This window comes from Paraburkholderia sp. GAS206C (assembly GCF_050435645.1).
In the GTDB taxonomy this organism is placed as follows: Bacteria; Pseudomonadota; Gammaproteobacteria; order Burkholderiales; family Burkholderiaceae; genus Paraburkholderia; species Paraburkholderia phenazinium_B.
In genome coordinates, this window is the sequence record NZ_JBNDKR010000003.1 from 689,590 (window position 1) to 745,354 (window position 55,765).

Annotated in this window: 55 protein-coding genes, 4 tRNA genes and 1 pseudogene (2 of these 60 running past the window's edge); 29 read left to right on the forward strand and 31 right to left on the reverse strand. The window is 61.6% G+C overall.

Features of this window, described 5'->3' with window-relative positions; all coding sequences use genetic code 11:
- The 3 genes in view from P3T20_RS11470 to P3T20_RS11480 are tightly spaced (at most 1 nt apart) and all read left to right on the forward strand, a layout consistent with a single transcriptional unit that may run on beyond the window.
- Nucleotides 1-853 carry the 3' portion of a DUF1365 domain-containing protein gene (locus P3T20_RS11470; protein ID WP_074263643.1) on the forward strand. Its footprint begins 11 nt before the window's first position, so only the last 853 of its 864 coding nucleotides appear in the window; its start codon lies beyond the left edge, outside the window; its stop codon occupies nt 851-853.
- Nucleotides 850-2,061 carry an SAM-dependent methyltransferase gene (locus P3T20_RS11475; protein ID WP_074263644.1) on the forward strand — a complete coding sequence of 404 codons (1,212 nt, stop codon included), beginning with the start codon at nt 850-852 and terminating at the stop codon, nt 2,059-2,061. Before P3T20_RS11470 ends, P3T20_RS11475 begins: the two co-directional genes overlap by 4 nt.
- A gap of 1 nt (nt 2,062) precedes the next feature.
- Nucleotides 2,063-2,575 carry a chalcone isomerase family protein gene (locus tag P3T20_RS11480; RefSeq protein ID WP_074263645.1) on the forward strand — a complete coding sequence of 171 codons (513 nt, stop codon included), beginning with the start codon at nt 2,063-2,065 and terminating at the stop codon, nt 2,573-2,575.
- Nucleotides 2,576-2,608: 33 nt separating this feature from the next.
- On the opposite strand, the gene P3T20_RS11485 is transcribed toward P3T20_RS11480, so the two are convergent.
- The 3 genes from P3T20_RS11485 to P3T20_RS11495 all read right to left on the reverse strand — a co-directional run bounded on the left by P3T20_RS11485 (nt 2,609) and on the right by P3T20_RS11495 (nt 6,196).
- Nucleotides 2,609-3,643 (reverse strand): alpha/beta hydrolase, encoded by a 1,035-nt coding sequence (locus tag P3T20_RS11485; RefSeq protein ID WP_083611359.1) that lies wholly within the window; start codon nt 3,641-3,643, stop codon nt 2,609-2,611.
- Nucleotides 3,644-3,761: 118 nt separating this feature from the next.
- Entirely contained in the window at nt 3,762-5,066 is a 1,305-nt protein-coding gene (locus tag P3T20_RS11490) for an Nramp family divalent metal transporter (protein WP_074263646.1), read from the reverse strand.
- A gap of 137 nt (nt 5,067-5,203) precedes the next feature.
- Complete coding sequence (locus tag P3T20_RS11495; RefSeq protein ID WP_074263647.1) at nt 5,204-6,196, reverse strand: ferritin-like domain-containing protein; 993 nt, start codon at nt 6,194-6,196, stop codon at nt 5,204-5,206.
- Nucleotides 6,197-6,624: 428 nt separating this feature from the next.
- Here P3T20_RS11495 and map point away from each other — a divergent pair, with 428 nt between their 5' ends.
- The 6 genes from map to P3T20_RS11525 all read left to right on the forward strand — a co-directional run bounded on the left by map (nt 6,625) and on the right by P3T20_RS11525 (nt 11,005).
- A complete protein-coding gene (map, locus tag P3T20_RS11500) occupies nt 6,625-7,410 on the forward strand; it encodes a type I methionyl aminopeptidase (RefSeq protein WP_074263648.1) in 786 nt (261 codons plus the stop codon).
- 133 nt (nt 7,411-7,543) lie between these two features.
- The gene (locus P3T20_RS11505) at nt 7,544-8,077 is read left to right on the forward strand and encodes a GNAT family N-acetyltransferase (protein WP_074263649.1); all 534 of its coding nucleotides are present in this window, start codon (nt 7,544-7,546) and stop codon (nt 8,075-8,077) included.
- A gap of 157 nt (nt 8,078-8,234) precedes the next feature.
- Nucleotides 8,235-9,122, forward strand: coding sequence for a septum site-determining protein MinC (minC, locus tag P3T20_RS11510; protein WP_074263650.1), 888 nt, complete (start codon nt 8,235-8,237; stop codon nt 9,120-9,122).
- Between the two features lie 93 nt (nt 9,123-9,215).
- Entirely contained in the window at nt 9,216-10,031 is an 816-nt protein-coding gene (gene minD / locus P3T20_RS11515) for a septum site-determining protein MinD (RefSeq protein WP_074263651.1), read from the forward strand.
- 14 nt (nt 10,032-10,045) lie between these two features.
- On the forward strand, nt 10,046-10,300 hold the full coding sequence (gene minE, locus P3T20_RS11520) for a cell division topological specificity factor MinE (RefSeq protein WP_074263652.1): 255 nt from the start codon (nt 10,046-10,048) through the stop codon (nt 10,298-10,300).
- Nucleotides 10,301-10,696: 396 nt separating this feature from the next.
- Nucleotides 10,697-11,005, forward strand: a complete 309-nt coding sequence (locus tag P3T20_RS11525; RefSeq protein WP_074263653.1) for a YXWGXW repeat-containing protein — start codon at nt 10,697-10,699, stop codon at nt 11,003-11,005.
- Nucleotides 11,006-11,056: 51 nt separating this feature from the next.
- Here P3T20_RS11525 and P3T20_RS11530 read toward each other — a convergent pair whose 3' ends face one another.
- Nucleotides 11,057-12,454 (reverse strand): chloride channel protein, encoded by a 1,398-nt coding sequence (locus P3T20_RS11530; RefSeq protein ID WP_429286927.1) that lies wholly within the window; start codon nt 12,452-12,454, stop codon nt 11,057-11,059.
- Nucleotides 12,455-12,681: 227 nt separating this feature from the next.
- On the opposite strand from P3T20_RS11530, the gene waaC reads away from it, so the two are divergent.
- Both waaC and P3T20_RS11540 read left to right on the forward strand, forming a co-directional pair.
- Nucleotides 12,682-13,689: a lipopolysaccharide heptosyltransferase I gene (gene waaC / locus P3T20_RS11535; protein WP_429286928.1), complete on the forward strand. Its 1,008-nt coding sequence runs from the start codon at nt 12,682-12,684 to the stop codon at nt 13,687-13,689.
- 580 nt (nt 13,690-14,269) lie between these two features.
- Entirely contained in the window at nt 14,270-14,401 is a 132-nt protein-coding gene (locus tag P3T20_RS11540; protein WP_302050849.1) for a hypothetical protein, read from the forward strand.
- A 148-nt stretch (nt 14,402-14,549) separates the two neighbouring features.
- Here P3T20_RS11540 and P3T20_RS11545 read toward each other — a convergent pair whose 3' ends face one another.
- From P3T20_RS11545 to P3T20_RS11555, 3 genes are all read right to left on the reverse strand, one after another.
- A complete protein-coding gene (locus P3T20_RS11545) occupies nt 14,550-14,729 on the reverse strand; it encodes a hypothetical protein (RefSeq protein ID WP_074263656.1) in 180 nt (59 codons plus the stop codon).
- 118 nt (nt 14,730-14,847) lie between these two features.
- Nucleotides 14,848-16,155 (reverse strand): MFS transporter, encoded by a 1,308-nt coding sequence (locus P3T20_RS11550; protein ID WP_429286929.1) that lies wholly within the window; start codon nt 16,153-16,155, stop codon nt 14,848-14,850.
- A gap of 265 nt (nt 16,156-16,420) precedes the next feature.
- The gene (locus P3T20_RS11555) at nt 16,421-16,945 is read right to left on the reverse strand and encodes an energy transducer TonB family protein (RefSeq protein WP_429286930.1); all 525 of its coding nucleotides are present in this window, start codon (nt 16,943-16,945) and stop codon (nt 16,421-16,423) included.
- Nucleotides 16,946-17,172: 227 nt separating this feature from the next.
- Between P3T20_RS11555 and P3T20_RS11560 the strand changes: the two genes are divergently transcribed.
- From P3T20_RS11560 to P3T20_RS11570, 3 genes are all read left to right on the forward strand, one after another.
- Nucleotides 17,173-17,382: a hypothetical protein gene (locus tag P3T20_RS11560; RefSeq protein ID WP_074263659.1), complete on the forward strand. Its 210-nt coding sequence runs from the start codon at nt 17,173-17,175 to the stop codon at nt 17,380-17,382.
- A gap of 190 nt (nt 17,383-17,572) precedes the next feature.
- On the forward strand, nt 17,573-17,917 hold the full coding sequence (locus P3T20_RS11565; RefSeq protein WP_143787470.1) for a hypothetical protein: 345 nt from the start codon (nt 17,573-17,575) through the stop codon (nt 17,915-17,917).
- 38 nt (nt 17,918-17,955) lie between these two features.
- The gene (locus P3T20_RS11570; RefSeq protein ID WP_074263660.1) at nt 17,956-18,483 is read left to right on the forward strand and encodes a YMGG-like glycine zipper-containing protein; all 528 of its coding nucleotides are present in this window, start codon (nt 17,956-17,958) and stop codon (nt 18,481-18,483) included.
- Nucleotides 18,484-18,581: 98 nt separating this feature from the next.
- On the opposite strand, the gene P3T20_RS11575 is transcribed toward P3T20_RS11570, so the two are convergent.
- Together P3T20_RS11575 and P3T20_RS11580 are read right to left on the reverse strand one after the other, a co-directional pair.
- Nucleotides 18,582-22,163 (reverse strand): efflux RND transporter permease subunit, encoded by a 3,582-nt coding sequence (locus tag P3T20_RS11575; RefSeq protein ID WP_429286931.1) that lies wholly within the window; start codon nt 22,161-22,163, stop codon nt 18,582-18,584.
- 326 nt (nt 22,164-22,489) lie between these two features.
- Nucleotides 22,490-22,690: a hypothetical protein gene (locus P3T20_RS11580; RefSeq protein ID WP_074263662.1), complete on the reverse strand. Its 201-nt coding sequence runs from the start codon at nt 22,688-22,690 to the stop codon at nt 22,490-22,492.
- A 319-nt stretch (nt 22,691-23,009) separates the two neighbouring features.
- Here P3T20_RS11580 and P3T20_RS11585 point away from each other — a divergent pair, with 319 nt between their 5' ends.
- Together P3T20_RS11585 and P3T20_RS11590 are read left to right on the forward strand one after the other, a co-directional pair.
- Entirely contained in the window at nt 23,010-23,240 is a 231-nt protein-coding gene (locus P3T20_RS11585) for a hypothetical protein (RefSeq protein ID WP_074265952.1), read from the forward strand.
- Between the two features lie 307 nt (nt 23,241-23,547).
- On the forward strand, nt 23,548-23,952 hold the full coding sequence (locus P3T20_RS11590) for a RidA family protein (protein WP_074263663.1): 405 nt from the start codon (nt 23,548-23,550) through the stop codon (nt 23,950-23,952).
- A gap of 49 nt (nt 23,953-24,001) precedes the next feature.
- Here the strand turns inward: P3T20_RS11590 and P3T20_RS11595 are convergent, their stop codons facing one another.
- A complete protein-coding gene (locus P3T20_RS11595; protein WP_074263664.1) occupies nt 24,002-24,436 on the reverse strand; it encodes a nuclear transport factor 2 family protein in 435 nt (144 codons plus the stop codon).
- Between the two features lie 181 nt (nt 24,437-24,617).
- Nucleotides 24,618-25,067 carry a hypothetical protein gene (locus P3T20_RS11600; RefSeq protein WP_429286932.1) on the reverse strand — a complete coding sequence of 150 codons (450 nt, stop codon included), beginning with the start codon at nt 25,065-25,067 and terminating at the stop codon, nt 24,618-24,620.
- A gap of 243 nt (nt 25,068-25,310) precedes the next feature.
- On the opposite strand from P3T20_RS11600, the gene P3T20_RS11605 reads away from it, so the two are divergent.
- On the forward strand, nt 25,311-25,631 hold the full coding sequence (locus tag P3T20_RS11605) for a DUF4148 domain-containing protein (protein WP_429286933.1): 321 nt from the start codon (nt 25,311-25,313) through the stop codon (nt 25,629-25,631).
- Between the two features lie 204 nt (nt 25,632-25,835).
- Here P3T20_RS11605 and P3T20_RS11610 read toward each other — a convergent pair.
- The 4 genes from P3T20_RS11610 to rph form a co-directional block, all read right to left on the reverse strand.
- Nucleotides 25,836-25,925: transfer RNA gene (locus P3T20_RS11610), tRNA-Ser, on the reverse strand.
- A gap of 66 nt (nt 25,926-25,991) precedes the next feature.
- Nucleotides 25,992-27,209 carry a radical SAM family heme chaperone HemW gene (gene hemW, locus P3T20_RS11615; RefSeq protein ID WP_429286984.1) on the reverse strand — a complete coding sequence of 406 codons (1,218 nt, stop codon included), beginning with the start codon at nt 27,207-27,209 and terminating at the stop codon, nt 25,992-25,994.
- 5 nt (nt 27,210-27,214) lie between these two features.
- Entirely contained in the window at nt 27,215-27,826 is a 612-nt protein-coding gene (gene rdgB / locus P3T20_RS11620; protein ID WP_429286934.1) for an RdgB/HAM1 family non-canonical purine NTP pyrophosphatase, read from the reverse strand.
- Nucleotides 27,827-27,878: 52 nt separating this feature from the next.
- Nucleotides 27,879-28,631, reverse strand: coding sequence for a ribonuclease PH (gene rph / locus P3T20_RS11625; protein WP_429286935.1), 753 nt, complete (start codon nt 28,629-28,631; stop codon nt 27,879-27,881).
- Between the two features lie 235 nt (nt 28,632-28,866).
- On the opposite strand from rph, the gene P3T20_RS11630 reads away from it, so the two are divergent.
- The 5 genes from P3T20_RS11630 (at nt 28,867) to P3T20_RS11650 (ending at nt 33,798) form a co-directional block, all read left to right on the forward strand.
- Nucleotides 28,867-29,790: a YicC/YloC family endoribonuclease gene (locus P3T20_RS11630; protein ID WP_429286985.1), complete on the forward strand. Its 924-nt coding sequence runs from the start codon at nt 28,867-28,869 to the stop codon at nt 29,788-29,790.
- 30 nt (nt 29,791-29,820) lie between these two features.
- The gene (gmk, locus tag P3T20_RS11635) at nt 29,821-30,501 is read left to right on the forward strand and encodes a guanylate kinase (protein ID WP_074263670.1); all 681 of its coding nucleotides are present in this window, start codon (nt 29,821-29,823) and stop codon (nt 30,499-30,501) included.
- 60 nt (nt 30,502-30,561) lie between these two features.
- On the forward strand, nt 30,562-30,765 hold the full coding sequence (rpoZ, locus tag P3T20_RS11640; protein WP_031359151.1) for a DNA-directed RNA polymerase subunit omega: 204 nt from the start codon (nt 30,562-30,564) through the stop codon (nt 30,763-30,765).
- Nucleotides 30,766-30,851: 86 nt separating this feature from the next.
- Entirely contained in the window at nt 30,852-33,224 is a 2,373-nt protein-coding gene (locus P3T20_RS11645) for a RelA/SpoT family protein (RefSeq protein WP_074263671.1), read from the forward strand.
- 85 nt (nt 33,225-33,309) lie between these two features.
- Nucleotides 33,310-33,798 (forward strand): phage protein NinX family protein, encoded by a 489-nt coding sequence (locus P3T20_RS11650; protein ID WP_429286936.1) that lies wholly within the window; start codon nt 33,310-33,312, stop codon nt 33,796-33,798.
- A gap of 186 nt (nt 33,799-33,984) precedes the next feature.
- Here the strand turns inward: P3T20_RS11650 and P3T20_RS11655 are convergent.
- Both P3T20_RS11655 and P3T20_RS11660 read right to left on the reverse strand, forming a co-directional pair.
- Nucleotides 33,985-34,061, reverse strand: a tRNA-Arg gene (locus P3T20_RS11655).
- Nucleotides 34,062-34,133: 72 nt separating this feature from the next.
- Nucleotides 34,134-34,210, reverse strand: a tRNA-Arg gene (locus tag P3T20_RS11660).
- Between the two features lie 119 nt (nt 34,211-34,329).
- Here P3T20_RS11660 and greB point away from each other — a divergent pair.
- Entirely contained in the window at nt 34,330-34,899 is a 570-nt protein-coding gene (gene greB / locus P3T20_RS11665) for a transcription elongation factor GreB (RefSeq protein WP_429286937.1), read from the forward strand.
- A 101-nt stretch (nt 34,900-35,000) separates the two neighbouring features.
- Here the strand turns inward: greB and P3T20_RS11670 are convergent, their stop codons facing one another.
- The gene (locus P3T20_RS11670) at nt 35,001-36,146 is read right to left on the reverse strand and encodes a porin (RefSeq protein ID WP_429286938.1); all 1,146 of its coding nucleotides are present in this window, start codon (nt 36,144-36,146) and stop codon (nt 35,001-35,003) included.
- 529 nt (nt 36,147-36,675) lie between these two features.
- Nucleotides 36,676-36,918, reverse strand: a complete 243-nt coding sequence (locus P3T20_RS11675) for a hypothetical protein (RefSeq protein WP_074263675.1) — start codon at nt 36,916-36,918, stop codon at nt 36,676-36,678.
- Between the two features lie 410 nt (nt 36,919-37,328).
- Between P3T20_RS11675 and P3T20_RS11680 the strand changes: the two genes are divergently transcribed.
- Together P3T20_RS11680 and P3T20_RS11685 are read left to right on the forward strand one after the other, a co-directional pair.
- On the forward strand, nt 37,329-37,532 hold the full coding sequence (locus P3T20_RS11680) for a cold-shock protein (protein WP_074263676.1): 204 nt from the start codon (nt 37,329-37,331) through the stop codon (nt 37,530-37,532).
- 434 nt (nt 37,533-37,966) lie between these two features.
- Nucleotides 37,967-39,118 carry an exonuclease domain-containing protein gene (locus P3T20_RS11685; RefSeq protein WP_429286939.1) on the forward strand — a complete coding sequence of 384 codons (1,152 nt, stop codon included), beginning with the start codon at nt 37,967-37,969 and terminating at the stop codon, nt 39,116-39,118.
- Here P3T20_RS11685 and P3T20_RS11690 read toward each other — a convergent pair.
- Together P3T20_RS11690 and P3T20_RS11695 are read right to left on the reverse strand one after the other, a co-directional pair.
- A complete protein-coding gene (locus P3T20_RS11690) occupies nt 39,115-39,711 on the reverse strand; it encodes a chorismate mutase (protein WP_429286940.1) in 597 nt (198 codons plus the stop codon). The genes P3T20_RS11685 and P3T20_RS11690 overlap by 4 nt on opposite strands.
- Before the next feature lie 230 nt (nt 39,712-39,941).
- Entirely contained in the window at nt 39,942-40,091 is a 150-nt protein-coding gene (locus P3T20_RS11695; protein WP_166660758.1) for a hypothetical protein, read from the reverse strand.
- Nucleotides 40,092-41,231: 1,140 nt separating this feature from the next.
- On the opposite strand from P3T20_RS11695, the gene P3T20_RS11700 reads away from it, so the two are divergent.
- Nucleotides 41,232-41,546, forward strand: a complete 315-nt coding sequence (locus P3T20_RS11700; protein WP_074263679.1) for a DUF4148 domain-containing protein — start codon at nt 41,232-41,234, stop codon at nt 41,544-41,546.
- A gap of 264 nt (nt 41,547-41,810) precedes the next feature.
- On the opposite strand, the gene P3T20_RS11705 is transcribed toward P3T20_RS11700, so the two are convergent.
- Entirely contained in the window at nt 41,811-42,767 is a 957-nt protein-coding gene (locus P3T20_RS11705) for a hypothetical protein (RefSeq protein WP_429286941.1), read from the reverse strand.
- Between the two features lie 210 nt (nt 42,768-42,977).
- Between P3T20_RS11705 and P3T20_RS11710 the strand changes: the two genes are divergently transcribed.
- Nucleotides 42,978-44,132, forward strand: a complete 1,155-nt coding sequence (locus P3T20_RS11710; protein WP_429286942.1) for an acyltransferase family protein — start codon at nt 42,978-42,980, stop codon at nt 44,130-44,132.
- 186 nt (nt 44,133-44,318) lie between these two features.
- On the opposite strand, the gene P3T20_RS11715 is transcribed toward P3T20_RS11710, so the two are convergent.
- The 5 genes from P3T20_RS11715 to pepN form a co-directional block, all read right to left on the reverse strand.
- Nucleotides 44,319-44,394: transfer RNA gene (locus P3T20_RS11715), tRNA-Thr, on the reverse strand.
- Nucleotides 44,395-44,449: 55 nt separating this feature from the next.
- Nucleotides 44,450-45,466, reverse strand: a complete 1,017-nt coding sequence (locus P3T20_RS11720) for a class 1 fructose-bisphosphatase (RefSeq protein WP_074263682.1) — start codon at nt 45,464-45,466, stop codon at nt 44,450-44,452.
- Nucleotides 45,467-45,641: 175 nt separating this feature from the next.
- Entirely contained in the window at nt 45,642-46,097 is a 456-nt protein-coding gene (locus tag P3T20_RS11725; protein WP_429286943.1) for a HigA family addiction module antitoxin, read from the reverse strand.
- 17 nt (nt 46,098-46,114) lie between these two features.
- Nucleotides 46,115-46,396 carry a type II toxin-antitoxin system RelE/ParE family toxin gene (locus P3T20_RS11730; RefSeq protein WP_429286944.1) on the reverse strand — a complete coding sequence of 94 codons (282 nt, stop codon included), beginning with the start codon at nt 46,394-46,396 and terminating at the stop codon, nt 46,115-46,117.
- A gap of 191 nt (nt 46,397-46,587) precedes the next feature.
- Entirely contained in the window at nt 46,588-49,287 is a 2,700-nt protein-coding gene (gene pepN / locus P3T20_RS11735) for an aminopeptidase N (protein WP_429286945.1), read from the reverse strand.
- Between the two features lie 183 nt (nt 49,288-49,470).
- On the opposite strand from pepN, the gene P3T20_RS11740 reads away from it, so the two are divergent.
- Both P3T20_RS11740 and P3T20_RS11745 read left to right on the forward strand, forming a co-directional pair.
- On the forward strand, nt 49,471-50,160 hold the full coding sequence (locus P3T20_RS11740; protein WP_429286946.1) for a DUF4136 domain-containing protein: 690 nt from the start codon (nt 49,471-49,473) through the stop codon (nt 50,158-50,160).
- Nucleotides 50,161-50,326: 166 nt separating this feature from the next.
- A pseudogene (locus P3T20_RS11745) lies at nt 50,327-50,401 on the forward strand (hypothetical protein); the annotation flags it as partial.
- Nucleotides 50,402-50,432: 31 nt separating this feature from the next.
- Here the strand turns inward: P3T20_RS11745 and guaD are convergent.
- From guaD to xdhB, 4 genes are all read right to left on the reverse strand, one after another.
- Entirely contained in the window at nt 50,433-51,788 is a 1,356-nt protein-coding gene (gene guaD, locus P3T20_RS11750; protein ID WP_429286947.1) for a guanine deaminase, read from the reverse strand.
- A gap of 141 nt (nt 51,789-51,929) precedes the next feature.
- Nucleotides 51,930-52,976: an adenosine deaminase gene (locus P3T20_RS11755; protein ID WP_429286948.1), complete on the reverse strand. Its 1,047-nt coding sequence runs from the start codon at nt 52,974-52,976 to the stop codon at nt 51,930-51,932.
- An 85-nt stretch (nt 52,977-53,061) separates the two neighbouring features.
- Complete coding sequence (gene xdhC / locus P3T20_RS11760) at nt 53,062-54,069, reverse strand: xanthine dehydrogenase accessory protein XdhC (RefSeq protein ID WP_074263688.1); 1,008 nt, start codon at nt 54,067-54,069, stop codon at nt 53,062-53,064.
- A gap of 90 nt (nt 54,070-54,159) precedes the next feature.
- A protein-coding gene (gene xdhB / locus P3T20_RS11765; protein ID WP_429286949.1) for a xanthine dehydrogenase molybdopterin binding subunit crosses the window boundary here: on the reverse strand, nt 54,160-55,765 show its 3' portion. Its footprint extends 881 nt past the window's final position; only the last 1,606 of its 2,487 coding nucleotides appear in the window; its start codon lies beyond the right edge, outside the window; the stop codon is at nt 54,160-54,162.

Consider the following 55,765-nt stretch of genomic DNA (forward strand, 5'->3'; position numbering starts at 1 on the left):
CGCGCCATACGAGCATCGCGAAAGCGCCGCTCGGCTTCTGGTCGGCCGCGTGATGCACGAGCGGTTGCGACCGCGTCATCATCGTTTCACGTACCCGGTGTTCTACGTGCGCTGCAATCTCGCGCGCCTCGCCACGCTCGATAGCTGGTGGTTCGGCATCAACCGCTGGGGTCCGCTCAGCCTGTTCGCGCGCGACCACGGTCCTTGCGACGGCACTGATCTCGACACATGGATGCGCGCGCAACTAGCCGAGGCCGGTGTGCCGGCCGACGGCGAGATCTGGCTGCAGGCTTTTCCGCGCGTGTTCGGCTATGCGTTCAATCCGGTCAGTTTCTGGTTTTGCCACGACTGTGACGGGGCACTGCGCGCGCTGCTCGCAGAAGTGCGCAACACGTTCGGTGCGCGCCACAGCTATCTGCTGACTGCGGACGGCGGTGGCCCGATCGATGCATCCACTAAGCTGACTTGCTGCAAAGTGCTGCACGTCTCGCCGTTTTGCCGGGTCGAGGGCAGCTATCGCTTCCAGGTCCGCGAGTCGCATCACGCGTCATCCGTGGTCATTGATTATCACGATGCCGACGGCCTGCTGATCCGTACTTTGCTCGCCGGCCGTTTGCAGCCGTTGACGCGCAGCGCAGCGCTGCGCGCGCTCGCGCACCAGCCGTTACTCACGCTCGGCGTGGTCGCGCGCATTCACTGGCAGGCGCTGCGGCTCTTACTCAAGAAGGTGCCGTTTTACGGCAAACATCCTGCGCCGGGCCGCACCGCCAGCGTTGCCACTCACGTTCTTGCAGCCGGTCTCGAAACCGGAGCCCCACACCATTCTTCGTCGATTGAGGAGACTCAGCCATGACGCTTTCAAGGACCCTGAGCGGAAGCGAATCCGCCCCTGCGTCGGGCCGGTTGTTTTTGTCGTTGCTCGAGCGGATTCGTGTCGGGCACCTGGTACTCATCACGCCCGATGGTCAACCGCGTGTGTTCGGCGATCCGCATGCGTCGCCCGGTGCGCGGCTCGAACTGCGCGACTGGCGGGCGTGCGGTGCGATCCTGCGCAAAGGCGACATCGGTTTTGCCGATGCATGGCGCGCATTCTGGGTCGATACACCGGATTTGTCCGCACTCCTGCGCCTCGCGATCCGCAATGAACGCGCCTTGCAGCGCACCGTCTATGGCGGCTGGCTCGCGCAGGTCTGGTACGGTCTGCGGCATCGCCTGCGCCGCAATACGCGCTCAGGCAGCCGTCGTAACATCCACGCACACTACGACATTGGCAACGCCTTCTACGAGCGCTGGCTGGATCCGAGTTTCACGTACTCGAGCGCCGTATTCGACGGACGCTTCGACACGTCGCTCGAAGATGCGCAGCACGCCAAATATCAACGCATCATCGATACGCTTGGCTTGCGGGCCGGCATGCGCATCCTCGAAATCGGCTGCGGCTGGGGCGGCTTTGCGATGCATGCGGCGCGTCAGGGTATTCATGTGCATGGCGTGACGATCTCCGAGGCGCAACTCGCATTCGCCGAACAGCGCGTGCAAGAAGAGGGTCTGAGCGATCATGTCACTCTGGAGTTACGCGACTATCGCATGCTGACCGCCCAGTACGACGGCATCGTCTCGATCGAGATGTTCGAAGCAGTAGGCGAGCGCTTCTGGCCGACGTACTTCCGCATCCTGCGCGAACGCCTTCTGCCCGGCGCGCGAGCGTTGGTGCAGACCATCACAATCGACGATTCGCACTTCGCCGCGTATCGTGCCACCAGCGACTTCATCCGCGAATACATTTTCCCGGGTGGCATGCTGCCGAGTCCGGAGCGTTTTATCGCGGTAGCGAAGCACTCGGGGCTCGCGGCTAATGTGTCGTTGGCTTTCGGCCGCGACTATGCCGAGACGTTGCGGCGCTGGCGCAGTGCCTTCGAGTATCAGCTCGAGGCGATCCGCGCGCAGGGCTTCGACGAGACCTTCGTGCGGACATGGCGTCTATATCTCGCGTATTGCGAGGCAGGCTTCGATGAAGGCCGTACGGACGTGATGCAGTTCGTGGTTGCGTCGGATCGTTGACATGCGCTCGCTCGTCGCGTTAGTGCTGCTGTTGTGGGCCGCTTCGGCGAGCGCCGACTGGCGCAGCGACGTGCAGTCTGCGCGGCTTGTCGGCGAGGGCGATTTCCGCGTATTTGGCTTCAGTCTGTATCGCGCGCAATTGTGGAGCGAACGCGTGCCGGTGGACTATGACGAGCGCTTTGCGCTGCATATCGTCTATACGCGCAGTATCAAGGGCAAGCGGCTTGCCGACACGGGTATCGACGAAATCAAACGTCAGGCGGAGGCGCCGATTGCACCGGAGACGCTCGATCGATGGCGCGAAGATATGCTGCGCGCGTTCGTTGACGTGGAGCCTGGCGATGAGCTGAGCGCAGTGTTTCTGCCGGGCAAGGGCGTGCGTTTCTATGCAGGGGAGCGCGAGACCGGCGAGTTCGATGATCCCGCGTTTGCGCGCGCGTTCTTTGGCATCTGGCTCGATCCGTCCACACGTGCGCCTTCGCTGCGCAAGCATTTGCTTGGCGACTTGCAATAACGCGCCGGCATCTACGCAGAAGCGCGTCGGGCTTTACTCCGCATGACCCGACGACGAACTGCCCGAGGCCACCGCTGGCGCACGCGCAGAGGAAGCGGCTCGCACGGTGTCCGCATGAACAGGATGCAGTGAATTCAGTGGATACACATTGCCTCCATATACCGTGGCTTGCGTCGAATCGTTGCCGCGTTGCGCCGCCTGCCCGCTTTCGGCATCGATGAACCGGCTGGAATCGGCCAGCACAGGCGCGAAAAACCGCAACGGCGCGGCAAGCGCAGCAACCAGCAGCGCGTGTCCAACTACAGGGTAGTGCTTCACCTCGACGGTATCGCCGGCCGCTCGTAACTTCGCAGCAAGACGGTCTGTGTTGCCGGGGTCGACGGTGGTGTCGCGCTTGCCGGCGGCGAGGAACATCGGCGGCTCGTCGCCGCTCGCGAAGTTGATGGGTTGGCTGGCGGCCCGCAGCGGTGCCGGAAAGACGTTCTTCAGTACCGGATCGGTGAGCGGCAAGAAATCATAGGGTCCCGCGAGGCCGATTACACCGCTCAGGTCGCGCTTGCTCATCTGCTGCGCGGCCAGATAGTGGCCGTCCGTTGCCAACAGTACGGCAATGTGCGCTCCCGCGGAGTGTCCCATCAGGAAGATGCGCGACGGATCGCCGCCGAACTCAGCGGCGTGGTCGCGCGCCCAGCGTACTGCCGCGGCTGCGTCCTCTACAAAACCTGGGAACCGGACCTCCGGCCAGGTTCGATAGTCAGGCAGGACGGCGACGAAGCCGCGCGAAGCGAGCGCCTCGCCGACGAACAGATAGTCGCCGCGCTTGCCGTTCTGCCAGCTGCCGCCATAGAAGAACACCACCACAGGCCGGCCGTGCGGGGACGCCGCCGCTGTCGCTTCGAACGGTTCGTAGACATCGAGTTTCTGGCGCGCGTCGCTGCCGTACGGGATGGCCGTGCTGGCGCGGAACGTCTGGCGGGGTACTGCGGCATTGAGCATGGCGGTTCCGCTGCAGCCGCCGAGCACGGTGAACGCGAGCGCGGCGGTCAAGGTAAGCAGGCGTCGAGGCATAGGAGGGGGTCATAGTCCGAAGGGTGGGTTTCGTACTATCTACGCACGGCAGCCGTCGGCGGATGCAAGCAGGCTCGCGCACGGCGTTTTCCTTTGCACGGGGCGTGGGCGATATGGGCTAGAGCGAAATTCCCGCTGCCTGAGCCAGTAGCACACCGTTCAAAGCCAGCACGGCAACCGTACCGACCACGGCGGCAACATTCGTCAGCCGGCTGTTCCTGTAGACGCCCATCAGATCGCGACGCGAAGTGAACCACAGCAGTGCGATCATCGGCACCGGCAGCGCAACGCTCAACACCACCTGGCTCAACACCAGCGCCCTGGTCGCGTCGACACCCCAGGCCACCACCGCAAAGGCCGGCACCATGGTGACGAGTCGACGCACGCCAACCCGAATACGAAAGCCGACGAACCCCTGCATGATCATCTGGCCGGCCATCGTGCCGACTACCGAGCTCGAAATTCCGGAGGCGATCAAAGCAGCAAGGAAAAGGGCCGCCGCCGCTCCACCTAGCAGGGGCGTCAGTGTATGCCACGCTGTCTCGATGCTGGCGATGTCCGAGTGACCCTGATGAAACGCACTTGACGCCATAATGACCATCGCCATGTTGATCAGACCCGCAACGCCGAGAGCAAGTACGACCTCGATATGCGAAAACTTCAGCAGCCTGGAGCGTTCGAGCTCGTTGCGCGGCGTCACACGATTCTGCGTGAGGCCCGAGTGCAAAAACAGAACGTGCGGCATCACGGTCGCGCCGATAATGCCGACTGAAATGGTCAGCGCGTTGCTATCGGGGATGCTCGGCTTGAAGGTATGCAGGAATACTGACGGCCAGTGCACCGGTGCGATCAGCAATTCGGCCAGATATGACAGGCCGATGACGCCGACCAGTGCGGCGATGACCAGTTCAAGCGGGCGAAAGCCCTTGCGTTCGAACTGCAGCAGCCCAAAGGTGACGGCGCCGGTGACCAGCATGCTGGCCATCATCGGCAGATGCAGCAGCAGTGAAACCCCGATAGCGCCGCCGACGAATTCCGCAAGATCGGTCGCCATCGCGGCGATCTCGCTCAAACCCCACATACCGTACACATAACGGCGCGGCAGCGACTCGCGGCACAACTCGGCGAGATTGCGACCGGTGACGAGGCCAAGTTTGGCGGACATCGCCTGGAACAGCATGGCGACGATATTCGCCACGGCCACCACCCAAAGCAGCGAATAACCGTAGCCCGCGCCTGCCTGAATGTTGGTCGCGAAGTTGCCCGGGTCCATATAGGCAATGGATGCAACCACGGCCGGCCCGACAAACGACAACATCACACGCGGGCCGCGGCGGCGTCCGGCGAGTGCTTCGCTAATGCGGAAACAAGTCTGCTCGGTCAGCGTCTGCGGCACGACCGCTGGACTCATGGCTTCGTTCATGACATCTCCTGTGTGTCGTCAACCCGGGTCAAGCGGTTATGGATGGAACTCCGGCCAACGGGGATCACGAACGCCGTCGAGGCGGCCCGTTGCCGGTATCTCGGGTGATGTGAGCAGCAGCTTTTCAGCCGCCGATGTCAGCCGCTCATGTTGAGCGAGCCATTCACGCCGTTCGGGAAGAATCCGCCTTTCACTGCCGCCGTACTGGTCAGGTACACGATGTTAAGCACATCTGAATAGGTGCGTCCGAACGCGAGGCCATTGCTGTCGAGCGGAACGATGTTGGATGTACCTGCGGTAGCGCCGGTGATGCCTTGGTCATCGTTGCCCACCTGATCGAGACTATCGCGCGCTGCGGAGATGGCATTGGCTGCGGTGATCAGGCTCGCCGTATCGAGCCCTTTCGCGTACAGCGTCGTGCGCACGAGGCCCGCGTGATAAGCCTCCGCTGCGAGGATGCCGGCCGCGGCGCTCAGGAAGGTCTTGCTCGCGAGCAAAGGTGCCGCGCCTTTATAGGCCGTCACGCCGACGTCCTCGAAGATGAACGCGCCGAGCAGAAAGTTGTTGTCGCTCGCATAGGGGTCGAACGCGACGCCCGCCGCGACGAGACCTGCCGCGCGCGCTGCTACCGAGAACGCACCGTTAGGGTTGGTGCCGCTCACGTCGATGGACGGCATGGCCACCGCCGACGAACCCAGCGCGGTGCGCAGGAACGCCACGTGTTCGCGTTCGTCGTTGGCGATCTCGTTTGCGTAGGCCTGCACGACAGGATCCTGGAACGGCACTTGCGCACCCGCGATGACGGTGCCTTGCGTGCCGACGCCGCTGAGCATGCTGGCCGGAAGTCCGCTACCCGTTGTCGCATAGGTATAGAACTGTGCTTCGAGGTACTCGAGATTGAGCGCGAAGTTGAGAATCTCTTCGTCGGTCGGCGCGGTGGACTGAGCCATCGACGAGACGCCGGAGCCACCGCCGCAAGCGCTGATCAGCGTGCCGCCAACGAGACCGAGACTCAGGCCGCCTGCATTGCGGAAAAATTGTCTGCGTTGTGTGCGTCGCTGCACCCGGCGCTCGAATGTATCGATTAGTTGTGCTGAATTACTCTGGCTGCTTTCTGACTTTTCGGACATGACCGTGCTCCTCAGATAGACCTCAGGAAAGCCACGCCATTTGCGACGCAAACGCGTACACAACAGGACAACTGACGCGATGCACATGCGCAAATCGCGGACATGAAGACACATCGCTGCTCTCGGACGAAGCTTTAGCGACGACTGAGAAAAGGCGAGTCCTCAACGAACTTTACGAGTCGAGTCCGTCCATGGATGCAGCGCGCACAAAAGATATTTGCGTGCGTTCGCAGCATTCCTTGCGAAAGCGCGGGGGCGGCTTCCGCTAGCTCCTGCCGCCATCCTCTGTACAATTCCCCTGATCGATGACCGGATCGGGTTGCCCGCGCGAGTGCTACACGCCGCCGCGTACCCAGCCGGTTTGCCTTCTTCACACGAACGCGGGCAACTGCTTTGCCGTCGCGCGTTCACGAACCTGCCCCGACTTCATGGCCATTACCTACAAGACTCCTGAGGACATCGCCGCGCTGCGAATCGCGGGACGCCTCGCGGCCGACGTCCTCGCGATGATCGGCGAACACGTGCAGGCCGGTATCTCGACGGACGAACTTGACGCGCTGTGTAACGACTACATCGTCAATACCCAGAAAGCGGTTCCGGCGAATGTCGGCTACCTGGGATTTCCAAAGACGGTCTGCACCTCCGTGAACCAGGTGGTTTGCCACGGCATCCCTAACCGGACCGAAGTCCTCAAGGACGGCGATATCATCAATATCGACGTGGCCGTGATCAAGGACGGCTACTTCGGCGACACCAGCCGCATGTATTGCGTCGGCAAGCCGAGCACGGTGGCGCGGCAACTGATCGACACCACCTATGAGGCGATGGTCGCCGGCATGCGTCAGGTAAAGCCGGGCGCGACGCTCGGCGATGTGGGCCATGCGATCCAGAAGACCGCACAGCGCGACGGTTTTTCGATCGTGCGCGACTACTGCGGGCATGGCATCGGCAAGGTGTATCACGAAGATCCACAGGTGCTGCACTACGGCCAGCCGGGGCAGGGCATCCGTCTGAGGCCGGGCATGGTGTTCACGATCGAGCCGATGATCAACGCGGGACGCGCCGGCACCACGGTCCTGCGCGACGGCTGGACAGTGGTTACCAAAGACCGTTCGTTGTCTGCGCAATGGGAGCACATGGTCGCCGTCACGGAAGACGGTTTCGAGCTGTTGACGCCCTGGCCGGACGGCACGGGCAGCTATCAGGCGCCGTGAAGATCCCCCGAGAGAAAAGAGATAAGCGGGTGTCGTCAAGGGCGCTCGCCCACAGATCCGGAAAATAAGGATTTGACTCCCGCGCCGGTTCGGTTAAAGCTACGCCTTAGTGTTTCAAGGGGTTTTCGTCTGCATGAGTCCGTCATTGACCGTTCGCCGCATCGCCGCTGAGCAGGGCGCAGTATTCCGCGAACTCCGTACTGCGTCGCTGCGGGAGGCGCCCTATGCCTTCGGCGAGACGCTCGAGGATGCCCTGTCGGTCGACGCCGCAAGCTTCGATGCTACCGCTGCCAGCCACGCGGTCTCGACGGTGGCTACGTCGTTCATTCTCTATACCGAGGGCCATCCCGCCGGGCTGATCGAAGCGCATTTCGAAGACAGCGCCGCGCGCCGTGCCTTTGTAGGCGAGCTGTGGGTGGCGCCTGCGGTGCGTCATCTGCGCGGCGGCGAGCTGCTCGTCAATACCGCCAGCGAGTGGCTGGCCGCTGAAGGCGCCGAGGAAATCTACGCATGGGTGGCCGACGCCAATCGCACGGCGATGCGCTTTTACGAGCGCCTCGGCTTCGGCCCGACCGGCGAGCATGCCCGCACGGCACGCTGGCCCGACCAGTCGGAAAGCCTGCTGGTGCGCCACGTACAGCGCGCCTCGCAAGCCTCCTCCCAGTGATCCGCCGAGCGGTCCCGCCGGGCGCCGCTCCCTTCCTGCCTACGCTGCTGTTGCGTCCGCCGTCGCCGGTTGGGCAGCGGCATTTATCCCTCTCGCCGAAAATACTGGCTCCACGCGTGGACGCCTGTAAAATACGCAAAATTTTTTGTCGAACGCTATGTCGCCCAAGAAATCGCCATTTTTCGAACTCCGCAGTGGCACTGTCGACACGCTCCTGTTCGTGGTCAAGACGACCGACCTCGACGCCATGCGTGCCGAACTGACCCGGCGCTTCGAAGCGACCCCCGAATTCTTCGCTAACGACGTCGTCGCGATCGACGTGCGCCGCCTTGCCGACGACGAGCGCGTGCCGCTCGCCGAGATCTCGCAACTGCTCGACAGCGTGCGGATGCGCCCGGTGGGCGTGGTAGCGAATCCGCAGCAGGGCTGGGCTGCCGAGTCCGCGTTGCCGCTGCTCGAAGCGCGCGACCGGCGCGGAGCAGCGGGCGCCAGGCCGGGAGCCGAAGAGGGCGCGCAGGGTGCTGAGAGCGGCGCAGCGCCGGAGGGTGGCGAGCGCGGCAACAGTGGCAACAGTGGCGAGAGCACCGCTCCGGTGCAGGGGGAATTGCCGATCGACGCGCCGGCAGCCTCCGTCGAAGTTGTGGCGGCCGGCCGTGCCGCGGGCACCCAGGCGACAGCGCCAGCCGACCCCGCGAAGCTGGTCACCTCGTCGACAACCACGGTGGTCGACAAGCCGCTGCGCTCCGGCCAGCGCATCTACGCGAAGGGCGATCTGGTGGTGCTGGGCCTCGTGAGCTACGGGGCGGAAGTGATCGCCGAAGGCAATATCCATATTTACGCGCCGTTGCGCGGCCGGGCCTTGGCCGGCGTGCAGGGCAACCACGACGCGCGCATTTTCTGTACGTGTCTGGAGCCGGAACTGATCTCGATCGCCGGTATCTACCGTACGACCGAGAACCCGCTGCCGGCCGATGTGCTCGGCAAGCCGGTGCAGATCTGGCTCGATGAAGAAAAGCTGATGATTGAACCGCTGCGTCTCACCTGATCACCGGTTGCGCGCGCCGTGCCCGGCGCGTGCCTGGGATCTGGCTGCCGCCGGACTTATTTGAACGAAATTGACGAACTCAGGGTAAGGGTAATGGCAAAAATCATTGTGGTGACATCGGGCAAGGGTGGCGTGGGCAAGACGACCACGAGCGCGAGTTTTGCATCGGCCCTGGCGTTACGGGGCCACAAAACCGCCGTGATCGACTTCGACGTCGGCCTGCGTAACCTCGACCTCATCATGGGCTGCGAACGTCGTGTGGTGTATGACCTGATCAACGTGATCCAGGGCGAAGCCAACCTGAATCAGGCGCTCATCAAGGACAAGAAGTGCGAGAACCTGTTCATCCTGCCGGCCTCGCAGACGCGTGACAAAGACGCGCTGACCATGGAAGGCGTCGAAAAGGTCATCAACGACCTGATCGCGATGGACTTCGAATATATCGTCTGCGATTCGCCGGCCGGTATCGAATCGGGCGCTCTGCTGGCAATGCACTTCGCCGACGAAGCGCTGATCGTGACGAACCCGGAAGTTTCCTCCGTGCGCGACTCGGACCGGATTCTCGGTATCCTGTCGTCGAAGACCAAGCGCGCGATCGAAAGCAAGGAGCCGATCAAGGAACATCTGCTGATCACGCGCTACAACCCGAAGCGTGTGAGCGAAGGCGAAATGCTCTCGCTCACCGATATTCAGGAGATCTTGCGCATCGATCTGATCGGCGTGATTCCGGAATCGGAAGCGGTGCTGCATGCGTCGAACCAGGGGCTGCCGGCCGTGCACCTCGACGGCACCGATGTCGCTGAAGCCTACAAGGATGTTGTGTCGCGTTTCCTCGGCGAGCAGAAATCGCTTCGCTTTACCGATTACCAGAAGCCAGGCCTCCTGCAGCGCCTCTTCGGCACCAAGTAAGGGGAGCGCACGTAATGTCGATTCTTTCGTTTTTGCTGGGCGAGAAGAAGAAGTCCGCGTCAATAGCGAAGGAACGCCTGCAGTTGATCATCGCGCATGAGCGCGCCGGCGGCCATGCGCCTGCCGATTATCTGCCAGCGTTGCAACGCGAACTCGTCGCCGTGATTTCCAAGTACGTGAAGATTTCCGATGAGGATATTCGCGTCAGCCTCGAGCGCCAGGACGACCTCGAAGTACTCGAGGTCAAGATCGAAATTCCGCAGGCCTGATTGCCGCAAGGGCGGTCTGTATGATGTTTTATGCGCTCCCTGTCCGGCATCGTGACGGGCAGGGGGTGTAACGCGGGTCTTGCCACCGTGTTGCGTGATGTCGTACGCTTTCGTGCAGCGGTTCCGCTGCCGGTTTTCGTGTCTCCGTGTGCTCCCTCGAATGCTCAATGCCGCCCGCTGCGATTCTGTTGCCGCGAGGCGTCGCTACGCGTCCGCACTGGTAGTGCTGGGTGCCTCTTGACACGGCCCTGTCGCGGTTCTTTATCACACTGGCGCCGCCGGAAATATTCGGTTGCACTTGAGGGACAGGCGTTACGTCCGGCATGTCAGCCAAAACGCGGTCTCGCGCATTAAACGGACACCACCACCACCGGTGCTTTTAAGAAAGAGGGGAATATGAACAGGAATCTTCGTTTGCTGGTCGCTCAGATTGTGCTGGTTGCGGCGGGCGCAGCGGCTGTCGGTTCGGCATCCGCACAGGTCGTTGTGGTGGCGCCGTCGGCTCCGCCGCCCGTGCGTTATGAAGCCGTGCCTGCGCCGCGCCATGGCTTTGTATGGGATCAGGGTCACTGGCGTTGGGACCACGGTCGCTACGTGTGGGTGCCGGGCCACTGGCAGCCCGAGCGTGTCGGCTATCACTGGGTGCCTGGCCACTGGGTCGCCCATGGTCCGAACTACCGCTGGGTTGAAGGCCACTGGGGCTAAGCTTTTGGCAGCGGCGCGTTGCGGTTGCGACGCGCCGGCGCCAGGCGTGATTTATCGCGGTGGCGCGGCGGCCTCGTCAGCCGGTTTTGCCTCGGGCTCCTCGTCGATGAGCGCCTCGGGCACTTCCGGTACCGGCACAGGCGCGGGTTGCGGCAAAGGCGCCATATAGCGCTGCGATAACGCTTCATACAGCGGCGGCGCAAAGAGACGCGATACGCGACTCGCGATCAGCGCCGTCGCCATCAGCGAGATCACGAGGGCGTGACCGTTGATCATTTCCATCACGATCACGAACGACGTAATCGGCGCCTGGGTGACGGCGGCCAGGTAGCCCACCATGGCGAGCGCGATCAGCATCTGCAGTTGCATGCTGCCGAACACCATATGCAGCAGATTGCCGAAGCCTGCACCGATCGACAGCGACGGCGCGAAGATGCCGCCTGGAATACCCGGCAGATACGAGCCGACCATCGAGATGAGCTTCAGAAACGGATAGAACACCGACAGATGCTCGCTGCCGTCGAGCAGACCACGCGCCTCCGCGTAGCCGCTGCCGAAGGTCAAACCGCCCGAGATCAAACCGACAACAGCGATCACCAGCCCACACAGCGCGGCGAAGAGAACCGGCCGCTCGCTATGGAGCTTGCGCAGCGGCGCGGGAATCCAGCGCGCCGTGTTGAGCAGCAGCCAGCAGAAGAAGCCGCCGGCGATACCGGTGACGACAGCCGTGAGCACCACAGCCACGGCGAGCAGATCCGGGAAATGCGTACCAATCTGGATCGTGCCGAAATAGGTGTAGTTGCCGTTCAGCCCAAGCGCGATCACACCGGCGATGATGATGGCCGTAATCAGCACGCCGCTTGCGCGCGCCTCGAAGCTGCGGGTGAGTTCCTCGATGGCGAACACGATCCCTGCCAGCGGCGTGTTAAATGCAGCGGACAAGCCCGCCGCTGCGCCAGCCAGCACGAGCTGCCGCTCGATCAGCGCGTTTGAGCGCGGGTAGAAGCGGCGCAGGTTGAACATCAGCGCGGCGCCCACCTGGACCGTCGGTCCTTCGCGACCAATCGTAAAGCCACCGAGGATAGCGAGGAACGACACGGCGATCTTGCCGAACAGGATCCGGAACGACAGCAGCCGCGAGCCATATTCAGAGGGTTTGGCGTGCAGCGTGGCAATGACTTGCGGAATGCCGCTGCCCTCCGCGCCGCGAAAGAATGTGCGCGTGAGCCATACGCACAAGGCTGAAATCGCGGGAGTCACAATCAGCGGCAGCCACACATGCCGGTGTTGCATGGCGCTGAACTGGTCGAAGCCGAAGTTGATGAGGCGGGCGTAGAACACCGCGATCAGACCGACGGCGATGGCGCCGAGCCAGAACACTCCGTATTGGCGCCACAGGCGGCGCGTGCGCCGGATGACGTTGGAGGGAAGAGGTGGGAATGCCCGCATTAGATGAGCGCTCAGGCAAAGCGTGAATTATACCGATCGATCACCTCGCGCGACCGTGAAAGGATATTGAAATAAATGCGACGGATAGTGCCCGAGAGCGCTGCTGCGTGCCATTTCGAGATGTACCTTTGGCTGGCCGCGCTCCGCACAGCGCGCCGCCGGGCGTATGTGACGAAAACGCGGTCGGCTATAATAAGCGCCGCGATCGATACTGTGACGGGCTACTAATGAAGCGAATTCTTATCGTCAAGGTGACTTCCCTGGGCGATATTGTCGAAGCCCTTCCGGTTATTGCCGACATCAAGCGAGCATTTCCGGGGGTGCAGGTGGACTGGGCGGCGGACGAAGCGTTTGCCGAAGTGGTCCACTGGAGCCAGCGTGTGGACCGCGTCCTGTGCGCACCGCTGCGCCGCTTCAAGAAGGCGCGCCGCTGGTCGGACCTCAAGGCTATCGGCGCCTCCATCGGCGAGCTTCGCGCCTACCGCTACGATTGCATCATTGATATCCAGGGCGTCTACAAGACCGCCATCATCGCCTTTCTCGCGCGTTCGTCGCGCCGTGTCGGCTACCGCAACAAGGACCTCGGCGAGGTGGGCGCATCGTTCGCCTATACGGCACGATTCGGCCCTCGTCCGCCCGTCAGCGCCTGGGAAGGCATGCGTATCAGCGCGGGTGAAGCCCTCGGCTACCAGCCCGAAGGCGAGCCTGTCTTCGATCTGAAATTACCCGAAACCGGTACTACACCGTTCGAGGCAGGTGACGCGCCTGTCGCGGCGCTGTTCCATGCCACCTCCAAAGACGACAAGAAATGGCCGGTCGAGCATTGGGGCGAGGTAGGGCGCGAACTGACGCGGCGCGGGTTTCGCATCGTGCTGCCGTGGGGTTCGGCGCGCGAGCGTGAGGAAGCCGAAGCAATCGCCGAAGAAGTACCGGGCGCGACCGTGTTGCCGCAGATGAGCGTCACCGAGATCGCCCGGATGATCGACGCGTGTTCTCTTGTGGTCGGTACGGATACCGGCTTTGTCCACGTCGCTCACGCGCTGCAAAAGCGCACGGTGATGATCTTTGTCGCGACCTCGCGCGACCATTTCGGTATCGAAGCGCCGCATCGCTCGATCTCGATCGGCGATGGCCTGTCGGTGCCGCCCGTCAGCGAAGCGATCCAGGCGATCGACTACGTGCATGGCGAACCGCATCCCACCGGCGCGCAAGCGCATTCCGCCACCGCTGTCTGATCGTCCGCAGGCAGCCGCCCCGCTGCCGCTCCAATGCGCGTGCCATAGCAGGCACTCTTTCCTCGCCCCAAGAAAAAAGGCGTGACGCTCAGTCCGCCCAATCGTATGGACGCTGCCACGGCACGCCTCTAAAAGCGCCCGCGTCGGGGAACGACGGGCGGAGAGGATCCTACATGAACACAACAGAACTACACCCTTAAAGACTGCGCGCGGTGCGTCGAGTTCAATCACCTTTGCGCGATGTGGCCGCGCGTTGCAGACGCAAGCCGATGCAACTGCCACTCGGCTGGCACCCATTTCCCGCATTACACGGCTGTTAAAAGTGTCGCATTTGGTAGTTCGCCGACGCGCAGCTTACGCGTTCCATGCATCCACCGAGTTCACACAGAGTGCCTGAATGCAGGCCACACCTCAATGGGTCTTGCTCCGCGCCCTGTGTTGAAGCCGCTGCGGGTCGCGAAACCTGTAACGCAACACTCATCATCGCTTACAAAATGCAACGCCCGCGCACGTGCGCTTCGTGTCCAATCAATCTCATTCGAGGCGAACTCGAATACCACCGAAACGAAGGGAGAATGACGTGAAACGCTTGACGCTGACTTTGATTGCCGGTGCGCTGCTGGCAGCTGCACTGGGAGGCTGTGTGATCGCACCGGCGCCGGGTTATTACGGCGGCGGCTACTACCACCACGACCACGGGTACTACAACTGATAAGCAGGGAAGTCGCGCATACGTTGTGTGCCGCGACATGGGAGGCGAGGGCTGTAAAGCCGGCAGCGGGCAGAACCGTCGCATGGCCGGAACGCACCGGGCATGCGACGGTCGCCTGCATGGCGTTTAGCCAGATCCTCGTTGAGGATCAGCTAAGCATCATCTCGAATGCGACCACCGCGACAATGGCCGCCGCATTGGCAGCGAGTGCTTCTAGCACAATGGCTTTCCAGCTCGAAGGGCGGAAGCGGATGGCCAGCAGCAGCGAGCACAGAAGTGCCAGCGCGATGATCATCACGACGTCTGAGTTCTGGAGATACAGCCTCATGGTTGCCTCCTGGCTCACTGGGGATCTGGCTCGAGTATAAGCACGTCAAAAAGACGTGCAAGAGGGAAACCCACCAGGTGAGACCAGGGGCTGAAGCGGCCCGACGTTAAGAGCGCGCTTACATCAGTTGGGCATCGCGTGTTTCGCGCATACACAGCACACCGAACAGACTGACTGCGGCGGCAATCGATACGTAAGCGCCGACCCACGTCAGACCGCCATGCGCCGCGAGCACCTGAGCGATGTACGGCGCCACCGATGCGCCGAGAATTCCACCCAGGTTATACGACACGCCTGCACCGGTATAGCGCACGTTGGTCGGAAACAGTTCCGGCAGCAGCGCGCCCATCGGGGCGAAAGTCACGCCCATCAGGAACAGCTCGATCACGAGAAACAGCAGCACGAGCGGCATTGAGCCGCTACCGAGCAGCGGCGCCATCGTGAAGCCGGAGAGGATGGCTGCGATGATGCCGACGATCAGCACCGGTTTGCGCCCGTAGCGATCGCTGGCCCATGCGGACAGCGGCGTGGCGAGCGCCATGAACAGCACGGCGACGCACAGCAGGCCGAGGAAGCTCTGACGCGGAATATGCAGTACAGATACACCGTACGACAGCGAAAACGTCGTCGCGTTGTAGAACAGCGTATAGCAGACCACCATCGCCAGGGCGCCGAGCAGCGTTGGCAGCCAGTAGCTCGAGCACAGTGTTGCGATCGGCACGCGCACGCGTTCCTGACGCTCGATGGCGGCGCGAAACGCCGGCGTCTCGGTAATCTTCAGGCGTACGTACAGGCCGAGCGCAACCAGCACGGCGCTGACGATGAACGGCACGCGCCAGCCCCAGCTACGGAACTGCTCGTCCGAGAGCGATAGCGCGAGGCCGAAGAACAGGCCATTGGATGCCAGAAAACCGATCGACGGTCCGAGCTGCGGAAACATGCCGAACCAGCCACGCTTGCCGGCGGGGGCGTTTTCGGTGGCAAGCAGCGCTGCGCCGCCCCATTCGCCACCCAGGCCGATCCCCTGGCCGAAGCGCAGGACGCACAAAAGGATCGGCGCGAGGCTGCCGATCGAGTCGTAACCGGGTACGAAACCGATCAGCGTGGTCGAGAGGCCCATCACCAGCAACGAAGCGACGAGGGTCGATTTGCGGCCGATACGGTCGCCAAAGTGACCGAACAGAAACGAGCCGATCGGCCGCGCGACGAACGCGATGCCGAACGTAACGAACGCCGACAGCGCCTGCGCAGTCGCTGAGCCATGCGGGAAGAACACTGGGCCGATGACAAGCGCGGCGGCTGTCGCGTAGACGTAGAAGTCGTAGAACTCGATCGCTGTGCCGATGAAGCTGGCGAAGATGATCCGCGAACTGCTGGTTTGACCAGCGTCGTCGGGGTTGGCCGCTGAAATCGGCGAAGTGGACATTCCAAGGTTCTCCTGTGTCGTGACGCAGCGTGGCGCGCCTCGCGGGCGGCGCGCATACGGCGTCTTTTGTTTGGATTAGTATGCTCCGCGGCCAGACGGCCTGCACCGGCGTAGGCAGCCGGCTGGAGCAATGCAAGGCGCGCGGGTGGCGCGGCAACGCGGGAGGCGGGACGGCTGGTGCCGGCGGGTGAGCGGGCAGCATCGACGATCACGCCCGTGCCGGAAGGCTCCGGCGAGGGATCGCGAAATTATAGCGTGCGGCCCGTCAGTCGATGGTCTGCGCTTGTGGCGAGGCGAACTCGCGGAGCTGGAACTTGCCGTTGTCGTTGAATAGCCAGTCTTCGAACAGCTCGACCTGGCCGCGTGTATTGAGCAGTCTGGCAGGCGGCTGCGGCAACGGCGCAGCACGGCGCAGTGTCGCGAGTGCGGTGCTTTCCGCTTCGTCGTCGCCGTTGGTGCGATAGACGGCTGACTGGATCACCTGACCGTCGCGGTCGACGGTGAACGAGACTACCACCAGCGAGCGCAGCATCGGCTGCAACGTACCTTGCAACACGTAAGACGGATTGCGATCGAGGATGCGCCGAGCGACCGCGATGCGGTATTGATCCAGCGTCGCGCTGTTCACGGCAGCGGGCGGAGTAATGAGCAGCGGCCGGTCAGGCGGCGTGAAGGTGCAGCCGGCCGCCATGAGGGTCATGACGAGTGCGAAAGCTGCGCCGCGTGCGAGCGGGGACCACGAACGGCGATGCGAAGCCGGGCAACGAAGGTGGCGTGTGCGGGTGAGCATCCAGGCTCCGTTCGATGTCAGGACGTAGTTTCATCCTAGTCAAATCCCGCCAGGTTTCAATTCGAGTTGGCCCTGATTTGGCATGGAAAGAATGGCCATTCATGCGGCACGTTCATTCCCAGGCAGATGTAACTGCGTAACCTCTCGAAACAAGGCCGTAGCCAAACTGTTGGCGTAGCTCACTAGGATGTCGACATCGCCCATGCGTTTTACGAAGGAGAGGTCCGATGTTGAGCCATCACGAACTTGCGACGCTCATGTTGTTCCGGGATACCGGGCGGCATCTGGAAGAGTTTGATCCGGACGTTCTTGCGCTGCGTCGCTATGAGCTGGTCGAAGTGCGCTCGCACGACCGCCATGGCTCGACGCTGCAATTGACCCGGCGTGGTCGCGAATTGTTGCAGCGTCTGCATCTGGACGGCGGCCGGCTGCAATAAAGCGTTGAAAACGCCCTGCAGCCGGATCGCCCCGTCCGTCCCTGCTAAAATTCATGACAGCAACATTGCAGTGTAACGAGCGGAAAAAATTCTTTGCTCTGAAGTAATTGTATTGCGGGTTAGAGTGGAATAGCGTTCAGTAGTACTGTGAGACACCATATCGGTGCCGGTTTACGTCGTGGAGATTGTTGTGAAAAGCTTGAAAATTTTGCTCGGCTTGTCCGCTGCTGCAATGGTCTGTGCGAGCGGCGTAGCCCATGCAGCACACGTAGGGGTGTTCATTGGGGGCGGCGGCTACTACTACCCGTGGGGCGTGCCGTATTACTATCCGTATCCGCCGGCGGTTGCCGTGCCGGTGCCGGTACCCGTGCAGCCGCAGGAGTATGTGGAGCAGGGCCAGACTTCTGCAGCCCCGGCGGCGTCCGGGCAACCGGGTGGCACCTGGTACTACTGTGACGACACGAGGAGCTATTACCCGTATGTGAAGTCATGCTCATCGGGTTGGCGCCCCGTGCCGGCGCAGCAGTCGCAGTAGCCTGCAAACCAAAAACGCATTACCGCAAAGAGAAGGAAATGAAATATTCAAGGCTTGCTCTTATCGCTTCACTGAGCTTTCTAGGCGCGTGTTCGGTCATGCCTGCTGGTCCTAGCGTCATGGCGCTGCCGGGCACCGGTAAAACTTTCGACCAGTTCCGCGTTGACGACAACTCGTGCCGTCAGTTTGCTTTCCAGCAGGTGGGCGGGGTTTCGACCAACCAGGCTGCGACCAACAGCGCGGTGGGTAGCGCGGTGGTCGGCACCGCGCTCGGCGCAGCCGCCGGTGCGGCTTTCAACGGTGGCAGCGGCGCAGCAGTCGGCGCAGGTGCCGGTTTGCTGGCAGGCTCGCTGTTCGGTGCCGGCGCGTCTCAGAATTCGGCTTACGATGTCCAGCGCCGCTACGACTACGCGTATCTGCAATGCATGTATGCGAACGGCAACCGGATTCCGGTGCAGGGCCGCATGCGCACGATGGAGTCGAACGGAGGAGGGGGTGGGTATGTGACCACCACCCCGCCGCCGCCGCCGGGTTCGCCGCCTCCGCCCCCGCCTGGCGCGTATTGAGCGGATCGACTGGCTTCACCTGAACATGGCTGCCGTTTTTAACGGCAGCCATGTTGTTTTTGGGTCGGCGGTTTTCACGCACAGGTCAGGCGGCTAGCTCAGACGGCCGCGCGGCGCTGGCCGCGTGTGCGCATCCACGACTGCAGGCGGTCGATGTAGAGATACACGACCGGCGTCGTATAGAGCGTCAGCATCTGGCTGACGATCAGGCCGCCCACGATCGAAATGCCCAGCGGCCGGCGCAGATCGGCGCCCTCGCCGTGGCCGAAAGCTAGCGGCAACGCGCCGAGCAGCGCTGCGAAGGTGGTCATCATGATCGGGCGGAAGCGCATCAGACTGGCGTGATAGATCGCGTCGCGCGACGACATGCCCTCGCGTGTGGCATCGATCGCGAAATCCACCATCATGATCGCGTTTTTCTTGACGATGCCGATCAGCAGGATCACGCCGATCAGCGACATCACCGTGAACTCGATATGGAATGCCATCAGCGCGAGCAGCGCACCGACGCCTGCCGACGGCAGTGTCGAGAGGATCGTCAGCGGATGGGCATAGCTCTCGTAGAGGATACCGAGCACGATATACACGGCCGCGAGCGCCGCCAGAATCAGCAGCGGCTCGTCCGAGAGCGATTGCTGGAAGGTGCGCGCCGTGCCCTGAAAGCCGCCGTGAATTGTGCCCGGCATGCGAATCTCCGCCATGGTCCGGTCGATCGCGGCGACCGCTGTAGAGAGCGGTTCGCCGGGCGGCAGGTTGAACGAGATCGTGGTGGCGACGAAGTCGCCCTGGTGATTGACGCCGAGCGGCGTATGACCCGGATCCCATCGCGCAAACGTGCTGAACGGAATCATGGTCTCCTGCGCGGTGCTGACCGAGGTGCCTGCGGATGCGCTCGAGTGTCCGCTCGCCGCCAGCGAGTTGATGGCGAGGTTGCGTGCCGAGTCGGCCGCGATGGCAGCCGCGCTGGTCGCGCTACTCGAGGTGCTGCTGGAGCTGCCTGAACTGGCCGAGCCGCCGCCGGACGATGCACCTCCACCCCCTGACCCGGCACCGGCCAAAGCGAAGGGCGTGGCCGCGGGTGTCGAAGGCGAGCCGCTGATCGTGGCCGACGTGCTGGCGCTACTGGCAGCCGAAGCCAACGCCGCTGCCGCAGTGGACTGAATACCGACCGCCGGCGTGCTGGACGGCGGAGGCGGTTGGGTCGGCGTGGCGGTGCCGCCGGCTGTTGCCGTCGGGCCGGTGCCGGTGACAGTCATCGCCGGATTCGACGAGCCTCCCGAACCGGAACCTGACGAGCTCGCTGCCGTCGTTACCGTGCCTGCCACCGCATTGGTCGACTGTGTGCCGCTCGGCGTGCCTGCTGAGGTACTTACGTACAGTTCATCGAGCGTTTCCGGGTATTGCCAGTAACGCGGCGCCACTTCCATGACGACGTAGTACTGGTTCAGCGGGTTATAGATGGTGGACACGAGCCGTTGACCGTATGCGTCGTAGAGCGTGTTGTCGATCTGCGCGGGGGTGATGCCGAGGCGCGCGGCCGTGCCGCGATCGATATCGACGTTCGCTTCGAGGCCGCCTTGCTGCTGGTCCGAATTGACGTCCTCCAGCTCGGGCACGTTTTGCAGCGCCTGCGTGAGGCGCGGCGCCCATTGATAGAGTTCGGTGGTCGAATCGCCGAGCAGCGTGAACTGATACTGCGCGTTGCTCTGCCGTCCGCCGACACGGATATCCTGCACCGCTTGCAGATAGAGTCTGCCGCCGGGCACGGCATTGAGTTTCGGCCGCAGCCGCGCGATGACCTCGTCGGCCGTTTCGGCGCGTTGCGACAGCGGCTTCAATGCGACGTAGACGGAACCGGTGTTGGTCTGCCGGCCGCCTGTAAAGCCGACGACGCTATCCACCGCGGGGTCGTCGCCGATAATCTTCATGAGTTGCCGGAGCTTCGGGCCCATGGCCTGGAACGAAGTGTCCTGATCGGCCTGAATGCCACCGATCAGACGCCCCGTGTCCTCCTGCGGAAAGAAGCCCTTGGGAATCACCGTGTAGAGATAGACGTTCAGCACGATCGTTGCCACTAGCGTCATGAGCAGCAGAAACGGATGACGTAGTGACCATTCGAGCGAGCGCGCGTAACCGTCGTTCAGTCGTTGCAATGGCACGGCAAACAGGCGGCCGATGCGCGTCGGGTTTTTCGGGCCGGCCGTGCGCAGCAGGCGCGAACACATCACCGGCGTCGTCGTGAGCGAGACCACCAGCGAGACGGCAATCGCGAGCGACAGCGTCACGGCGAATTCGCGGAACAGCCGTCCGATGATGCCGCTCATCAGCAGAATCGGGATGAACACGGCCACCAGCGAAATCGAAATCGACAGCACGGTGAAGCCCACTTCGCGCGCGCCGACCAAGGCCGCCTGCATGCGCGGCATGCCGTCCTCCATGTGGCGCGCGATATTTTCGAGCACGACGATCGCGTCGTCGACGACGAAACCGGTTGCAATGGTCAAAGCCATCAGCGAGAGGTTGTCGATCGAATAGCCGAACAGGTACATGAAGCTGAACGTGCCGATGATCGACACCGGCACCGCTGCGCTGGGGATCAGCGCCGCGCGCCCGCTGCCGAGGAAGATAAACACCACGAGGATCACGAGTCCGACCGCGACTATCAGCGTCGCTTCCGTATCGTGCAGCGAAGCGCGGATGGTGGTGGAACGGTCGGACGCTTCGATCACGTCGACGTCGGCGGGCAACGCGGGTTTCAGTTGCTCGATCTGTTTGCGCACGGCATCGACCGTGCTGATGATGTTCGCGCCCGGCTGGCGGTACAGCATCACCAGTACGGCTGGCTGATTGTTGCGGGCGAGGCCGAGATTGCGCAGGTCCTCGACCGAATCAACGATCTCGCCGACGTCCGAGAGCTTGACCCCAGCGCCGTTGCGATACGCGATGATCAGATCCTTGTACTGGTCCGCGATGCGTGCCTGATCGTTGGCGTAGAGCTGATAACGCTCGCCGTAGCTTTCGATGATGCCTTTGGGGCTGTTGGCATTGGCGGACGCGAGCGCAGCCCGTACGTCTTCAAGGCCGATGCCGTAGTGATACAGCGCGGTCGGATTCAGCTCGACGCGCACGGCTGGGTTGGCAGAACCGTTGACATCGACTTCGCCGATGCCGGGTAATTGCGATAGCGACTGCGCGAGGATCGTCGAGGCCAGATCGTAGAGTCTGGCGCGCGGCAGCGTGTGCGAGGTGAGCGCGAGAATCAGGATCGGCGCGTCGGACGGATTGACCTTGTGATACGTGGGGTTGCTGCGCAGGCTCGCCGGCAGATCCGCGCGAGCTGCATTGATGGCGGCCTGCACATCGCGCGCAGCGCCATTGATGTCGCGATCGAGTCCGAACTGCAAGGTGACACGCGACGAACCCACCGTGCTTTGCGAGGTCATTTCGGTGACGTCGGCAATCTGTCCGAGGTGACGCTCGAGCGGACTGGCAACGCTGTTAGCGACCGTATCGGGACTCGCTCCGGGCAGGCTCGCCTGCACTGAGATGGTCGGAAAGTCGACCTGCGGCAACGGAGCGACCGGAAGCTTGACGAATGCAAATATACCGGCGAGCGCCACGCCTATCGAAAGCAGCGTGGTCGCAACGGGGCGTTCGATAAAGGGACGTGAGAGATTCATCGGCAGGACGCGTGTGCTGGCAAGGCAGCGTCTGACGATGTTAGAAGATGGGGATCTTGCAGGCGTTACATATGTTTTTCAGCCGGTTACGAAGTAACCGCAGAGAAATAATGGCGAGGAACAATGCTCATGTAATTCTACGAAACATTGACGAAATTCCACGAAGAGCAAATCGCTCTACACTGCAATTGCCTCTCCCAAGGAGGCATCGGTGGAAGGTCTTATATTTGCCCGCTTCGTGCGGGCATTTTTTTGGCTCCGCCACCGGATGCCACCAACGTGCAAGGCGGCGCGCCACGGGGCGTTAGAGCGCGGCGCGCATGCGCCTAGCGACGCCAGCCACCACCCCAGCCGCCGCCTACTCCGATCCCTACGTCGACCGCTGGGGCCGCGTAGTATCCTGGCGCAGCATAGTATCCGTAGCCCGGCGCCGGCGCATAACCGTACGGCGTCGGTGCGACGATGCAGCCGCTGAGGCTGGCCGCGATTGCTACGAGTGAGGCGAGGGCGATAAGTCTTCTGGTCATGATGAATTCTCCTTTTGGATATTGGAGCACGGCGCAGCTTCATTCGTGCGGCCACGCGTGTGACGGTGCGTTACGACGCGAACGAGGCCGATTCCCGGCGCAAGGCGGCAGCACTGTGTGGGCCGCGTCATAAGGGGCGAGCCCCATTTACAGATGCTTACGTTCGACACATGTCAGAGGAATGGAATGCGGCGAACCTCGACAAACACGTGCGGGTGTCGCAGCAAAGCTGCGGAAAACCCCGGGTGTTGCGCGCGCGCGACCTTGTAGCGCGAGCGGCGTTGATATGATGGCGTTACTGTTCCTCGGAGCGGCAATCATGGCGATCAGAGATTTGACTAAAAGCGAGCGGCTGCATGCCGCCATCGCCGAAGCACGCAAGCTGGCAGACAGCGGTGCGTATCACGACTACACCGATATCGAATACGTGTTGCGCTTCGATCACGGGCTATCCGATGTCTCGGCCTTGCTCGATAGTCCGGGTATACATCGCGATCTGAACCTCCGTTGCGCAGACGCGCGAGAACGGCACGTGTTGATTGCTGTGTGAATTCGTCAGCGTGGCTTCGCGGCGGCGCCATAAAAAAGCCCGCCGGGTCGGGGCGGGCTAAAGCTGAGGAGATTCACAACAAAACCTCATGGGGGATGAGGCGTTTCCAGTGTAGGTGCGCGCGACGCGTCCTGGGTTTCATCTGCTCTTACAGCTATTACGCTTCGTGACGAGTGTTATTTTCTTCACGTGGATCGCCAGTCTCCGCGAGCGATATTCAACACGCGTTCCCATGAACGAGACACTGTTTCCCAACTACATGACGCGCTATCCGACGATGGCGCCATCACCGAATGGAGTCACCTTAATGGCTGGTAACGAACACGACGCGCGCGTGCCGCACACCGCGAACCCCGCTGGTCTCGCTACGCCGGGCGGACACTATAGTCACGTCGCGACGGGCAATGGTCTCGTGTTCGTATCGGGGCAATTGCCGATCGACGCCCAGGGCCGCAAGCTCACGGACGCGTCGTTCGAAGTCCAGGCCGAACAGGTGTTGACGAATCTCAAGACGGCGCTGGAAAGCGCCGGCAGCAGCATCGGGCAACTGCTACAGGTGCGTGTGTATATCGTGGATGTCGAACACTGGGCGAGCTTCAACCAGATTTATGCACGCTGGGCCGGCGAGGCAAAGCCGGCTCGCGCCGTTGTGCCGGTGAGTGCGCTTCACTTTGGCCTGCAGATCGAAATCGAGGCAACGGCTTTGGCTTAGGTCGTTCGCTGTGCCGACTTCCTCGGATTCTGAAGGGATGACGGTATCGCTAGTCGTGCTGCTTCGCCAGCAAAGCATGCAGCGATCTGAAGCCGACCCATCCCCAGTAGACCCGGTGATGGACGATCAATCCGGCGGCGATATCCATCATCTCCACCAGATCGACCTGATCGCCGTCCGGAGTCTGCCGCGGATACTCCCACGTGAGTTGTGTGCCGTTGCAGAAGAAGGTGCCGGTGCGGTACCAGCGGCCCAGGTCGTTAGGTGGGGCGCGCAGGCCGGCGGCGAAGAACGATGTGATCGCCGTTTTGCCGGTCAGGATGCCGCTCTGGTTCTCCGGCAAGGTGGCGAGGGTCAGCGGACTTTCGAAGATGGCTTCTTCAGCGTACAGCGCCATTAGCGCGTCCAGGTCGCGGCTCTTGACCGATTCGTGCCATTGCTCGTAGATGTGGCGAATCTCGGCTTGTGTGGCCTCTATGGTCATGATCGGCTTCCGTCGTCGTGGTGGGACTTTGAGTCTAGGGCGTCCCCTGACGGAATGTTTCGATGCGTGACGAACGATGCGACCGGTTCGAACGTGCGGTGGCCTTTGTGGCCGCAGTCGCGGGGTGTGAAGCGTGAGGTATTTAGACGGGGGGCGCGGTTGCGTTTTCCAGACGAGTGCCTTAGTGAATCACAAGCGCGTTCACTTGCGCGTTGCCCGCACCCGACACGATGTTCAACCCAACATTGCCGCTTACATGCGACAACGCGCCGGCTCCTAACGTTGCACTGCTGCTACCGCTGACCGACGCGGTGGCGCGTGCATCCTGTAGCGTGTTGACATCGGCGGATGGCGAACTGACCAGCGCGATCTGATTGGCCTGCGCATTCAGCGCGCCCGCTGCGACATTGACGCCGACGTTACCGGTCGCCCCACGCAACACGTCTGCGCCGACGGATACGGTCGTCGTTGACGACGTCGCCGTGCCGGTGGTTTGCTGGACGGTCGAAAGCTTCGTGCCGGCGAATAGCGTGGCGGCGTCCGGATCGGTGGAAGCCAGCGCGTTCACCAACGCAGGCGAAGCGCCAATGCCCAGCGAGACCAGCAAGGTGATAACGGGACGAAGGTTCATGTGAGGCTCCCAGACGAGTTTGATAATGCTCGTAGCTGTGCTATCGACCGGCTGGATGCAAAAGTTGAGTAGGGATTGTGCGGGGGCGACAGCCACCGTGCGGACCGATTGTCACGTTTGCGTGAATAGTGATTTCGCAACTTAGGTATTTACCCTAGGTCTCTTGCTTCTTAGACTGTCTTCACCTGCTGCACACAAACCGATGTGCGGCGCTGTGAAAAACAATCTTTGGAGGTAGTGATCATGAAATCGCTCATTAAAGCTGTGGCCGTCGCTGTTGTTCTCGCTGCTCCCGTTGTGTCGTTCGCGCAGACCAGTCAGCCTGTTACGCGGGCTCAGGTTCGCGCTGAACTCGTCCAACTCGAAAAGGCTGGTTACAACCCGGCCCGCAGCGGCAGAGATCCGTACTACCCGGCGGACATCCAGGCAGCGGAAGCTCGCGTAGCTGCTGAAAATGGGCCTACTAGCGGTGTCGGTGGCGCCGTGAACGGCTCGTCGGAATCGGGCGCGGTTGCAGCTCCGGCATTGGGTGGCCCGCGTTCGGTTGTTGACTCTGGTCACTAATCAGTCAGATTGGCGAGCCGTTGGCAATTTATCCGATTGCTAACGTCGCTTACTGAGCGCGCAGTATCGTCTGCGCGTCCTCATCTTTTTAAATGGTCCACGACCCTGCTGTGCAGTGGTGGTGGGCCATTTGCCATATGAGGCCAGAAAACAAAAAATCCCGCCCTGCTGCTGAAGCATGAGCGAGATTTTAAGGTGGTGTCCTGGCGGAGGCGGTGAGATTCGAACTCACGGAAGGATCACTCCTTCGCCGGTTTTCAAGACCGGTGCCTTAAACCGCTCGGCCACACCTCCAAGCCCGAAATTGTAACCTGAAATCTCCTCGCTACGGCAACTTCGCACGCAGTCACAGTCGGGTTATCACTGCGGATCTTTCAGAAACAGCGCCTGCAAATCATTCAGAAACGCCTGCCCGAGCGGCGTCGGCGCAATTTTTTCGTGGTCTCGCGCAATCAGGCCGCGTTGTTCCGCTTCCCGCAACGCCGGCTCAATGGACGTCATCGATAAGCCCGTACGCTCGATAAACCGATGCACGGGAAAGCCCTCCACCAGCCGCAACGCATTCAACATGAACTCGAACGGCAGATCGCGCGGCGCGACTTCATGCTCCTCGTGCACCGGAGCGCCCGCCTTCGCCTGCTCAATAAAGGTAGTCGGATGCTTGTAGCGCATCTGCCGCAGGATGCGATTCGGAAATGACAGCTTCGTATGCGCGCCAGCGCCGATCCCAAGGTAGTCGCCAAAGCGCCAATAGTTGAGGTTGTGCTTGCTCTGCCGATGCGGCTGCGCATACGCCGAGACCTCATAGCGTCCATAACCCGCCGCGGTGGTACGTTCGTGAATCCAGTCCTGCATGTCGGCGGATGCATCGTCGTCCGGTAGCGACGGCGGAAATTTCGCGAACAGCGTGTTCGGTTCAAGCGTCAGGTGATACAGCGACAAATGCGGCGGCGCAAACGACAACGCCGTTTCAATATCTGCCTGACACTCCGCGAGCGTCTGTTGCGGCAACGCGAACATCAGGTCGAGGTTGAAGTTGTCGAACGTGGTGGCGGCCACTTCCACCGCATGGCGGGCCTGCGCCGAATCGTGAATCCGGCCGAGCGCCTTCAGATGCGCCTCGTTGAAACTCTGGATACCTACCGATAACCGGTTCACGCCACTTGCGCGAAACTGCGCGAACTTGTCAGCTTCGAAGGTGCCGGGGTTGGCTTCGAGAGTGATCTCGGCGTCGGCATCGAGCGGCAGAAGCGCACGCACGTCCGACAGCAGCCGGTCCAGCCCCGCCGCCGACAGCAGGCTGGGCGTGCCGCCGCCGATGAACACCGTATGCACCTGACGGCCCCAGACGAGCGGCAACGCCAGCTCGAGATCGGCGCGGAGCGCATCGAGATACTCATTCTCGGGGAACGCCTCGCCCTTCCACTCGTGCGAGTTGAAATCGCAGTAAGGGCACTTGCGCACGCACCACGGAAAATGCACATACAGCGCGAGCGGAGGCAGCGACGTCAGACGGATACTGCCCGGCTGTGTGAACGCCTGGATCACCCCGGGGCCACTCTGGCCGGCGACCTTGATGGGAATCACGCTTCCTCCGTCAGGCGCGCGAGCAATTTTCGCAGTGCGATCGCGCGATGGCTGCTGGCGTTCTTCACTGCCGGATCGAGCTCGGCCGCCGTCGCGTTCAGTTCAGGCAGGAAGAAATGCGGGTCGTAGCCGAAACCATGTGCGCCGCGGGGCGCGTCGATGATCTCGCCTGGCCAGCGGCCCTCGGCAATCAGCGGCTCTGGGTCGTCGGCGTGACGCACGAGCGCAAGCACGCAGAAGTAGTAAGCGCGACGGTCGGCCTGGCCCTGCAGTTGCTCGACGAGGCGTGCATTGTTCGCGGCGTCGCTCTTCGGCCCACCCGCGAGTTGCGCGTAGCGCGCCGAATAGACGCCCGGTGCGCCGCGCAGCGCGCGCACGCACAGTCCGGAATCGTCGGCCAGCGCCGGCAGGCCGGTGATCTTCGCCGCATGACGGGCCTTCGTCAGCGCATTCTCGACGAAAGTCGGATAGGGCTCTTCCGCTTCGGGCACATTGAGCGTGCCCTGCGGGATCAGTTCGATGCCGGCCGCGTCGAGCAACGCCGCAAACTCGCGCAGCTTGCCCGCGTTGTTCGAGGCCAGCACCACTTTTCCAAGCGACGCGGTCATTGCCTTTCCCGCGTCGGAAGCCGGGAGAGCTGCGCCGCCGGCGATGTCGCGATCACTCACCCTTCAACCCCAGCGCTTCTTTCTGTTTCGCCACTAGGGTGTTGATGCCGTCGCGAGCGAGATCGAGCAGCGAGTTCATCTCGTCGCGCGAGAACGGTGTGCCTTCAGCCGTGCCCTGGATCTCGACGAACCCGCCCGCGCCCGTCATCACGACATTCATATCGGTGTCGCACTTCGAGTCTTCGTCGTAGTCGAGATCGAGCACCGGTAGGCCGTTGTAGACGCCCACCGAAATCGCCGCCACGAAGTCCGTGATCGGCGAGGTTTCGATGCGGCCGCTGGTTAGCAGCTTGGTCACCGCATCGTGCGCGGCGACAAAGGCACCCGTGATGCTCGCCGTGCGAGTGCCGCCGTCGGCCTGGATCACGTCGCAATCGAGATTCATGGTGCGTTGGCCGAGTTTCTCGAGATCGAACACCGAGCGCAGCGCGCGGCCGATCAGCCTCTGGATTTCCTGGGTGCGGCCGGTCTGTTTGCCGCGTGCGGCTTCGCGGTCGTTGCGGGTGTTGGTGGCGCGCGGCAGCATGCCGTATTCGGCCGTCAGCCAGCCTTGACCGCGATCGCGCAGGAAGCCGGGGACGGTCTCCGCCACGCTCGCCGTGCAGATCACCTTGGTGTCGCCGAATTCGACCAGCACCGAGCCCTCCGCATGCTTCGTATAGTGACGCGTGATGCGCACATCGCGCAGCTGATCGGCGCGGCGGCCGCTGGGGCGGCCTTTGGAAAATGCGGTGGTGTCGTTCATCGTTCGGGGTCTGGGTGGGGTAGGCGGGAGGGAAACGCTAATTTTACCGCCGATCGTAAGGGGCGGTTCCGTGTCTGCTCCGGCGTGTGTCGCAGAGAGGCCAGATCCAGGTATGGCGGGGCGTTCCGCCAAAGATGGGATAATGCCGTTTCCACGCCCCGCGTCTCGTACACGCCGGGCGATTCGACTCTTTCGGCCATCCCGTCAGCGGCATGGCCTCATCGCGAGACAAATGATGATCTACAGCATGACTGGCTATGCGAGCGCCACGCGCGAACTCGCGGCGAATACCGGCAATGGTGGCGTGAGCGTATCGGTCGAACTGCGCACGGTGAACTCGCGCTTTCTCGATCTGAACTTCCGGATGCCGGAAGACGTGCGCGTCTGCGAGCCGGTCCTGCGCGAAATGCTGATGAACAAGCTCTCGCGCGGCAAGGTCGATATTCGTATCAATCTGCAGCGTAGCGAACAGTCGGCCAACGCTGGAGCGATCAATCATGACGCTCTGAGCCAGCTCGCGCTGCTGGAACGCGCGGTCGTCAACGCGTTTCCGGAAGCCGGCCGGCTGCGGACCGGCGAAATCCTGCGCTGGCCGGGTGTGCTCGCCGAAAGCGGTGTCCCCGCTGAAACGCTGCGCGATGCGGTGCTTGGGTGCGGCAAGCAGGCGATTACCGACCTGATCGACGTGCGCGGCCGCGAAGGCGCCCAACTGGGTACGATGCTGCTCGGCAACGTCACGGAGATGGAAACGATCGTTGCAAAGATCACGCCGCTGGTGCCGGAACTGATCACCAGGCATCAGCAGAAGATTGTCGAGCGCTTGCAGGAAGCCTTGGGCATTGCCGCGCCGGACACTGTGTCGACCAGCATCTCGCGTGAAGAGATCGCCGAGCGTATCCGGCAGGAAGTGACGATGTACGGCATCCGCATCGACATCACGGAAGAGTTGTCGCGGCTGACCGCCCACCTGAACGAAACGCGCCACGTGATCGAGAAGGGCGGCAAGGTCGGCAAACGCCTCGACTTCATGATGCAGGAGCTCAACCGCGAAGCGAACACGCTCGGTTCGAAGGCTGCTGCGAAAGAACTGGCGGATTCGTCGATGACCTTGAAGCTGCTCATCGAACAGATGCGCGAGCAGGTGCAGAATCTGGAGTAATCTTCGAGCCACTTTCGGATAACGATTGCAATGACCGACCACACACGCGAAAACAGCGCACCGCGCAATCCATACGCTGGGGCTTACCCTGGCAACCTGTTCATGGTGGTTGCGCCCTCGGGCGCGGGCAAATCGACGCTCGTCAATGCGCTGCTCGCGCGCGACGAGGCGATCCGCCTGTCCATCTCCTACACGACGCGCCCGCCGCGTCCGAAGGAGAAGGACGGTGAGCATTACCACTTCACGACGGTCGACGACTTTCTCAAGCGGCACGCCACGGGCGAGTTTCTCGAAAGCGCCGAGGTGCATGGCAACTACTATGCAACCTCGCGTCTGTGGATCGAAGAACAGATGAAAAGCGGCCATGACGTGCTGCTCGAAATCGACTGGCAGGGCGCGCAACAGGTGAAAAAACAGTTTCGCAATGCTGTCGAAATCTTTATTCTGCCGCCCTCGCTCGAAGCGCTGGAAGACCGTTTGAAAAAGCGCGGCCAGGATGAGCCAAACGTGATTACACGGCGGCTGCTGGCCGCCGGTAGCGAGATCGCGCACTCGGCTGAAGCCGAGTTCGTGGTGATCAACGAGAACTTCGACCGTGCGCTGGCGGAGTTGCAGTGTCTCGTAGCCTCAACGCGCTTGCGCTTCGCCTCGCAATACGCACGCCACACGGACCTTTTTGTGCAACTCGGCATCCACCTCCCGCACGCGTGACTGCGGCGAGGTATCGAGCACATAAGGTAGAATAAGCAACATACTGAGAAGGAATCCAACATGGCCCGCATTACCGTCGAAGACTGTCTGAAAATGATCCCGAATCGCTTCGAACTGGCACTTGCCGCAACGTATCGCGCACGCCAGCTCGCTCAAGGCCACACGCCGAAGATCGAAAGCCGCGACAAGCCCACCGTCGTCGCGCTGCGTGAGATCGCGGCTGGCCAGGTCGGCGTCGAAATGCTGAAGAAGGTACCGGTCTAAGGTACGTTCCATCCGTTTTCGATTGCCATGTAATTCACACACGCGTGCAGACCGGCGTCAAACCTGAACCTGATACGGAGGCGAATATGAGCACTACCCCCTCGCCCCCTGTCACGGAAGTGGAGAACGAAGTCCACGAGGGCGACTCACCGGCCTCGGCACGCAAGTACATCGACGCGGTCCTCGAACAATCGTTTCGCCATCTGTTCGGGCCGACCGCCACGCCGGAGCAGCCGCGCCGGCATGACGTCGTTTCGATCGCCAAGCTGACCTCTGCCTTGTCCGGCTATCTGTCGCCGGAAGAGATCAAGGACATCAAGGCGGCGTTCCACTTCAGCGACGAAGCCCACCTCGGGCAGTATCGCCAGAGCGGCGAGCCCTACATCACGCACCCGGTTGCTGTCGCGGAGATCTGCGCCAGCTGGAAGCTCGACGCCCAGTCGATCATGGCGGCGCTGCTGCATGACGTGATGGAAGACCAGGGCGTGACCAAAGCCGAACTCGCCGAGCGTTTCGGCGCCAAGGTCGCGGAACTGGTCGACGGCTTGTCCAAGCTCGACAAGATGGAGTTTCGTAATCGCGAGGAAGCGCAGGCGGAGAATTTCCGCAAGATGCTGCTCGCGATGGCGCGCGACGTGCGCGTGATTCTGGTGAAGCTGGCCGACCGGCTGCACAACATGCGCACCCTCGGCGCGGTGCCGCCGGAAAAGCGCCGCCGCGTGGCGCGCGAAACGCTGGATATCTACGCGCCAATCGCCCACCGGCTTGGCCTGAACAATACCTATCGCGAGCTGCAGGACCTGAGCTTCGCGAACTTCAACCCGCATCGTTACGCCACGCTCGAAAAAGCCGTCAAGGCGGCGCGCGGCAACCGGCGGGAAGTGGTCGGCAAGATTCTGGAGTCGGTGCAGCGCGCCATTGCGGACGCGAAGCTCGACGCCGAAGTCACCGGCCGCGAAAAAACCATCTTCAGCATCTACAAGAAGATGCGCGACAAGCAGTTGTCGTTCTCGCAAGTGCTGGACGTGTACGGCTTCCGCGTGGTGGTCGAGAGCGCGCTGGAGTGCTACACCTGCATCGGCGCGCTACATGCGCTCTACAAGCCGGTGCCGGGCAAGTTCAAGGACTACATCGCCATTCCGAAGGTGAACGGCTACCAGTCGCTGCATACCACCTTGGTTGGCCCGTTCGGTGCGCCGATCGAGTTCCAGGTGCGTACGCGCAAGATGCACGAGATCGCCGAAGCGGGCGTCGCCGCGCACTGGCTGTACAAGAACGGCGGTGCGGATCTGAACGACGTGCAGAAGCGCGCGCATCAGTGGCTCAAGTCGCTGCTCGATATCCAGAGCGAAGCGGGCGATTCGAGCGAATTCCTCGAGCATGTGAAGATCGATCTGTTCCCGGATGCGGTCTACGTGTTTACGCCGAAGTCGCGGATCATGGCGCTGCCGCGCGGCGCGACCGCGCTCGACTTTGCGTATTCGATCCACAGCGACCTGGGCAACCAGTGCGTTGCGGTGAAGATCAACAATGAGCTGCTGCCATTACGCACTGAGTTGAAGAGCGGCGATATCGTCGAAGTGATCACGGCGCCGTATTCAAAGCCGAATCCGGCGTGGCTCGGATTTGTGCGCAGCGGCAAGGCGCGCTCGGCTATCCGTCACTATCTGAAGACGATGCGGCTGAACGAGTCGGTGCAACTGGGCGAGCGGCTCGTCGATCAGGCGTTGAAGGGCTACGACCTCGCGCTTTCCGAGGTCACACCGGAAGCCTGGGAAAAGCTCGTGCAGTGGACCGGCAACAAGAGCCGTCAGGAAATTTTCGCGGATATCGGCCTTGGCCGGCGCGTGGCGGCGGTCATGGCCAAGCGCATCGAGGTGCTGATGAACGGGCACGATGCCGACGACGACAGCCCGCGCTCTGAGTCCGGCCACACGTCGCATGCGCCGCCGGTGGTGATCACGGGTACCGAAGGTATGTCCGTGCAGCTATCGGCCTGCTGCCGGCCGATTCCGGGCGACGACATCATGGGTTATATCGGCATCGGCCTCGGCATGGCTATTCACACCACCGACTGCCGGGTCGCCCAGCGCATTCACCGGCGCGATCCGGGCCGCTGGATCGACGTGGCTTGGGCACCGCAACCAGGCCGTCTGTTCGACGTGGCGGTGAAGGTGCTCGTCAAGAACACCAAGGGCGTGTTCGCCCGCGTGGCGGCGGATATCACGTCCGCAGACGCCAACATCGTCCACATTGCGATGGACGAAGACCTGTCGCAGGAATCCACGGTTTTGCGCTTCGTGATCCAGGTCAGCGACCGGGTGCATCTGGCCAACGTCATGCGCCGGGTTCGCACGAACCCGGACGTCATGCGCATCGCACGCGAACGGCCCAGCGAAGAAGGGCATCACCGTCACGATGGCGGGATGCGAATCGATCGCGAACGGGCCGATTATTGACGGCTTCTCCCGCTGCAATTCTGCAGCGCCGGTCTGAACACTCGGGCCAGATTCGGGTCTCACTCTGTTCTTGAGGGAGAGCGCAATGAACGTAGCTGACCTGAGCGGCATGGACCTCGACTATTGGGTCGCCCGCAGCCTGCACGACTTCGTGCGTGAAATCCACTTTACCGATGGCGGACAGACCGTCTCGATTCGCGGCGAGGAGCGCGGACGTCCATGGGACGGCCGGTTCACGCCCTCCACGTCATGGGAGGCGGCTGCGACCGTACTGGAGCGGACGCAGCGGCTCGAGGTGCGGGAGCACGTGAATCGTCAGCAGGCGCATTGCGTCGTGGACTTCGAAGGCGGCCACAGGACGGCGGAGGGGCGGGGCGACTCATTGCGCGTGGCGGTGCTGCGGGCGTTTGTGACCAGCCGGTTCGGCGATACCGTGGAAGATGTCTTGCAGCAGTCGCAGGCGCTCGACGGCCTCAAGGCGGAACTCATCAGCGAGGTAACGGCGGGTATGTCGCCCGAAGATATTCCGACGCCTGACGGGCAGATCGGCGACATTCAATCAGCGCCGCGGTGAAGCGCGAGTTGGGCAGGACAGGGGAGATTGTCACCACTGTTGTCCATCGTGCCAACCTGTGTGAGCGGCCTTAAGGCGCCGGTCCGCGCATGGCTGCGAGTGTCACGATGGATGCGGCGCACTTCAACGCCGTTAACCCATCAACGCAAAAACAAAGGGCCTTCCATATGGAAGGCCCTTCATGAGTGGTGCGGCTGGCAGGATTCGAACCCACGACCCCTTGGTTCGTAGCCAAGTACTCTATCCAACTGAGCTACAGCCGCACGGCAAACTGGATACAACGAAAAACCGGGTGAAACAAAAGGGCCTCCCCGGAGGAAGGCCCTCGAAATAAGTGGTGCGGCTGGCAGGATTCGAACCCACGACCCCTTGGTTCGTAGCCAAGTACTCTATCCAACTGAGCTACAGCCGCACGCAGAAACGAGATTATAGCAAAGGTATCAAAAAAGGGAAGCGTGAAACGGCGATTTGTCTGGTTGCCCTGATCGTGTAACCTTGATGGGCAGGGTTTGCTGCAGTCTATGGAAGATCATGAACAAGGCCTTTGTTAAAGAATCGAGCGAAGAGAGTGACGACGATCTCGACGCCGCGCAACCTGCGATCCCAGCCGGTGCGAAAAACTACATTACCCCCGCCGGTTACCGGCGGCTGCGCGATGAGCTGCTGCATCTGATCGACGAGGAGCGTCCGGAGGTCGTGAAACTGGTCTCGTGGGCGGCCTCGAACGGCGACCGTTCCGAAAACGGCGATTACATCTACGGAAAGCGGCGGTTGCGCGAAATCGACCGGCGCATCCGGTTTCTGACCAAACGCCTTGATCTGGCGGAGATTGTGGATAGCAGCAAGCAGGAAAACATCGACCAGGTGTTTTTCGGTGCGACCGTCGACTATGCGACCGCGGATGGCGAGGTGCACACGGTGACGATCGTCGGTGTCGACGAGGTCGATCTGGACCACGGACGGGTGAGCTGGATTTCGCCCGTGGCGCGGGCGCTGGTGAAGGCCAGGATCGGCGATCAGGTGACGTTGCACACTCCCGCGGGCCCAGAGCCGATCGACATCATCGACGTGGCGTACCCACCGCCGGATGAAGGCGGTTAATCGCTGCGCCAGGCGGTGCGGGCACGTACTACCTTCAAGTCACAGGTGACAAAAAAAGGCGCCGCAAGCGGCGCCTTTCAGTACTTCTACTACCGGATGCTTTAGAAGCGGGTACGCAGACCTGCCGTCACAGCAACCTGGTTGTTGTTGCCCGAAGCGGTCAGACCATTGATGTCTGCGTTCAGGCCCGAGCCGTCCTGGCTCACGTGTTGATATTCGCCTTGCAGGTACACGTCGGTACGCTTCGACAGGGAGTACGAAGCTTGCGCGTTGACCTGGTTCCACTTCGGATTCGCGCCGTCGATGCTCGATTGCGTGAACGTGTAGCCAGCAGCCAGGCTCAGAGCCGGCGTCAGCTGGTAACGGCCGTTCACTTCGAAGTTCTGGAAGTGACCGCTGGTCGCGCCGAGCGGAACCGTTGCCGACGTACCTGCCGAACCCGCAGCGATGCCTGCGAAGTCGTTCAGGTTGGTTTGCGTGTACACGAAGGCTGCCGTTGCCGGGCCGAATGCGTAGCTGATGCCAGCACCGAACGTACGCTGACGACCTGCCAGCAGCGTGTTGTCGCCGTCGACTGCGCCGGCGGTGTTCGTGATTGCGCCGAGAGCACCAACGTTGTTATTCAGTTGCAGGTACGCAGCTGCAACATTCAGGCCGCCGTAGTTATACGAACCGCCCACGCTGTAAGCGCGGTTGTTCGAGAACTCGCCAGCTGCGTTCGAGAAGCCATACAGGCCGCCGAACTTGAAGCCGCCGTAGTTCGCGCTCTGGAACTTGACCGAGTTGTCGACGCGGAACGAGTTGTCGAGGTTGTCGTTGTCGAACGGGTGAGCCGTGAACGTGCCACCGTATTGCGTGCCCGTCAGTGCCAGCGGTCCGAGATAGTCCACAACGCTGTCATATTGACGGCCAAGGGTCACGGCGCCGAACTGGTCGCTTGCCAGACCAACGAATGCCTGGCGGCCGAACAGACGACCGTCCTGGCGGAGCGTGCCGTTCATGACGTTAAAGCCGTTTTCCAACGTGAAGATTGCCTTCAGACCGCCACCGAGGTCTTCAGAGCCGCGCAGGCCCCAACGGCTCGTGTTGACCGCGCCGTCCGTTGCTTGCCAGTTGGAATGACCATTCTGGTTGTTCGTGTAGGTGATGCCTGCATCGATCAAACCATACAGCGTAACGCTGCTTTGCGCGTGCGCTGCAGTAGCAAAAACGCCCGTGAGGGCCGCGACCATGAGTGTCTTTTTCATCTTTGTAAACTCCGAGAACAGGATGGGTTTTGGAAACCCAGGCTTCGAGGAAACGTCACGCGTACGCTGCGAGAGGCGATGGTCTGCGTGAGTGCGCACGATGCAAGCGGCGCGCTTGTTTCCGGACAGGCAGAGTGTAAGGACGTGGTCGCCCAGCGGACCTTCCGATTTGCGCAATAAAGTATTACTTGACGCGCAATTATTGGCGATGTTTGTCAAAGCCTTATTGGAGAAGGCTTTGCGTGGATACAACGGGTGGGGAGAGGGTGTGTCAACAGTCGTGCGTTGTTCAATTGCTACACCAAATGATGCGCAAAAACAACGAGAAAAGAATGAAAATCAAGATTGTTGCGGGACGAGCAATACATGATTGTCCATCGCACCGGCAATGTTTCGAAGCGCGAGCTGTATACTGGCTTTTCTGCTTTTCGAAGCGGACTTTTTCGTTGACGAAAAAGATCTCCAAACCTTTGTCGGCGCGACTTCCCAGTCGCGCTTTTTTTTTGCCTATGTTTTCCGTGAGCCGGTTCTAGCGGATATCGGTAGCGAGGACGCCCGGCAGAGATTCGAAATCAGTAACCACGCTCCAGTCTTCCATTACGTAATGGCGGGCATCCATTGGGGAAGACAACAGGTTTTGCCAGTGATCGCCATGCCACATGGGATCAAAGTCGAAGGCCGACTCTGCCGGCTGTCTGGCCCTGTCCGCGGGCGCCTTGTGGAGCGAGCGGCTCATCCAGGCGGTAAAGCGATGGAGTTCGTTCAGCAGCATGACTATCTCCTTTACATACTTCCAAGACCATCATGAGGCGACCGGTTTACTGGAACAACCCGGACAAACACTTACGAAAGACATACTCTGTTACAAATTCAGGGAAAAATTCCCTCTTTATGCTGGGAGGGGAGTTATCAAGTAAAACTGACGTGCCGGATATTCGGTTGTTACTTAATATGCGCGCGTTCGTTGCATCCAGTCAGGTGTCGTTTCGTTATTGTTTCAGCTTATAAGCCTCTATTAAAAATTTTCTTGACGGCTGATCTTTCTTCCCCGTATAACGGCAATGCTGAATTTTCGATTAGAAGACGTGATGGCATATCGCTACCACGTACCTCGATAAGGTCGTATCGTAATCGGCGTGAGGGCATTGCCCGTCTTAATCAAATCTAGAGGGAAATTGGAATATGGAAACCGGTATCGTAAAATGGTTCAACGATGCTAAGGGCTTTGGCTTCATCACATCGGACTCGGGTGGCGACGATCTGTTCGCGCACTTCTCGGAAATTCGCGCCGAAGGTTTCAAATCGCTCAAGGAAAACCAGCGGGTTTCCTTCGAAGTGAAGACGGGCCCGAAGGGTAAGCAGGCAGCGAACATCCAGCCGCTGTAAGCCGTGCGGGCCACGCCAACCGCGCGGCCGCAAGCACTGCATCGTAGAGCAGGAAAGCCCTCGCATTGCCGGGGGCTTTTTTATTGGTGATGTTTGATACGGGTTTATTCCTATTTTAATTCCTGCTCGGGCGTATCTCGGTGACTGCAGAGGGCTTAAGGCAGTATATGCGTGGCCGATATTGCCCCTGAGTGAAGCGCACGCGTTCTGTTACGTCGATTTACCCAGGGTTTTCGAGTATAAAAATGGCCGGCCTTTCCGTGTTCGAGTCATAAAAACATAATGTTGCCACGACGTCCAGATTCGCTAAAGACTGCCACCGCACCGCGTACCGCTCCCTCAGCCCCGCATTAAAGCGGCCAGACCGCGCGCATGCCGGTGCGCCAACTGATGCATACTTGCAGCAAGCCACGTATCGAACCCTATCCTTGCCCATGTCAGAACAGTTTTTGCAGAATCCCGCGATCGATTTGCCGATAGCGTTCGTCGACCTTGAGACCACAGGCGGATCGACCGGGGAACATCGCATCACCGAAGTGGGCGTCGTCGAAGTAGGTCCATTGGGCGTGTCCCGCTGGAGCACGCTGGTCGATCCGCAGCAAAGCATTCCGCCCTTTATCCAGCAACTCACGGGTATCACCGATGCGATGGTGCGTGGTGCTCCCACCTTCGATTCAATTGCTCCCGCCCTGTTCGCGCGCCTCGAGGGAAAGCTGTTTATTGCCCACAACGCGAGTTTCGATCGTGGCTTCCTGCGCAGCGAGTTTCGCCGCGCGGGACTGGCGTTCAATCCGGATGTACTGTGCACCGTGCGTCTGTCGCGCGCACTCTTTCCGGCAGAAAAGCGCCACGGACTCGACGCACTCGTCGAGCGGCACGCACTGGTACCGTCCGACCGGCACCGTGCGCTGGCCGATGCCGACCTCCTGTGGCAGTTCTGGCAGCGTCTGCATGGGCTGGTCCCGCTCGAGGTGTTGCGCACGCAGATCGACCGCACGTTGCGACGTTACCGGCTGGCGGGCGAAATCACGGAAGACCTGCTCGATACGGCGCCGGCCGGTTGCGGCGTCTATGTGTTCTACGGAGAGGACGATGTGCCGCTCTATGTCGGCCGCAGCGTGCGGGTCCGGCAACGCTTGCGCTCGCATCTGAGCGGCGAGCGCCGCTCGTCGAAGGACATGCGGCTCGCGCAGCAGGTGCGGCGCGTCGAGTGGCTGGCGACCGGCGGCGAGTTGGGGGCGATGCTGGCGGAGGCTCAATGGATCGCAACGCTGCGTCCGGGACAGAACCGCGTGCCGCGGGTCGCGAAAAGCGACCCTGTCGATGCGCCGTGGCCGTTCGACGGACCTATCGTTTTCGAGGAGCGCGACGCGGAGTTGCAAGCCCGCGCCTTTCACGTGGTCGACCGCTGGCGCTACGTCGGTCACGCCCCCTCGCTCGCCCAGGCGGCAAGCCTGCATGCGTCGAGCGTCGCGGGTTCGTTTGAACTTTCGACTTACCGGATCCTGCAGTCGCATCTCGCGCGCGGCCTGCGGGTCATGCCGCTTGGGTTGCCCATCGCGGCAAGTGCAGCGAGCGTCGCCTAGCCCGTCGCGCCAACCCCGCCGGATTCACACACGTGACCGAGCGCGTGGGTGAGTGCGCCCGAGCGGGCGGAGTCATAGCGGGTCAATGAGTTCCAGTTCGCAATACCCTGCGCCACGCGCGACGGGCAGTCTTGGGCCGTACGTAGCGTTTGCACACGTGCGAGCCCGGCGATCATCGACTTGGTCAACCGGTCGAGCTGGGGCCGGGTGCTGGTCGCGAGGTCGGGAGGAGCCCCCTCAGGCGGGCGCGTGCTGCGCCAGGTGGCGAACAGGGCGTTCTGCATTTCCTTGCTGGCGTCAATCTGATCCTGGAAGAATGCTCGTGCAAACTCAGGGTCGACCTGCGCGGCGGCCGCCCGCTTGGCAACATCGTCGAGTAAAGCGGCTTCGCGCGGTGCATCGGTGATGGCCTGATGGTTTGCCCACTTCCAGCGCGCGACAGGCTCAGCAAGAGCCAGTCGTTGAGACACGAGCGAAATCAGATTGGTCAGGGCGGTGTCGTCGCTGTCTGCATGAACGAGGCGCGGCGATAGAGTCAATGCGGCGCACAGCGCGAGCGCACACAGTACACCGCTACGATACAAACGATTCATGAGAGGGGCGACCGGGCAGTCGAGGGAGAAAAGCCTGAAGAATAAATGATGCGGCGGTAAAGCGACGGGTATTAAGCGGGAGACGTGCGCGAACATGGCGCTGAGCTGATTGATCCGGCGCGTACCAATGAGTCAATACAACCTGCTGCGGCCTGCAAAATGTGCGCGCGTGCACTCGCCAGTCACGCACGGTGTGCGTGTCCCCGATGCTGCAGCGCGCCAGCTAACTCTTACTTCGGCTCGCACGACTTGCGTTGTTCGTCGAAGAACGCGCGAACATGCTCAGGCAGTTCGGCGCCCAGGAACTCAACGCCAGCAGGTTCCGGATCCGGACTAAAGACTTTATCCGGGGTCGGAATCTTGGGCGGTTTGGCATCCATGATTTTTCTCCTGTACCAACTGATTATCTGCCGCGGTCCCCAATCTGCACTAGTGCCGCAAAGCGTTAACACTGTTTTTCAACGCTTGTCTGTTGCTTTAACGGCACAGCATCACTTTGCTTGAACTCGTTTGAATAAAATTTAAGGCCTGCGCTGCATTTTTACGAACGGTCGCGCTTATTTGAATCTGCCGCCCTGCACGGCCTTGTACCGCCTGCCACTGCTCACTGGCGACGACGTCGCCCTGCTATGTCCGAGCTTTCTCATTGCTGCATTGCAGCGCCTGCGTGTGTCGTCGTTTTTCGCGTATTTCCGACCGGGCCCTTTAGCGTTACGTAGCCTTTACCGCAGAAACGGCGTAAAGGTGTCTGTCACGCAGAATGGTTATCGAGGCCTTTAAGCGATCGGATTCGCTGCAGTGCACATACGCCAGGAAACGTCACCGATTGTTTCAACCATCCCTCATTTTTTGTTAACGACGGGTTACGTGATTTCGTTGACGTCTTTGACGTTCTTTTACGTATGCATATGAAATGACGAAAGCACACCGCGTCCGTTTGGAGGCGGTGTGCGTGGGTCAGATGTGATGCCGTGGAATGGGCAATGCCCGGGTGTACGCGACCAGCTCAAGCTGTACGACGTGAATGACCTTCTTGCAGGCCCGTTGTGTGAGCGAAAGCGGGGCGGATAGACGGAGAGTTTCCGTCGCCCTCTACGTCAGCGGCAGACGTGCACTCGATGGTGGTGATGCCAGACCCAATGACAATGATGGTGATGGTCATAGTCAGCGAACGCCGGCATTGCCGCGCATAGCGTTGTCACTGCAACGAGGATTGTCGCGCCGATCTTCTTCATAGATACATCTCCCGAGAGTTAGAGACGAAAGCATAGCAGTTTGTGTGCCTTAAACGTCCGCGCTATCCGTCGTGTGGCGCGCATCTATGTGTTTCGCCGAAGCGTCCGGGGTGAAGCAGTTTGAGCAGCATGTTTTGACACGCGCTCACGATTGTCAGATTTGCGAGAAAAGTGATTTCGAAACTTAGGTATTTACCCTGGGTTTATCGACTCTTAGACTGTATTCACCTGCTGCACACAAACCTGTCTGCGGCGCTGTGTAAAACAAATTCTGGAGGTTTAATCATGAACTCGATCATCAAGGCTGTTGCCATCGCTGTCGTTCTTTCCGCTCCGGTCGCTTCATTCGCTCAATCGAACCAACCTGTGACCCGTGCAGAGGTGCGCAGTCAACTGGTTCAACTTGAAAAGGCCGGCTATAACCCAGCGTCGGCTGACAATGCCACTTACCCGGCTGACCTGCAGGCTGCAGAGGCGCGCGTTGCTGCAGAGAATGGTTCGACGAGCGGTGTTGGTGGTGTGGTTAGCGGTTCGTCGGAATCGGGCGCTGCTGCAGTCTCGACATTCACAGGCCAACGCTCGATTTACGCCGGTCACTAAATCACTGTAGTGACGTTGTTCTGGGGTCTGGGCCGGACGGTGACGTCTGCCCACCCCAGCAGGTTTCGTTGGAAATGGTTCGTAAAACGTGTAAGTGACATCGAAACCTAAAGCGAGGTTGTGCGTCCTACACTGAAGTTGCCTCTAGCGAGAGGTGCTTTCATGGACATATCTCCCTTGTCAAACCCGCCGTTGCACCGGCGGGTTTTTTTGTGTCCTGACGTCGCGCTGTCGGTCGTGGCAATCGTGACTGTAGTGGATGATTCAGCGGCGCATGACACTTCCGCCAAACGTATTTCCACCGGGCGAACCTGCGCTGAAAGAGCCCGAGCCGGATGTACTCGCGTCGAATGCGCCTGAGTTGAAGCTGGTGCCACTGGCATCGATTGAATCCGGATTCGGCAAGCCCCGGGCAGCTCGGCGAGCATAGACGCCGCGCGGATCGGCTGCGACCTTTTTGTAGGTATCCTCATGATCCCAGCGCGGCGTGCTGCCGTAGACATAGCCCTGATTCACCTGCACCAGCACGCCGATTGAAGGATTGCAGCCGAGGCCGACGGCGATGGTTTCGTTCGTAAATGCGCCCATGTTGCTGACGCCCATTCCGACCGCGCCTCCTACATGCACTGCGTCGCACTGATTCGCCGCAAACACGACTGTGTCGCTCGGGATCGCAACGTCAACGAACTCGGTTCCGCCGACTAGCACGGTCACGAGCTTGCCCGCAGCCAAGGTCCCGTTCTGAACCTGGCCCGTCTTGACAAAGTCGACCTGGAGCGCGAAGCCGGTTAAGTGTTTCGCGTCTTTCGGCAGGGGGACTTTGTAAGGGGCCAGGCGCGGGCCGTCGTCTATGCCGGCAAAATTTCCGCCGCTGGCGGTGATACGCATGCCGACGCCAGCGATGTTGGTGCTATATACGCCCGCGAAATCGGCCACAGGAGCCGGCGCCATCGCCAACTGGGCCTCGCGCGTGTTCGATGCCCCGCTGCAGACAAATGGAATATCTTGTGACGCCGCGACGCGCACCGACCCGATCGTCGCACCTACTGGCAGGCTTGGCGAGACAGCGATATTCGTCGAAGGAAGCGTGAGATCAAGAGGCTGACTGGCGCTGCTGGAAACGCAATTCGCATGCGCGGATTGGGCGCCACCTAAGCAGATCGCGCCGAGGACCGGCAGGGATAGAAAAAATCGAAAACAAAGCCGGATGTCTGCTCGCATCTCTCTCACCTGGTAGCCGCCCGAGTTCTATTCTGAGGCGATTGTACGGATCTGAAATGCGGTCGACGACGCCGGCTTCTTACTGAATCTGACAGCCGTGCGGGATGGGGAAGCTACCCGAGTGTCACTTTCGCGTCCTCGCCGAGAGGCGTCTCATCGCTATAATTGAGGCTTTCCCTATACAACCCCATGCAAATAGGCGGCCTTTCTTTGGCATCTGGCGCTGCCCTCGTCATCGCCATAGCGTTCGCGGTTGCAGCCTGTTTGGTCCGCTTCGGCTTCTTCAAGTCCGTGGTAGAGGGGGAAATCTCCGCCAACAGATTTCATGCGATCGACGGCCTGCGCGGTTATCTGGCATTGGGCGTTTTGTTGCACCACGTCGTGATTAACGAGCAGTTCTATCGGACGGGAACTTGGGAGTTGACGCCGTCGCGATTAAACACTTTTGTTGGACGCGGTTCCGTCGCCTTCTTCTTCATGATCACAGCGCTCCTTTTCTGGGGGCGAGTTATCGAAGGCGACGGCAGGATCGACACCTTGAAGCTTTATGTGTCTCGTGTCCGTCGTCTCGTGCCGATGTACCTTGCGAGTGCGGGACTTCTCATTGCCACTGCTTTGGCGCTGACACATTTTCGCATTTCAGCGCCGCTTGCCGATCTGGTCTCGCAGATAACGTCCTGGTTGCTATTCACCATACCTGGCATGCCCGACATCAATGGGCTCAAGCAGACCAGTCTGATAAACACGGTCTTTTGGTCGCTCGTATACGAGTGGAGGTTCTATCTGATCCTGCCGTTCGCGGCCGCCATCGCTTCTGTTAGTCGCGCGTGGGCTGTGGCTGTTGGCGCAGGACTGTGCATAGCGCTATTTTCAGCGACTCAGATCGAGTGGTTTTTCATTGGTGGATGCGTCGCGGCCTATTTTGTCCGCGTTAAGGCCGTGCAGGAATTGAGTGTGGGACCAACGGGCTCGTTCGTTGCGCTTGCCTGCATCGCCACTACCGCGCTGTATCAACCGCTCACGTATTCGCCGCTCGCCGCCGCATTGCTCTTTGTTCCTTTTCTTATTTTCGCAGCAGGCAATTCACTATTCGGGTTGCTAACCTGTCGTCCCGCGCGGCTTCTGGGCCTCCTCAGTTACAGCGTCTACCTGCTCCATAACTGGGTGTTGTATCTCGTTTCCCGTATGGTCAACCACTACACGGCGGTCGCGGGCTTGTCGCCCGTACGTTATTGGGCGCTTGCCGTCCCCGTCGTGCTGGCGACCGTCACCTTATCCGCCCTCACATATCGTTTCGTCGAATATCCCTGGATAGGTGGCATAGGGAAGGAAAATCGCCTCCGCCGATGGCGGCGCGTGCATTGAACAGATATTGTCCCAGCGCGAATCAACGACCACGCGAATTTCGACCGGTCAGTTCAATTGTCTATGGCGTAAGGTTGGGCCTGCGTGGCTTGTGCTGGTTGACTGAATCTGGCTGCATAGCGGTTACGTGCGCCCCAGAAAGCAAAAAGCCCAGTCGCAATGACTGGGCTAAGTGCTTGAATCTGTTGGTGCCGGAAAGAGGAATCGAACCCCCGACCTTCGCATTACGAATGCGCTGCTCTACCGTCTGAGCTATTCCGGCATCAGGAGAAACGAGATTATAGGGACTTTATTGACGCCTTGGCAAGCCCCCGGGTTCAACTTTTTGTTTCGAGATGGTAGCGGGTTACGCGGTCTACCTCGTTCTTCGAGCCGAGGAACACGGCCACCCGTTCGTGCAGGCTTTTCGGAACAATATCCAGAATGCGCTTCTCGCCGTTGGTTGCCGCGCCGCCTGCCTGTTCGACGATGAACGCCATCGGATTGGCCTCGTACATCAGGCGCAGCTTGCCTGGCTTGTCCGGGGAGCGCTTGTCCGCCGGGTACATGAAGATGCCGCCGCGATTCAGGATACGGTGCACATCGGCGACCATCGATGCGATCCAGCGCATATTGAAGTCTTCCTGACGCGAGCCGTCCTTGCCGGCCTTCAGTTCATCGATGTACTGATGGACAGCCGGGTACCAGTGGCGCTCGTTCGACGCGTTGATCGCGTATTCACGCGTTTCGACCGGAATGGTCATGTCGCTTTGCGTGAGTACCCACGAACCCAGCTCGCGGTCGAGCGTAAAGCAGTTCACGCCGTTGCCGGTGGTCAGCACCAGCACGGTTTGCGGACCGTAGACGGCGTAGCCGGCGGCGACCTGCTGCGTGCCTGGTTGCAGGAACGACTGTTCAGTCGGCTGCTGGCCGTCCGGGCAGCGCAACACCGAGAAGATAGTGCCGATCGACACGTTCACGTCGATGTTCGACGAGCCATCCAGCGGATCGAACACCAGCAGATATTCGCCCTTCGGATAGTTGGCCGGAATTGGCGAGAACTTCTCCATTTCTTCGGACGCCATGCCGGCCAGATTGCCGCCCCATTCGTTCGCTTCAAGCAGGATTTCGTTCGACAGGATGTCGAGATTTTTCTGCACCTCGCCCTGGACGTTCTCGCTGCCGGCGGTGCCGAGCGCGTCGCCCAGCGCGCCCTTGCTGACGTGGTAGCTGATCGCCTTGCAAGCCCGTGCGACGACTTCGATCAGCAGGCGTAGATCTGCCGGCAGGTTGTTGGTTTCGCGCTGCTGCTCGATCAGATACTTCGTGAGAGTGGTACGACGTTGCAAAGCCATTGCAGTACTCCGGTAAGGCGAAGGAATCCCGTGATTTTACCCGCTCGCTGTGTCTTTCCTGTGCCACAGAAAAATTTGAGGCGGAATGCACGTGCTGCACCAGCACACACCACCGCGGTAGCAGGCGCCCAGCCGGTCCGGAAAGGCGAGGGAGTGCTGGCGTCGACCCCGAATCTCAGGCTTTGCGCGCTGCCTTCACAGCGGCAACGTTGCTGACCATGCTGGCGGCGTGGCTGACCGCGCGTGCGTGGCCACGCGGCATACCCGGCAGTTTCGGCCTCCGTGCGCGGGCGAGCGGTTCGATCTCGTTGGCGATCTGCTCGCCGGCTGCCTCAGTGGCGATGCGCAGGTCGTAGGCGATTTGCAGATTGAGCCAGAACTGCGCGCTTGCGCCGAAATAACGGCCAAGCCGCAGCGCGGTATCTGCCGAGATTGCGCGCTTGCCGAGCACCACGTCGTTGATGCGCGGCGTAGGCACACGCAGCGCTTTTGCCAGAGCGTTGACCGACATGCCGAGCGGATCGAGAAACTCGATGCGCAGGATCTCGCCCGGATGGACAGACGCGATTTGCTCGCCAGTTTCGATGTCCGAAAAGTCGGTGCTTTCCAGCTCGGAGCGTTTGATGACCATGCTGGTCTCCCAATCAATCAGTGATAATCGACGACCTCGACATTCAGCGCCTCGCCATCCACGAAGTGGAAGCAGATGCGCCACTGCGCGTTGATGCGGATGCTCCATTGCCCGCTGCGTAGCCCTTGCAGCGCCTCCAGCCGATTGCCGGGCGGCGTGTACAGGTCTTCAACCGAAACCGCGGCGTCGATCATGAGCAGCTTGCGATGCGCGGCGGACTGAATTTGCGTGGGTAACGAACGGACGAAGCCGCCTCTAAATAACAGTGCTGTAGCCTTGTTGCCGAATGTCGTAATCATAGGGATGATATAACGCCTCGCGTTAAACGTAAACCGTTAAATGAACGGGTTTACTTTCACCCCGGCGGCCCAACAAAAACAGTCGTCCGAATGGCCAACGTCTGTGTAGGACCAACTCCTACGGACTTTGCGGACGAAAAAAAGCCGGCCACATGTGCCGGCTTTCTCCTGCCTGAAAGTACCCAGGCAGATCAGGCGAGCGCCTTCTCAACGATCTCGCGCACGTCGCGCGATTTCACCTGTGCCGCTACTTTCTCCAGGGCTGCGCGCATGCCGTCGCGCAACTTCGGCGTGAAGCGACGCCACAGTTCGAGCGAGCGGGCGAGGCGCGCGGCGACCTGCGGATTCAGCGCGTCGAGCGCGATGACCTGCTCGGCCCAGAACGCGTAACCCGAGCTGTCTTCGGCGTGGAACTGTGCCGGGTTGGCCGCGCAGAAACTGAAAATCAGCGAGCGGGCGCGGTTCGGATTTTTCAACGTGAACGCCGGATGAGTCATCAGCTTGCGCACGATCTCGATCACCGGACGTTGTGCGTTGCCGCGCTGGGTGGCCTGCAGGGCGAACCACTTGTCGATGACAAGCGGTTCCTTCTCGAAGCGGCGATAGAAGTCGTCGAGCGCTTCCTGCGCCTGCGTGCCGCCGCCGGCCGCTGCAGCGTTGAGCAACGCGGACAGCGCGGCCGAGCGATCGGTCATGTTATTTGCAGCGGCATACTGCGCCGAGGCGAGGCGCACGGCTTCGGCCGGATCGTCCAGTTCGGCAAGATAGGACAGCGCAAGATTCTTCAACGCACGATGTCCGCTTGCCTTCGGCGTGGCTTCGTACTCGCCCGGCGTATGGTGCTGTTCGTACACCGCGAGCCATTCGTTCCTGAGCGCCGTGGCGAGGCGCTTGCGTACGAACTGGCGGGCAGCATGCACTGCAGCCGGATTCGACTCGGACATCTGCTCGGCCAGATACGCTTCGGATGGCAGAATCAGCGCCAGCTCACGGAACGCCGGCGAGAGCGATTCGTCGGTCAGCACGCGTGCGAACGCGGCGACGATCGAATCGTCTAGTTGCAACGGCGCGCCGGTCGCGGCACGCCCGGCTAGCGCGAGCAACTCGCGCGTCGCCAGTCGCTGACCGGCTTCCCAGCGGTTGAAAGGGTCGCTGTCGTGGGCGAGCAGGAAGGCGAGTTCGTCGGCCTTATAGTCGTATTCGACAATCACCGGTGCCGAGAAATTGCGCAGCAGCGAAGGCAGCGGCTTTTCGGCCACATCGACGAACGTGAAGGTCTGCTCGGTCTCGGTAAATTCGAGGACACGCGTAGTGCCCGGCGCCGCGCTCGCTTCGCCCTCGAGCCGCAGCGGCAGATCCGCACCGTCCTTGCCGATCAGGCCGATCGCAAACGGGATCAGCAGCGCACCCTTTTGCGTCTCGCGGGCGGCCGGCGCAGCGTCGCCGTAGCCTTGCGTGAGCGTCACGCGGTAGGTGCGAGCCGCAGCGTCGTACGCAGTCTTGACAGCCACACGCGGCGTGCCGGCCTGGCTATACCAGCGTTCGAATTGGGCAAGGTCGCGCCCGTTCGCGTCCGCCATCGCATGACGGAAGTCGTCGCAGGTCACGGCCTGGCCGTCGTGGCGCTTGAAGTACAGGTCCATGCCCTTGCGGAAGCCATCGCGGCCGAACAGCGTCTGATACATCCGCACGACTTCCGAGCCCTTCTCGTACACCGTCATCGTGTAGAAGTTGTTGATCTCGACGTAGCTTTCCGGGCGTACCGGATGCGCCATCGGACCCGCGTCTTCGGCGAACTGCATCTGGCGCAGCACGCGCACGTCTTCGATGCGCTTGGTGGCGCGCGCGGCTTCGTCGTGACCGTTGTGACCGCCCGCCATGTCTGCCGAGAACTCCTGGTCGCGGAACACCGTCAGGCCTTCCTTCAGGCTCAACTGGAACCAGTCGCGGCAGGTCACACGGTTGCCGGTCCAGTTGTGGAAGTACTCGTGGCCCACCACCGCTTCGATGTTGGCGAAGTCGGTGTCGGTCGCGGTTTCCGGGTTCGCCAGCACGTACTTCGTGTTGAAGATGTTGAGCCCTTTGTTCTCCATCGCGCCCATGTTGAAGTCGCTCACGGCGACGATCATGAAGCGGTCCAGGTCGAGTTCCAGCCCGAAGCGCTCTTCGTCCCAGCGGATCGAATGGATCAGCGAATCCATGGCGTGACGGGTCTTGTCCAGGTCGTGCGGTTCGACCCACACCTGCAGCAATTTCTCTGCGCCGGAGCCGCTCTTCACGCGTTCTTCGATGCACACCAGCTTGCCTGCTACCAGTGCGAACAGGTAGCAGGGCTTGCGGAACGGATCTTCCCAGCGGGCGAAATGGCGGCCGTCGGGCAGATCGCCTTCCTCGAGCAGATTGCCGTTCGACAGCAGCACCGGATACGCAGACTTGTCCGCGCGCAGCGTGACCGTGTAGGTCGCCATCACGTCCGGCCGGTCGAGGAAATAGGTAATGCCGTGAAAGCCCTCTGCCTCGCACTGGGTAAAGAAGTTGCCGCTGGACACGTACAGGCCCGAGAGCGTAGTGTTTTCAACGGGTTTGCAGATGCTCGTGATCGTCAGTTCGAAGCTGTCCGGTACGTTCTCGACGGTCAGCCCGTGTTCCGCCGGACGCACCGCGGTATATGGCGCGCCGTCGATGGCCGCGCTGACGAACTCGAGTCGTTCGCCGATCAGTTCGAGATGTGTCGCGTGCGCGGCGTCCGGATTGCGGCGCAGGCGCATCGTGTTTTTGACGACTGTGCGTTCGGGCACGAGATCGAACTCAAGTGCCACGGTATCGATCAGGAAGGCGGGCGGCGCGTAGTCGGCGCGACGGATCACAGGGGGCGTTGCGGTATCAGCCATGGCGGTTTGTAAGAATAAGATATTGAGCCGGCGGCGCATCCAGTACGCACCGGTATGTCAGCCATTGTACAAAGAAAGCTCGGGCCGCTCTGCGGGTCGAACTTTTTGTCTCGGGGCCAGGTCAGCGTATGATCGGGCCGCCGCGCTTGCGTGCGGCGATTACTCGTAAGGATGAGGATGACCATGAAATCAGACCGTTGGACCGGGCGCGTCATGCTGATGCTGGTGGCGCTGACGGCACTGCTCTCCGGCTGCACCAGCTATGTGACCACCCAGGTGACAGCGTTCTCCGACTGGAGCGGCAGCGACGCGAGCCGTACTTATGCGTTCACGCGTGGCCCCGCGCAGCAGAACAGCCTGGAACAGCAGACCTACGAGGTGCTGGTGGCCAATGAGCTGGCCGTGCGCGCGTTCAGGCAGGTCGACGCACAGCAGGCTCATTATCTGGTTGGCCTCTCGTACGGCACCAAGAGCCAGGCCGTCAGCGTGACCGAGCCGGTGTTTTACAGCAGCCCGTGGCCGGGACCTTACTGGGGCCGTCCGATCGACCCGTGGGGCCCGTTCGGAGCGTTTCCTCCCGCCTATGTGACTTCCACTTACCCCGTGTTTACACATACGCTCGGCGTCCGCATCACGGACCGCGCGACTGGCAAGGAGGTCTACAACGTACTGGCGCGCAACGCGGGCGACGAGGCGTCGCTGGTGCGTGCCATGCCGTATCTCGCGCGTAGTGCGCTGGCGGATTTCCCGTTGAGCAATGGCGCGGTGCGCACCGTCAAGTTGCCGGTCGACAAGAATGCGGGGATGTCGAACGAGGCGGCCGGTGCGCCGGCGCCGGGTTCGCCGGTTGCGGCTCCGACAGTCGTGCAGTAAGAGCACGCAGCGAGCGGGGAGCCTGCTGGCCTTCGGCTAGCAAGATGCGACAGACGCGCAAGCAAAACGGCCCGGCGGGGTGAACCTGCCGGGCCGTTTTGCGTCGTAACGTTCGAAACTCGCGGCGCTAACTACCTGGCTTGCAGACCGTGGTGGCTCAGAACGCTCGAAGGAATGCACGGTGACGGCAGCTAACGCGTCGGGCCTGAGCGACGGCGCCGCCGCGGTGCTCGTGATGTCGGGAGCCGAACGCCGAGCGCGTCGAGCCAGGTTTACGCAGCGATCTTCGTCTTGCGCGCGGTATGTTGCCGCGGCGCTTCGCGTTGATGCACGCGCTTGCCGGCAGCGTAGGTTTCAAAGATCGCGCGGTCGTCGCCGAGCAGCGCGAAGGCGAACAGCAGTTCTTCGAGCGACTCGGTGCGCCCGGTGCGGCGCGCCAGCAGCGGCGTCGCCTGCGGATCGAGCACGATGAAATCCGCTTCCGACTTCGGCGCCAGCGTGCCGACCTTGTCCGCCAGGTCAAGCGCTTCGGCGGCACCTGCCGTGGCGAGCCAGAACATCCGCGTGGCGGTCAGATGATGGCCGGTGAGACGCGCCACCTTGTGCGCTTCGTTCATCGTCTGCAGCATCGAGAACGACGTGCCGCCGCCGACGTCGGTCGCGAGTGCGACCGGCATGCCGGCTTCGGCGGCCTTGTCGAAGTCGAACAGACCGCTGCCGAGGAACAGGTTCGAGGTCGGGCAATGCGAGGCGACCGTGCCAGTCTGCGCCATCCGCTTACGGTCTTCCGCGTCGAGGTGGATGCAGTGGCCATACACGGCACGGCGGCGCAGCAGGCCGTAGTGATCGTAAATGTCCAGATAGCTGCGATGGCCGGGGAACAGATCGGCGACCCATTTCACCTCGTCGGTGTTTTCGGCGACGTGGCTCTGGATGAAAATATCCGCATGCTCGCGCGCGAGCACACCGCACGCTTCGAGTTGGGCCTCAGTCGAGGTCGGTGCGAAGCGCGGCGTCAGCGCATACATCTGGCGGCCACGGTTATGCCAGCGGCTAATCAACTCGGCGCTGTCGTCGTAGCCCGACTGCGCGGTGTCACGCAGGAACTCGGGGCAGTTGCGATCCATCAGCACCTTGCCCGCCACCATGCGCAGGTTGCGGGCCTCGCTTTCGGTGAAAAGCGCATCTGCGGACTCCTTGTGCACCGTGCAATACACGAGCGCCGTGGTCGTGCCGCAGGCGAGCAGTTCTTCGACGAAGAAACTGGCTGTGTCCTGAGCGTAGGCCGGATCCGCGAAGCGGCGCTCTGTCGGGAAGGTGTACGTATCGAGCCACGGCAGAAGGCCGGGCGCGGGCGAGGCGATCATGTCCGTCTGCGGATAGTGAATGTGCGTGTCGATAAAGCCAGGCACGATAAGCTTGTCGCGCATGTCCTGCACCTGCGTGCCGGGGGCGAGCTGGGACGACAGCGCTGCATACGCGCCCGCTGCGACGACGTGGCCGTCTTCCACGATCAGCAGGCCGTCTTCGTTGAAGACCGCTGCGTTGGACGATTGCGCAGGGTCGCCGTTGAAGGTCAGCAGTTGCGCGCGGAATGCGGTTTGGGCCGCTTGAGCCGAGTGATTCATGGGGAAAGCCGTCTCCGTTGTATGGAATATGAAGCGATAAATTGGCGGTAAATGACGCCGCAAACAAAGCGGAAGAGGCGAGGCGCAGGTGCGGCGCGCTAGCGCCGCTTCTCCTGCTGCTCGCGCTCCATACCGCGCTGGTCAGTCCGCGTCAGCGGCGTGCCAGTGCGCGTCGAGTTTCGCGATCAACGCATCGCGTTCCGTGGGCGTGACGAACGCCGCCTCGAAGCTGTTGCGGATGATCGTGTAGACCTCGGCATCGGTGAGCTTGAGCGCATCGATGGTGGCGAGGTAGTTCGCATTGACGTAGCCGCCAAAGTAAGCCGGATCGTCGGAATTCACGGTGACGGCGACGCCCTTGTCGAGCAGTGCCTTCAGCGTGTGTTTGGTCAGATCGTCGAACACGCACAGCTTGAGGTTCGACAGCGGGCACACCGTCAGTGCGACGCGCGTGTCGGCCAGCCGCGTGACGAGCGCCGGGTCTTCGATGCTGCGCACGCCATGGTCGACGCGGTCCACCTTGAGCAGATCCAGCGCTTCATAGATATACGACGGCGGTCCTTCCTCACCTGCATGTGCAACGAGCTTCAGACCCTTGGCCCGCGCCTTCGCAAACACACGCTCGAACTTCGACGGCGGATGGCCGCGCTCGGACGAATCGAGACCGACGCCGATCAGCCGATGCTTGTACTGGTCAAACAACGGCAACGCTTCGTCGAAGGTGGCAAGCGCGTCTTCCTCGGAGAGGTGGCGCAGGAAACACAGGATCAGCTTGCTCGTGAGGCCGCGCTTTTCCGCGTCGGCGAGCGCACGCTCGATGCCGGCCACGACGGTGGCGATCGACACGCCCCGTTCGGTGTGCGTCTGCGGGTCGAAGAAAATCTCGGTGTGGATGACGTTGTCGGCGAGCGAGCGCTCGACGTAGGCCATCGTCATGTCGTAGAAATCCTGCTCGTGCAGCAGCACGCTCGCACCGGCGTAGTAGATGTCGAGGAACGATTGCAGATCGGTAAACGCATACGCCCTGCGCAATGCTTCGATCGAATCGTAGGCGAGCGTCACGCCGTTGCGTTCGGCGAGCTTGAAAATCAGCTCGGGTTCCAGTGAGCCTTCGATATGGATATGCAGTTCGGCCTTCGGCGCGGCTGCCACTTTGTCGGCGAGAGTGAGAGCGGTGGGCGTATTCATACTGGTTTCTTTAGTGGTTCGATTTAATGGTCTGGCGTGCGAGAAGTTGGGCTTTACCGGATGTGTACCGCAAGGCGCTGAGCGGTCACGCCGCCTGGGTAGCGTGCGCGTTCGCTTCGACTGCCTGCAATACTTGCGCGGCCGCGGAAATCGCGATGATCTCCGGCGACTTGTCGTCGATGCCATCTACGCCAAGCGGGCATTTCATCCGCGCAATCTGCGCAGGATCGATGCCGCGGGCGGCGAGCCGGTGTTCGAACTGCTTGCGCTTGGAGTGCGAGCCGATCATGCCGAAGAACGCGAAGTCACCGCGCCGCAAGATGCGCTCGGCGAGCTCAAGGTCGAGCGTATGGTTGTGCGTCATCACGATGAAGTACGTCTGCGGTGCGGCCTGGTCGATCGCTTCGTCGGGCGCATCGTTCGGATCGATCGTCACGTTCGACGCCTGCAGCAACTCGGGCGGCGGAAACTGCGCGTCGCGCTCGTCCACCCAGCGCACGTGGCACTGCAGCGTTCCAAGCACGCGCACGAGCGCGGCGCCGACGTGTCCGGCGCCGAACAGCACCACCGCGAAGTCGCGCGGTGCGATGGTCTCGGTGAGCAGCGAACTGCTTTCCTCGAAGCCGGCGCCGTCCCACAGCAGACAGTCGGCGCTTTCGACGCCGGGCTCAGGTTCGGACAGCATCACCGCATCCGGCGCGGGGCCGAATGATACGCTACGCACCGTCGACTGACCGGCCGCCACGCGCTTGGCGAGCGAGCTGATCCAGCCGAGATCGGCCACGTCCAGTCGCTCGAATGCGAGCACCACCGCGCCGCCGCAGCATTGGCCGAGACTCGGGCCGAGCGCGAAGCGCTCGAGCCGGCGCATATGCGACATGCGCATGCCTTCCTTGAGGACCTGGCGGGCGGACTCGATGGCTTTCCATTCGAGGTGGCCGCCGCCGATCGTATGGCGTGCCGAATCGCGCGTGACAATCATCTTGGTGCCGGCTTCGCGCGGCGCCGATCCTTCGACGCGCGCGACCGTCACCAGCACGGCGGCGTCGCCGTGTGCGAGCAGTTGTTGCAGATCGGTTAGCCAGGGTTGCATCCGGCGGTTCTCCATCCATGGCTGCAAGGGGTGTCCGTGCAGCCGGTTAAGCGTGGCGCTGTGCGATCGTGTCGCGCAGCGCGTGAAAATTCATGTTGCGGTATCGACGCTGGCCGGTGTCTTTGGCGCTGCGCCGGCTGTTGTATTGCCCACCGAAGTTGCTGCTGTTTCGGGCTCCTTTGGATCGCTTGAACCTGCCGCCGGCATGCTCACAACGGACGCTGCCTGCTGCATCGCCTCCAGCGCATCGAGAATCGCCTCGGGCGTCGCCGGCGCGCGCAGCGGCGGGGCATGATTCGCTTGCGGCGCCGTCGCTGCAATCGCATCGCGGATCGCAAGAAACACCGAGAACGGCAACAACAGCGGTGGCTCGCCGACGGCCTTCGAACGGAATACGGTCGGCTCCGCATTCTCGTTGCGGTAAAGCTGCACGTGGAAAGCGGCGGGCGTATCGCTGACCGCCGGAATCTTGTACGTCGACGGCGCGTGCGTCATGAGTCGACCGTCGCGGTTCCACCAGAGTTCCTCAGTGGTCAGCCAGCCCATGCCCTGGATGAAGCCGCCTTCGACCTGGCCGATATCGATGGCCGGATTGATCGACTGCCCGGCGTCGTGCAGCACGTCGGCGCGCACGAGCTTCCATTCGCCCGTCAGCGTATCCACCACGACTTCCGATACCGCCGCACCATACGCGAAATAGTAGAACGGATGACCGGTCAGTGTCTTCGCGTCCCAGTGCACCTTGGGTGTCGTATAGAAGCCGTCGGACCACAACTGCACGCGCGCCAGATACGCCATGTTGACGAGTTGTGCGAACGGCATTGTCACGCCGTTGGCGTGCACCATGCTGTCCTTGAACTGCACGGCGTCGGGTTCGCCGCCGAGTTCTCTGGCAGCCAGCGCGGCCAGCCGCTCGCGAATCGTGCGCGCCGCAGCTTCGGCTGCCTTGCCGTTCAGATCGCTGCCTGTGGAGGCGGCTGTCGCCGAGGTGTTGGCCACCTTGGACGTATCGGTCGCCGTCGCGCGCACCCGCGAGAGCGGCACGCCGAGTTCGTTGGCGACCACCTGGGCCACCTTCGTGTTGAGCCCCTGGCCCATTTCGGTGCCGCCGTGATTGACGAGGATCGAACCGTCCTTGTAGACGTGCACCAATGCGCCGGCCTGATTGAGAAAAGGCACGTTGAACGAGATGCCGAATTTCACCGGTGAGAAGGCGATGCCGCGTTTGAGCACGGGACTCGTTGCGTTGTAGGCAGCGAGCGCGGCGCGGCGTGCCCGGTAGTCGCTGCTCGCGAGCAGTTCCTCGGTGAGCGGCGCAATCACGTTATCTTCGACACGTTGTCCGTATGGCGTGACATCGCGCTCGCCGACACCGTAGTAATTGGCAAGCCGCACATCGAGCGGATCGAGTTTCAGCTGCCGGGCGATGCTGTCGAGCATCACTTCCATCACCAACGCGCCCTGCGGGCCGCCGAAGCCGCGAAACGCGGTGTTCGACTGCGTGTTGGTCTTGCAGCACAGCGCCACGATGTCGACGTCGGAGAGGTAATACGCGTTGTCGAAGTGGCACACTGCGCGCGTCGCGACGGCGCCGGAAAGGTCCGCAGAATAACCTGCGCGCAGGGCAATTTCGACCCGTGCGCCGAGAATGCGGCCGGTGTCGTCGAAGCCGGCTTCGTATTCGTACACGGCGTCG

Coding starts and splice junctions, on each gene's coding strand:
- P3T20_RS11595 (WP_074263664.1), bottom strand. CDS start 24,436: ATGACCATAGAGGCCACACAAGCCGAGATTCGCCACATCTACGAGCAA.
- gmk (WP_074263670.1), top strand. CDS start 29,821: ATGACCGACCACACACGCGAAAACAGCGCACCGCGCAATCCATACGCT.
- P3T20_RS11720 (WP_074263682.1), bottom strand. CDS start 45,466: ATGGCTTTGCAACGTCGTACCACTCTCACGAAGTATCTGATCGAGCAG.
- P3T20_RS11560 (WP_074263659.1), top strand. CDS start 17,173: ATGTTGAGCCATCACGAACTTGCGACGCTCATGTTGTTCCGGGATACC.
- guaD (WP_429286947.1), bottom strand. CDS start 51,788: ATGAATCACTCGGCTCAAGCGGCCCAAACCGCATTCCGCGCGCAACTG.
- P3T20_RS11570 (WP_074263660.1), top strand. CDS start 17,956: ATGAAATATTCAAGGCTTGCTCTTATCGCTTCACTGAGCTTTCTAGGC.
- P3T20_RS11575 (WP_429286931.1), bottom strand. CDS start 22,163: ATGAATCTCTCACGTCCCTTTATCGAACGCCCCGTTGCGACCACGCTG.
- pepN (WP_429286945.1), bottom strand. CDS start 49,287: ATGGCTGATACCGCAACGCCCCCTGTGATCCGTCGCGCCGACTACGCG.
- P3T20_RS11490 (WP_074263646.1), bottom strand. CDS start 5,066: ATGAACGAAGCCATGAGTCCAGCGGTCGTGCCGCAGACGCTGACCGAG.
- P3T20_RS11700 (WP_074263679.1), top strand. CDS start 41,232: ATGAACTCGATCATCAAGGCTGTTGCCATCGCTGTCGTTCTTTCCGCT.
- P3T20_RS11740 (WP_429286946.1), top strand. CDS start 49,471: ATGAAATCAGACCGTTGGACCGGGCGCGTCATGCTGATGCTGGTGGCG.
- P3T20_RS11550 (WP_429286929.1), bottom strand. CDS start 16,155: ATGTCCACTTCGCCGATTTCAGCGGCCAACCCCGACGACGCTGGTCAA.
- rpoZ (WP_031359151.1), top strand. CDS start 30,562: ATGGCCCGCATTACCGTCGAAGACTGTCTGAAAATGATCCCGAATCGC.
- P3T20_RS11695 (WP_166660758.1), bottom strand. CDS start 40,091: ATGGATGCCAAACCGCCCAAGATTCCGACCCCGGATAAAGTCTTTAGT.
- greB (WP_429286937.1), top strand. CDS start 34,330: ATGAACAAGGCCTTTGTTAAAGAATCGAGCGAAGAGAGTGACGACGAT.
- P3T20_RS11605 (WP_429286933.1), top strand. CDS start 25,311: ATGAAATCGCTCATTAAAGCTGTGGCCGTCGCTGTTGTTCTCGCTGCT.
- P3T20_RS11495 (WP_074263647.1), bottom strand. CDS start 6,196: ATGTCCGAAAAGTCAGAAAGCAGCCAGAGTAATTCAGCACAACTAATC.
- P3T20_RS11705 (WP_429286941.1), bottom strand. CDS start 42,767: ATGCGAGCAGACATCCGGCTTTGTTTTCGATTTTTTCTATCCCTGCCG.
- P3T20_RS11680 (WP_074263676.1), top strand. CDS start 37,329: ATGGAAACCGGTATCGTAAAATGGTTCAACGATGCTAAGGGCTTTGGC.
- P3T20_RS11545 (WP_074263656.1), bottom strand. CDS start 14,729: ATGAGGCTGTATCTCCAGAACTCAGACGTCGTGATGATCATCGCGCTG.
- map (WP_074263648.1), top strand. CDS start 6,625: ATGGCCATTACCTACAAGACTCCTGAGGACATCGCCGCGCTGCGAATC.
- P3T20_RS11580 (WP_074263662.1), bottom strand. CDS start 22,690: ATGACCAGAAGACTTATCGCCCTCGCCTCACTCGTAGCAATCGCGGCC.
- minC (WP_074263650.1), top strand. CDS start 8,235: ATGTCGCCCAAGAAATCGCCATTTTTCGAACTCCGCAGTGGCACTGTC.
- P3T20_RS11685 (WP_429286939.1), top strand. CDS start 37,967: ATGTCAGAACAGTTTTTGCAGAATCCCGCGATCGATTTGCCGATAGCG.
- P3T20_RS11725 (WP_429286943.1), bottom strand. CDS start 46,097: ATGGTCATCAAACGCTCCGAGCTGGAAAGCACCGACTTTTCGGACATC.
- P3T20_RS11530 (WP_429286927.1), bottom strand. CDS start 12,454: ATGCGGGCATTCCCACCTCTTCCCTCCAACGTCATCCGGCGCACGCGC.
- P3T20_RS11730 (WP_429286944.1), bottom strand. CDS start 46,396: ATGATTACGACATTCGGCAACAAGGCTACAGCACTGTTATTTAGAGGC.
- P3T20_RS11485 (WP_083611359.1), bottom strand. CDS start 3,643: ATGCCTCGACGCCTGCTTACCTTGACCGCCGCGCTCGCGTTCACCGTG.
- P3T20_RS11670 (WP_429286938.1), bottom strand. CDS start 36,146: ATGAAAAAGACACTCATGGTCGCGGCCCTCACGGGCGTTTTTGCTACT.
- P3T20_RS11645 (WP_074263671.1), top strand. CDS start 30,852: ATGAGCACTACCCCCTCGCCCCCTGTCACGGAAGTGGAGAACGAAGTC.
- P3T20_RS11690 (WP_429286940.1), bottom strand. CDS start 39,711: ATGAATCGTTTGTATCGTAGCGGTGTACTGTGTGCGCTCGCGCTGTGC.
- P3T20_RS11480 (WP_074263645.1), top strand. CDS start 2,063: ATGCGCTCGCTCGTCGCGTTAGTGCTGCTGTTGTGGGCCGCTTCGGCG.
- P3T20_RS11755 (WP_429286948.1), bottom strand. CDS start 52,976: ATGAATACGCCCACCGCTCTCACTCTCGCCGACAAAGTGGCAGCCGCG.
- minD (WP_074263651.1), top strand. CDS start 9,216: ATGGCAAAAATCATTGTGGTGACATCGGGCAAGGGTGGCGTGGGCAAG.
- waaC (WP_429286928.1), top strand. CDS start 12,682: ATGAAGCGAATTCTTATCGTCAAGGTGACTTCCCTGGGCGATATTGTC.
- P3T20_RS11505 (WP_074263649.1), top strand. CDS start 7,544: ATGAGTCCGTCATTGACCGTTCGCCGCATCGCCGCTGAGCAGGGCGCA.
- P3T20_RS11525 (WP_074263653.1), top strand. CDS start 10,697: ATGAACAGGAATCTTCGTTTGCTGGTCGCTCAGATTGTGCTGGTTGCG.
- P3T20_RS11590 (WP_074263663.1), top strand. CDS start 23,548: ATGGCTGGTAACGAACACGACGCGCGCGTGCCGCACACCGCGAACCCC.
- P3T20_RS11585 (WP_074265952.1), top strand. CDS start 23,010: ATGGCGATCAGAGATTTGACTAAAAGCGAGCGGCTGCATGCCGCCATC.
- xdhC (WP_074263688.1), bottom strand. CDS start 54,069: ATGCAACCCTGGCTAACCGATCTGCAACAACTGCTCGCACACGGCGAC.
- P3T20_RS11600 (WP_429286932.1), bottom strand. CDS start 25,067: ATGAACCTTCGTCCCGTTATCACCTTGCTGGTCTCGCTGGGCATTGGC.
- P3T20_RS11475 (WP_074263644.1), top strand. CDS start 850: ATGACGCTTTCAAGGACCCTGAGCGGAAGCGAATCCGCCCCTGCGTCG.
- P3T20_RS11675 (WP_074263675.1), bottom strand. CDS start 36,918: ATGCTGCTGAACGAACTCCATCGCTTTACCGCCTGGATGAGCCGCTCG.
- rdgB (WP_429286934.1), bottom strand. CDS start 27,826: ATGACCGCGTCGCTTGGAAAAGTGGTGCTGGCCTCGAACAACGCGGGC.
- rph (WP_429286935.1), bottom strand. CDS start 28,631: ATGAACGACACCACCGCATTTTCCAAAGGCCGCCCCAGCGGCCGCCGC.
- P3T20_RS11630 (WP_429286985.1), top strand. CDS start 28,867: ATGATCTACAGCATGACTGGCTATGCGAGCGCCACGCGCGAACTCGCG.
- P3T20_RS11555 (WP_429286930.1), bottom strand. CDS start 16,945: ATGCTCACCCGCACACGCCACCTTCGTTGCCCGGCTTCGCATCGCCGT.
- P3T20_RS11650 (WP_429286936.1), top strand. CDS start 33,310: ATGAACGTAGCTGACCTGAGCGGCATGGACCTCGACTATTGGGTCGCC.
- minE (WP_074263652.1), top strand. CDS start 10,046: ATGTCGATTCTTTCGTTTTTGCTGGGCGAGAAGAAGAAGTCCGCGTCA.